The following is a 41,266-nucleotide window of genomic DNA, read 5'->3' as shown; positions in this document are numbered from 1 at the left end:
GCCGAGCGGGGCCGGTGAAGACCGCCGCGCGGGGCGGAAAGGCGGGAGCCGCCCCCCGCGCGCGGCGGGGCGGGGGGGGGGGGGGGGGCGCCGCCCCGCGGCGCCCCCCGCGCCGGCGCCCCCCCCCCCCCCCCCCTCGGTGTGTCCGGGGGTGGTCAGGCGTCGAGCACGCGGGCGGTGCTGGCCACGACGGGTGGCTGGACGGACCAGGGGAAGTTGATCCAGCGGTCGGTACGCCGCCACACGTACTGGCAGTCGACCTCCGAGCGGGGCTTCTGGTAGATGACCGCGCAGCGGACCTCGGCGACCTTGTCGGCGCAGAAGTCGCGCACGAGTTTCAGGGTGGCGCCGGTGTCGGCGACGTCGTCGGCGACGAGGACTCGCGCGCCGGCCAGGTCGACGGCCTGCGGGACGGGCGGGAGCATGACGGGCAGGTCGAGGCGCTGGTCGACGCCGGTGTAGAACTCGACGTTCATGACGTGCAGGTTCTTCACGTCGAGGGCGTAGCCGAGGGCGCCGGCGACGAAGAGTCCGCCGCGGGCGATGGACAGGATGAGGTCGGGTTCGAAGCCGTCGTCGGCGACCTGTTCGGCGAGTTCGCGGCTCGCCGAGCCGAACAGGTCCCAGGTGAGTTCTTCCCGATCCGGCACGGGCGGCCCCTTTCGGTGGTCGATGGCACGAACTTAGACCACGCGGGCCGCGGGTGTGCCGTGATCGCGGCGCTACACGAGGCGGTGTCCGCCGTCGACGTGGAGCACGGTGCCGGTGAGGAATTCGTTGGTCATGACGGCGAGGAAGGCGCCGGCGAGGTCGTCGGGGCGGCCGACGCGTTTGCCGGGGAGTCGTCGGGCCATGGCGGTGAGTTGTTCGTCTTTGGCGTCGCCGGCGAATTGTGTCCAGATGGGGGTGTCGACCCAGCCGGGGGAGACGGCGTTGACGCGGACCGGGGCGAGTTCGAGGGCGAGGGCGCGGACGAGTCCTTCCAGTGCGGCGTTGGCGGTGGCGACCATGGAGCCGCCGACGGCGGGCCGGTAGGCGGCGATGCCGGAGGTGACGGTGAGCGATCCGGTGAGCAGTGGTGCGGCGTGTTTGGCGACGAGCCAGGGGCCGAGCACCTTGATGTCCACGACGGTGCGGGCGTCGGTGAGCGCGAATCGGCGGAGTGGGCCGTAGCCGGTGCTCATGTCGGCGGCGGTGACGACGACGTGGTCGAGGGTGGTGCGGTCGGCGAAGAGGTGTTCGACGGAGCTTTCGTCGGCGATGTCGACTTGCCTGTGGTGCAGGCGGTTTCCGCCGTCGAGGGTGGTGGCGGCGTCGGCGAGGCGGGTGGTGGAGCGTCCGGCGATGGTGACGTCGTGTCCTTCGGTGAGTAGCCGGGCCGCGAGGGCGAGGCCCATGCCGGAGCCGCCGCCGATGATGAGGGTGTGGGTCATGGCGTCGACTGTGGCGGCTGTGGGCAGGTGCGGGGAGGCCGTGTGTGGCCTGGCCCTGGCGGGGCCACCCCGGGGAGCATGGTCCGGGGGCAGACTGGTCGGGTGAGTGAACGTCGTGTGCTGGGGGATTTCCTGCGGGCCCGCCGGGGACGGGTGCGGCCGGAGCAGGTTGGGTTGCCGGTGGGGACGGGCCGGCGGCAGACGCCGGGGTTGCGGCGTGAGGAGGTGGCGTCGCTGGCGGGTTTGAGTGTCGACTATTACGTCCGGTTGGAGCAGGGGCGGGATACGAATCCGAGTCCGGCGGTGCTGGACGGGCTTGCGGTGGCGCTGCGGCTGGACGAGGACGAGCGCGCGCATCTGTACCGGTTGGCGCGGGTGGTAGCGGATCGTCGGGGGCGGCCGGTGCCGGTGGCCGCGCGGCCGGGTTTGGTGGTGTTGCTGGAGTCGGTGCGTCCGACGCCGTCGTTCGTGCTCGATCGGTTGAGCAATGTGCTGGCGGCGAATCCGGAAGGGCTGCGGCTGCTGTCGGGTATCGCCGAGTGGGAGCCGGTGCGGCGCAACCTGGTTCGGTACGTGTTCGGGCATCCGGCGGCGCGGGCGGTGTTCGAGGACTGGGAGGCGATGGCGAAAGACTGTGTGGCGCATCTGCGGACGGTGCAGGGCGAGGATCCGTCGTCGCCGGGACTGGCGGTGTTGACGGCGGAATTGTCTGCCGCGAGTGCCGAATTCGCGGAGCTGTGGGCGCATTACGACGTGCGTACGAAGCGGGGTTCGCGGCGGGTGTTCCGGCATCCGGCGGTGGGGTGGTTCGCGTTGACGTCGGAGATTCTCACCGCGCCGGACGGTCAGCGGTTCGTCGCGTTCCAGGCCGCGCCGGACGGCCCGGACCGCGACGCGGTGGCTCTGCTAGGGCTGGTGGGTGACGATGTACCAGAGCACGGCGAGCGTGCCGAGCACGAACAGTGGTGAGATCACCCAGGTTTCGACCTTGTTGCCGGTGCGGTCGATGATGGGCACGCTGAAGCGTGGTTTGAACGGCCACAGCAGTCGGCAGCCGCGGTCGGTGAGGCAGTCGCCGAGCAGGTGGGCCAGTGCGCCGAGGCCGACGGAGAACGGCAGCCAGGACGGTTTGTCGGAGATCCAGTGGTCCATGGCGAAGGTGCCGGCGACGGCGAGCACGGTGACGGAGAAGTAGGAGCGGAAGCCTTCGCCGGGCGGGCACAGGTTGAGGGCGCGCAGGGCGAGGGCGAGCAGGAAGAAGACGAGTCCGAGGGTGAACCAGCGGCCGATCCAGTGTTCGCCGGCCCAGGTGCCGAAGGCGGCGGCGACGACGAAGGCCAGGGAGTGGGTGGCGTGGCGGTGTCCGCCGGAGATGGCCGAGATGAGTCGGCAGGCGGTGTGCGAGATCGGGCCGAGCACATGCGAAATGGTGCCGTTGGGATGGTCGGCGTCGGGAAGCAGGGCGGCGCCGGCGGTGAGGAAGGTGCCCATGAGCAGGTCGACGGTGCGGAGTTGCTGGCCGCTCTGCAGTACGGGGTAGGTGAGAATCGAAAGTGGCAGCACCGCAGCGGCTCCCGCCCAGGCCAGTGCGCCACTGGTCGCATGTGAATGTCCTAGCACCGTGGCAGGTTAGCCGATCTTGATCGGTGGTCAGCCGTGGGTGCGGGGGTCGACGATGCGGTCGAGTGCGTGGAGGTCGGATTCGAGTGCGTAGAAGGCGCGCAGTGCGATGGCGAACGCGAAAAGTCCACCGACACAGAGGCCTACGATCGTGCCGAGGACCAGTTGCTGATGGTGCGGGGTGAGGAAGACGAGTCCGGCGGGGACGCCGACGAGTGGAACCGTCGCGGCCACACCGAGATACACGCGGCTGCGGCGGACGAGGCGGTGCAGTCGGGTGACGTCGTCGGTGGTGGTGTGTCCGGCGGCGACGAGGCCGGGGTAGTACCAGCGCAGCATGAAGAAGGTGACGGGGAAGTAGGTGTAGACGACGGCGACCGCGGCGGCGACGAGGTTGGAGGCGATGAGGTTGACGGTGAGCCCGGCCGGGAGGGTGCCGAGGGAGTGCAGTTTCACCAGGAAGACGCCCATGGCGGCGATCCATCCGGCGAAGGTGACCACGGCGATGCGGTCGCCGCAGGCCAGGGTGTCGCCGCGGGCCTTGGCGAGGGTGGGCGGGTCGAATTGTCTGCCGCGGCGCAGGCCGACGGGTACCAGCAGCACCAGCCGGCACCAGTAGAGCAGGAAGGCGATGGCGAGCGGGTAGGCGATGACGATGAGCAGGTAGCCGAGGCGGGTGATCTGGGCGGCGGCGTCGGCGCCGAGTTCGTGGCGGATGAGTCCGATGTTGTGTGCGGCCAGGTACATGCCGCCGAGTAGCTGTCCGAGCAGGCTGGACAGGGTGACCACGGGCATGGGGCGCATTTTGAGGCGGGCGCGCAGGCTGTGGGCGGGTGGATCGACGAGGTCGCGGGCGGCGCGGTCCTGGCTGAGTTCGAGTTGGTGGGCGAGTTCGAGGCCGTTGGCGTAGCGGTCGGCGGGGTCGGGGGCGAGGCAGGTGAGCAGGGCGTGGCGGAGCACGGCGGGGCAGTCGTCGGGCAGGGTGGCCGCTGCGATGGGCCGGCGGCGGCGTTCGATCATGGCGTGCAGTGAGTGTTCGGTTTCGCCGGCGCCGTGTTCGTCGTCGAAGGGGAGGTGTCCGGTGAGGAGTTCCCAGAGCACGACGGCGAGGGCGTAGAGGTCGCTGCGGGTGTCGAGGTCGGCGGCGGTGGTGGAGCTTTGCGGGTGGCAGGCCTCGAGTTGTTCGGGCGCCATGTAGGGCAGGGAGCCGCCGAAGTAGGCGACGGGGTTGGCGCCGGGCAGGTGGCGGCTGAAGCTGATGTTGAAGTCGGCGAGTTTGGGGAGGCCGTCGGCGGTGAGCAGGACGTTGGCGGGTTTGATGTCGCGGTGCAGGACGCCGCGGTGGTTGGCGTAGTCGAGGGCGGCGGCGAGGCGGCTGCCGAGCCAGGCGACGGTTTCGGGCCAGGTGAGTCGCTGGAGTTCGGCGCGGGTGGCGGAGGGTTGGGGTTCGAGGACCCCGCCGGTGGTGGCGGCGGCGTCGACGGCCTCGAGCAGCAGTCGGCCGGAGCGGCGTTCGGGTGGGGTGCGGCGTAGCAGTCGCAGCACGCCGAGCAGGGTGCCGCCGGGCACGTACTGCATGTACATGAGTTTGAGGTGCTGGTCGGTGATCTGGCGCTGGTCGAAGACGCGCACGATGTGGTCGTGGTCGAGCTGGGCGAGGGTTTGGGGTTCGGTGCCGCGGTCGTGGGAGATCTTGACCGCGACGAGGCGGCCGAGGGTGCGCTGGCGGGCGAGGAAGACACGGGCGAAGGCGCCGTGGCCGAGGGGGAGCAGCAGGTCGAAGTCGTCGATGGTGGCGCCGGGGTTGATGGTGTCGAGCGCGTCGAGGGCGGTGGGGTCGGCGAGCATGGTGGTGCGCAGGCCGTCGACGTCGAATCCCTCGGTGATGCGGGCCATTTGGGTGGGGTAGTCCTGCTCGTATTCGCGCAGGTCGATGTCGGTGCGGCGGCTGCGGGCGCTGATTTCCTCGTAGATCAGGTCCGGGGGCAGGGGTGCGGCGGCCAGTTCGGGGTAGCGGTCGCGGTAGTCGGCCAGGCGTGGGGCGTCGTCGTCGCGTTGCCAGCGTTCCTGCAGGTCGACCTTGATCAGTTCGATGAGGGCGGTGCGGCGCAGGGCGGGTTCGGTGGGCAGGTGCGCGGACAGGTCGGGGGGTGTGCCGGTGGATTGCCATTGTTCGGAGAACAGGGCAACCAGGCTCGTCAACGCGGTCTGTGTTGCCGTAGCGCGGTCGGCACCGGGGTCGGGTGCGGTCGCGCCGAGGTCGTCATCCATCGTCGCTCGCTTCGAAGTGGAAGTTCCCGGGCCCGGCCCCGAGAGTATTCGATCACTCGTCGCGGAGATCGGCGGTGTGCCGATTCCGTTACGTCGTGCCGGATATCGCACGTCATCATCCGGTGGGTTGCGGGCGGTGTGCAAGCCCCTTGTTCCCGGGCACAGCGGCTCTGGCCGCAGTGGACCATAGCGAGATATGCTGCGGCGGGTCGGTTTTCCGGAGGAAGGGGTGGGCGCGTGACGGTCGCCGCCGCGGTGAAAGAGCAGATTCAGCAGGTCGGTGGGGGATTCATGTTCTCTCGCGAGGCGAAGGCGTTCGGCGCCGCGACCGGTGTCGACGGGTTCCTCGGGCCTTATACGCGCGGGCGCGGGGGTGTGCTGGGTGAGGTGGACGCCGATGTCGTCGCGGCGGCGTTCGGGTTCTTCCGGCCCGAAACCGTCCGCGCCGCATGGGAATCGGTCCGGATGCCCGCCGCCGAGGCCGCGGCCGGCTATCTCACGGCATGCCAGGAGTTCGGTCGCCGGAAGCTGGCGGACTTCGACGGCGCGGCGCCGCTGGCGGAACTGCTGGAGGCGGTGGCCGACGCGGCCGACCCGGCCGGGGTGCCGTTGTTCGCGGGATGGCGGGCGCTGCCCCGGGCCGCCGACGCGCCGGCGCGGGCTCTGCAGCTGATCCACGTGCTGCGCGAGTTGCGTGGTGGCCTGCATCTGCTCGCGGTGCGCGCACAGCTGCTCGGCCCGCAGGCCGCGGTCCTGATCTCCGGTTCGCCGCGCCACAGCGGCCCCGACCAGGCGCGCCTGTTCGGCTGGCCGGAGCCCTTCCCGGAGATCACCGACGACCAGCGGCAGCGCTGGGCAGCGGCCGAGGCATTGACCGAGGAGCTGATCGCCCCCGCCTTCGCAGTCCTGGACGAGAAGGCCTCCGACGAGCTGGTCCGGCTCCTGAACGAGACGCACGCGACCGTCTTCGGCCGCCGCTGAACCCTGCCGGGCGGGCCTGGGTACGCGAGTGCATGCCCGTGACGACGCCACCTACGTCGATGTCCTGGTCGAGAACGACGCTGAACCTGCCCGGGCGGTGCCGGAGAGTGCCGAACCTGTCGGGACATGGCGGAGTGCGGGGGTGTCGGCCTTGTCGGGGCGCGCCGGTGATGTCCGGGGTGCCGGTGGTGGAAGGATCGAGCACGGTACTGCGCTGGTTGTGTGCGTGTCGGGCCGTGCGCGAAGTGCTCGCGGCCCGTGTCCGATGACTGTGGGCTGCGGCCGGGAACGGAGGATGGCGTGGGGATCGGCATAGCTGGTGTGCGCGTGGGACATTGGACCGATACGAAGGGTGCGACCGGATGCACCGCCGTGGTGCTGCCCCCGGGCACGGTCGCCTCTTGCGAAGTGCGTGGCGGGGCGCCCGCCTCGCGCGAACTGGATGCGCTGGCACCGGACAAGTCGGTGCTCGCCGTGGACGCGATCGTGCTGACCGGAGGGTCGGCGTTCGGCCTGGCCGCCGCCGACGGCGTCCTGCGTTATCTCGAGGAACAGGGTCGCGGCGTTCCGACTCCCGCGGGTCCCGTCCCGGTGGTCCCGACCCTGGCGCTGTTCGACCTGGCCGCCGGAGACCCCGCGGCCCGGCCCACTGCCGACTCGGGATATGCTGCGGCACAGGCGGTTTCGGGTGAACAGGTACTGCACGGCCGGATCGGCGCGGGTACCGGCGCGTACACCTCCCAGTGGCGCGGCCCGGACGGTCGCCGCCCCGGCGGGCTGGCCTACAGTGAACACCGGCACGGAGATCTGGTGGTCGGCGCGCTGTGCGCGGTCAACGCGTTCGGCGACATCGACGACGGCGTCGCGCCGATCTCGCTGGATTCGGTCGCGGTCTTCGACCAGGTCTTCGATTTCGCCCGCACCCACACCACGATCGGCGCGGTCCTCACCAACGCCCGCCTGGACAAACCGTCGTGCCGCATCGTTGCCCAGGGCGCCCACGACGGCCTGTCCCGCGCGCTCACCCCGCCGCACACCCGCTTCGATGGCGACGGCTTCATCGCCGCGGCGACCGGCGAGATCCCCGCCCACGTCGACACCGTCCGCCTGATGGCCTTGGCGGCCGTCACCGACGCCATCCGGTCTCTCGCTCGCTGAGCGATCCAGCGATGCGCGCAGGTCATCGCGCTCGACGCAGCGGGCCATGAACTCGTCGATCTCGACGTGTGCGCCGAACCGCCACGCCCGCAGCCGAATTCGGTGCCCGTCGGCCTGGAGGACGAGCGAGCACGGACAGCGGTGGAATCAGACCGCCGGGGGAATGTTGGCGTTGTGGTGGAAGACGTTGCGGGGATCCCACGCCGCCTTCACCGCGGCGAGGCGGTCGTATTTCGCGCCGTAGGAGCGCCGGATACGGTCCGGGTCGTTCTCGACCAGGAAATTGACGTAGGTGGCGTCGTCACGGGCATGTACTCGCAGCGTGTCCCACAGCTCGCGCACCCAGGCCCGTTCGGCGTCGAACGTCGCGGGGTCGGGGCAGGCGGCGGAGATGTTGATGGCCCAGCCGGGGGAGCGCGGCCCGGAGAATGCCGTGGCGTCCTCGGGCACCTCGCAGTACGCGCCGTCGAGCGGGAAGATCGGTACGAGGGTCAGCGGGGAGCCCTTGCGCGGTACGGCCGCGGCGATCGCTTCGAGCACGGCGTCCCCGAGATCGTCCACATAGAGCGACTTTTCGTAGGAACGCATGCCCCACGGGGCCGCCGCGTCGAACATCTGCTGCAACGCCAGATAGGGGATCGGCGTCACCAGCTCCCACGCCGGTGCGGGCGCGGCGGCCCGCAGCGGGGCCAGTGCGGCCGTCAGCCGGTAGGGCTCGTCCCAGCCCGCGATCCCGACCGCGCACCCCGGGCGGCCTCGGAAGTGTTCCGGCACGAATTCCTCCGGCGGCGCCGACAGCCCGAACATTGCCACCCCGTATGTGCGTGGCAGCCGGTGCATGGTGTCGCGGACCGCCGCCAGCCCGGCCGCGGCCTGCTCCGGTGTCCAGAACAGCATGGCCAGTTGCACCATCGGCGGCACCGGATGCAGCCGGAACTCGAACTCGGTCACGATGCCGAAATTGCCGCCCCCGCCGCACAGCGCCCAATGCAGGTCGGGATGGGACTGGGCGGACGCGGTGACGATCTGCCCGGTCGCGGTCACCACCTGCGCGGAAACCAGGTTGTCGCAAGTCAATCCGGCGCGGCGGGTCAGCCAGCCCAGTCCGCCGCCGAGCGTCAGCCCGCCGACCCCGGTGTGGCTGATGAATCCGCCGGTCACTGCCAGGCCGTGTACCTGCGTGGCCGCGTCCAACTGTGCCCAGGTGGCGCCGCCGCCGCATCGGGCGCGCTGCGAATCCGGTTCTACCACAACGGAATCGAGCATCGACAGGTCGAGCATTACCGCGCCGTCGGCGACCGCGTGCCCGGCATAGTTGTGGGCGCCGCCGCGGACGGTGAAATCCGTGCCGGAGCCTGCCAGGCGGCGCGCGCACACCGCTACCTCGCGCGCCGACACCGGTCGCACCACCAGCGACGGCGTCCGGTGGATATCGCCGTTCCACACTCGGCGTGCCTCGTCGAATCCGGCGTCGCCGGGGGAGAGCACGGCTCCGTCGATCTCCGCGCGGATCGCGTCGGCCTCGAACCCCAGAGTGGTCATATGCTGTGCCTCTTCCGATCGGCCGAGCACCCTCGAACCCACGATAGGAATCGGCTACCGCGTCACGTCAGGGCCGAAGGTCCTCGCCGCGATGTTCAGAGCACGTCGAACCGGTCCAGGTTTCATAGGGGAAGCCGTCCTACCTCTTACTTGACATAATGTCGATTATCGGCGCAACAACGGGGCTTGTGCGGCGGGGTGAATGTGTTGTGTTGCAGCATGTTCTGGCTTGCTGGCCGCCGCCTGGGTCTGCTGCTCTTGTTCGTCCGTGCCCGCTCGGTTGTTTGCGTGGCGTGATTCGGCGGATTTCGGCCTAGCCACGATTCAAGATCTTTTCGGTGAACCTGCGCTTCGATAGGAAATCTTCCGACGCGACTGAAACCCCTCTCGATACCCCGATCCCCTGCGATTTCCACCCTTCCATTAATTCGTCACTGTGACGTAATCGGACGGCGAATCTCGGTAATTGTCGTTGCCGGGCGGTCTGTGTCGTTCTCGGAAATCGGCGCGCTCGCGAAGGTCTCGGGTGGGTATCAATTGTGATCGGGTGCCGGTGGTAGCGGATTAGTATTGCGCTCAACGGATTGTTTGTGATGCTCGAGAGATCCTGCCACCTGCCAGGCGGCGGGTTTTATGGCTAGAGAGGTCGGTGACTCGATGAGCGGCAAGCGTTACCTCGGATGGACGGCACGATCGGCGATGTGTGTCGGTGTCGGTGTGGCCTCGGCGGGCCTGATGCTCGCCGGACCCGCGCAGGCAGCCCCGCTGTGGCCCGGCGGGCCCGATTTTCCCGGGGTCGAGCCGCTGGTTCCACCCGCTCCCGTGGTCGCGCCGTGCACGCAGGCCGGCGCCAAGGTGTGCATGCGCCTGTCCACGAACGAGGCCTGGCTGCTCGACAGTGACGGCAAGGTGGTTTTCGGCCCCACCCCGATCTCGCACGGCCGCCCGGGATATGAGACTCCCCCGGGCGTATTCCGCGCCGCATTCAAGAAGATCTACCACTGGAGCACCATGCACAACGCGGAAATGCGTTTCGCGGTGTTCTTCAACGGCGACATAGCCACTCACATCGGCCCCATCGAAGAACAATCCCACGGCTGCATCCGCATGACCCCCGACGGCGCCGAAGCCCTCTACAACCACGTCAACCCGGGCGATATCTTCGAACTGGTGGTGTGAGCGGAAAATAGCTAATTCTTGCGGAGAGTCCCGGCGATATCGCCGATGATGCCCTGCATGCGGTAACGGACACTGCCGTCGGCCGCGAGGCTCAGCTTCGACCAGTTTCCGTCGTCCTGGCAGCCGAGAGCCGAGGTGTTGCCGGCCGTCAGCCTGGCCTGCAACGCGATCTCGTCCGCGGTGGCGGCGGTCAGGGTTTCGGCGCGTTCGCAGGTGTCGCCGCTGTTACGGCTGGTGTTGCTGGCGGTGCCCAGCTCGTCGCCGACGCTGCCGTCGTGCAGTTGGACGACGATGTTGTAGGTGACGATCCCGTCGGTCGCGGTCCCTTTCCAGGTGCCGACATAGGTGCTCGGCAGGGTCGTGGAAGGCGTTGCCGTGCTGGAGGTTTCGGGCGCGCTGGTGGAGTCGGCGGCTGAGGTTTCGGCTTCGGCGGAGTCGAGGGGCGGGCTGTCGGGCGCTGCGGTGGAGGCGTCGGTGGTGTGGGTGGTGTTGTGGTTGTAGGCGAGGATGCCGCTGACGGTGCCCGCGGCGGCCAGGACGGCGGCGGCGATGGCGGCGAGGAGGGCGGTGCGTTTGGGGCGGTGTGCGGGTGGTGGCGGGAGGTCGCGGCGGATCGTGGTGCCGGGGTGTGCGGGGCCGCCGGGTGGATGCCATTGGGCCGCAGCGGGATTCGGCGCAGGTGGGTGCGTGTCGGGGTGTCGGGGTGCGGTGGGGTTCGAGGTGGGCTGGTGCGCGCCGGCGCCCCGGGGCTCGGTGAAGAGCGGGGCCGGTGGGGCGTCGACGGCCGGTGCCAGGATCTCGAGGTCGAGCAGCGCGATGGCGCGGCGGCTGATGTCCTCGAGAATCGGGGCGGGCAGCCAGCCGCGAGTGTCGGGGGTTCCTAGCGGGGCGAGGCGGGCGGCGAGATCGGTGGGGGTGGGACGGTTTCCGGGTTCCTTGTCGAGGCAGGCCGCTACCAGGGTGCGGAGGCTGTCGGGGACGCCGTCGAGGCGGGGCTGTTCCTGGACGACGCGCCACAGCATGGCGACCGAGTCGCCGCTGCCGAACGGGCCGGTGCCGGTGGCGGCGTAGACGAGCAGGCCGCCGAGGGCGAATACGTCGGCCGCGGGTCCGGCGGGTGCCGTGCCGGTGATCTGTTCGGGGCACATGTAGCCCGGTGAGCCGATGATCTTGCCGGTGGTGGTGAGTGCGGTGTCGTCGGCGGCGCGGGCGATGCCGAAGTCGATGACGCGCGGGCCGTCCACGACGAGTAGCACATTGGATGGTTTCAGGTCGCGGTGGACCAGTCCGGTGGCGTGCACGTCGACCAGCGCGCGGGCGAGGCCGGTGGCGAGGGTGATCAGTGCGGGTTCGGGCAGGGGTCCGTAGCCGTCGACGGCGTCGCTGAGTGAGAGGCCCGAGACGAAGCCGGTGGCGAGCCAGGGGCGGTGGGTGTCGAGGTCGGCGTCGAGGACGGGGACCGTGTAGGGTCCGGCGACGCGGCGGGCGGCGGCGACCTCGCGGCGGAAGCGGGTGCGGAATTCGGTGTCGTCGGACAGGTCGGGGCGGACCACTTTGACCGCGACGGTGCGGCCGCCGCTGTTGCGTCCGAGGTAGACACGTCCCATGCCGCCGGATCCGAGGACGCCGAGTAGCCGGTACTGCCCGATGGTGGTCGGGTCATCGGGTCCCAGTGGGCGCATCTGTGAAGGTTTCCTTCCCCGGTCCTGCTGCCGGTGCGTGGCCGGCGTGCACCTGATCCCACACGAGCGCACGGGTGTCGCGCAACTCCGGCGTGCGCTACTCCCCTCGGCACGGTGTCAGCTCACGATCCATAAAACGTCACAGTGACGTTTCTGGAATGGGTTGCGGGCTCATGCCAACTGCGCGCATTCAAACGCGTCGTGGAGCATGCTCACCCGTGATGGCGGCGGTACACCGGCACCGCGCCCGGATGCAACGGCACGCCATCGGTCCCGATCAGCGACCGCACATCCAGGAACTGTGTCCCCGCCGCCTCCGCGGGAACCAGGTCCTCGGGCCGGGTGATGAGCAGTTCGGTGAGCGCCGCGGCGGCGTGCCCGGGCAGCGATCCGGTGGTGACGAGCAGATTGGCGACCCCGATGGTCCGCACGGCCGCCGCGCCCGGATACGCGTCGGCGGGGATGGTGACGCGGTCGTAGAGATAGCCGAACCGGTCCCGCATGGGCTGCGCGAGATCTCCGAGGTCCAGTAGCCGCAGCGCGTGTGGTACGTCCAGGGCCGGTGTCGGGACGCCTCCGGCCCACAGCAGCGCGTCGATGAAGCCGTCGTCGAGGGAGGTGACGGCGTCGCGCAGCGCGAGGTGGGTGATCTCGACGTCGCGCCCGGGCTCGAGTCCGGCGGCCCGCAGCAGTCTGTCGCCGGTGAATGTCGCGCCGGAGCCGGGTGCGCCCAGGCTGATGCGCGCGCCGCGCAGATCCGCCGCGGTGCGGATCCGGCCGGTATCGCGGACGACGAACTGCAGGTAGTTCTCGTAGACGCGTCCGAGGGCCAGCAGCCGCTCCCGGTCGGGGTCGGCGTCGATCGAGTCGGCCAATGCCAGTGCCGCGTCGACCTCGCCGCGGTCGAGCATGGCGAGATTGGCGAAGGATCCGGTCGTGGTGACCGGTTCGATGCGGACGGTGCCCGTCGTGGCGGCGGCGCGGGCGAGCAGTTCGGCGAACGCGTGGTAGAAGCCGCCCACCTCCCCCGCAGCCACCCGCACGGTGGGTGTCGGGTCCCCGCCGCAGCCGGTGAGCGCGGCCGCGGTGAGAGTGCCGGTGGCGCACAGGAATCCGCGCCGGTTCACGATGGCGCCGCCGCGGGCAGTTCGATGGTCACCGTCAGTCCGTGCGGGTGGACCTGTTCGATGCGCAGGCTGCCGTGGCGGGCCTTGACCAGTGCGGCGGCGATCGGCAGTCCGAGGCCCGATCCGCCGGCGGTGGCGGTGGAGCTGCGGAAGAAGCGGGTGGTGAGCCGGTCCAGTTCCCCGGCGGGCACTCCGATGCCGTCATCGGTCACTGTCACGGTCACCGTGTCGCTGTTGCCGGTGACCGTCAGGCGGGTGTGTGCGCCGGTTCCGGCGTATCGGCACGAATTGCTCAGCGTCACATCGAGTATCTGGGCGAGGACGGCGGCGTCGGCGGCGGTGTCGAGGTGTCCGGCGGCGTCGAGGGTGAGGGTGAGTCCGGCGTGGTCGAAGGCGCTGCGCCAGGCGTCGGCGCGGTCCTGGGCGACCTGGACGGCGTCGCAGGTGGCGGTGGTGGCGCCGGCGGGTTCGAAGTCGGTGGTGGCTTCGGCGACGGCGAGGGTGAGCAGGCCGTCGAGCAGTCCGGTGAGGCGTTCCACTTCGGCGGTGGCGCCGCGGAAGGTGGTGGTGGCGTGGGCGGGGATGGCGGGTTCGAGTGAGTCGAGGCGGATGGTCAACGCGGCGAGCGGGTTTCGCATGGCGTGCGCGGTGTCGGCGACGAGCTGGCGTTGCGCCGCGGCGGAGTCGGCGACGGCCAGCGCCATCGTGTCGAAGGATTCGGCGACGGCGCGGATTTCCGGTGGGCCGCCGTGGCGGCGGGTGATGCTGGTCTGGTCGACGGCTTCGGGGCGTGGTTTGGGCAGGGTGGCGGTGAGTTTCTCCACGGCGCCGGACAATTCGGCGAGCGGGCGCAGTACCCAGCGTGACAGCGCCAAGGCCAGCACCATGAACAGTGCCATCGCGGCGAGGGCGCCGCCGGCGACGATGCCCCAGGTGCGCAGGATGTCGGTGCGGGCGCGGTCGGTGGAGGCCTGGATGAGGACGGCGCCGTTGACCTGGACGCCGGTGCCGATGGGGCGGGCGATGTGCACGGTGGCGGGGCTCCACGGCATGAGTTGTGCGACCGGTGCGGGGCGCTGGTTGCGGCGCGCGGCGGCCAGGGCGGCGACGACGGCGGGGCTGGCGGGGGGGGGGGGCCCCCCCCCGCCGCGGGGGGGGGGGGGGGGGGGGGGCGCGGGGGGGGGCGGGGGGGAGGGGGGGGGGGGGGGCCGGGGGGGGGGGGGGGGGGGGGCCCCCCCCGGCGCCGGCGTGGGTGGCGCCGCGGGCGTCGACGACGAGGACGTTCTCGCCGTAGAGCTGGTGGTAGCGGCCGGTTTCGGCGGTGAGGGCGCGGGTGTCGCCGGTGGTGGCCGCGGTGGTCGCGAGGGCGGCGAACCATTCGGCGTCGCCGGTGCGGCCGAGGACGAGTTGCTGGGTGCGGCTGGTGGCGGCGGTCAGGCACAGCGGCACGGCGAAGGCGAGGACCGCGAGGGTGGCGAAGACGGTGAGGGCGGTGAGGACGCGTCGCCGCATGTGGTCACTCGCCCCAGCGGTAGCCGTAGCCGCGGATGGTGGTGATCAGTCCGGGCCGGTCGAGTTTCTGGCGCAGTCCGGTCATGTGCACGTCGAGGCTGCGGGAGACGGCGACGAACGCGTCGCCCCAGATGCGGTCCATCAGTTGCTGGCGGCTGACGGCGGCGCCGGGGCGTTCGACGAGGGCTTGGACGAGTTCGAATTCCTTGGCGGTCAGCGAGATCGGTTGTCCGGCGACGTCGACGCGGTGGGCGGCGAGGTCGACGCGGACGTCGCCGGTGGTGACGACGCGGGCGGCGGGTGCGGTGGCCGCGGCGGCGCGGCGGGTGACGTTGTCGATGCGGGCGAGTAGTTCGGCGATGCGGGGTGGTTTGACGAGGTAGTCGTCGGCGCCGCCGCGCAGGCCGCGCACGATGGAGCGTTCGTCGCTGCGGGCGGTGAGGATGACGACGGGGACGGTGCTGACCTCGCGCAGCCGGCGCAGGACCTGCAGGCCGTCGGCGTCGGGCAGGCCGAGGTCGAGGATGACGGCGTCGTAGCCGCGGTGGGCGATGAGCAGGTCGGCGCCGCGGCGCAGCCGGTGGGCGTGGTGCCCGCGGGCGGTGAGCGCCTCCACCAGGGCGTCACCGACTCCGTCGTCGTCTTCGACCACTGCCAACTGCACGGTGTGATTCTCCCGTAAACGGTTCGGCCCGGCGCACCGGGTCCGGTCGCGGCTGCCTGGCCGAGGCGGGCAGTGCGCGGGTGACTGGGTTTATCTGGTGGTGACCGGGTCGGCGGCCGGGCTGGTTTCCTCTGTGGCGTCGATGGGTGAGTTGGTGGAGGTTTCGCGCATGAACCAGTAGGTGATCAGGGAGATGAGGATGGTGGCCGAGACGTACCAGAAGAACACCGATTCGTGGCCGATCTTCTTGAGCCACAGGGCGAGTGATTCGGCGGTGCCGCCGAACAGGGCCGCGGTGAGGGCGTAGGGCAGGCCGACGCCGAGGGCGCGGACCTTGGTCGGGAACAGTTCGGCTTTGACGATGGCGTTGATCGAGGTGTAGCCGGTGATGATCAGCAGCGCGGCCATCATCAGCGCCCAGGCGGCGACGGGGTCGGTGGTGTGGCCGAGGACGGTCATGATCGGGACGGTCCCGACGGTTCCGGCGACGCCGAAGAACACCAGCAGTTTGCGGCGCCCGATGCGGTCGGACAGGGCGCCCGCGATCGGTTGCAGTACCACGAACACCAGCAGGGCGCAGAAGTTGATCCAGGCCACCGTCGATTTGCCGATGCCCGAGGTGTTGATCATGTATTTCTGCATGTAGGTGGTGTAGGTGTAGAACGCGATGGTGCCGCCGAGGGTGAGTCCGACGACGAGCAGGCATTCGCGGGGGTATTGCAGCAGGACGCGCAGCGAGCCGCGGCCGGAGTCGGGTGCGTCGTCGCGGGTGGTGGCGGCGGCGCGGAAGGCGGCCGATTCGTCCATGCCGCGGCGCAGGATCATGACGATGATCGCGCCGGCCGCGCCGATGACGAACGGGATGCGCCAGCCCCAGTTGTCCAGTTGCGCGGTGGTGAGGAACTGTTGCAGCACGATCTGCACGGCGAGGGCGACCAGTTGCCCGCCGACGAGGGTGACGTACTGGAAGCTCGAGTAGAAGCCGCGTTTGCCCTGGGAGGCGACCTCGGACAGGTAGGTGGCGCTGGTGGCGTATTCGCCGCCGACCGACAGGCCCTGGAGCAGCCGGGCGATCAGCAGCAGTGCGGGGGCGGCGACGCCGATGGTCTGGTAGCCGGGGGTGGCGGCGATGAGCAGTGAGCCGGCGGCCATCACGGTCACCGACAGGGTGAGGGCGGCGCGGCGGCCGAAGCGGTCGGCGTAGCGGCCCAGTGCCCAGCCGCCGAGGGGGCGCATCAGGAATCCGACGGCGAACACCGCCGCGGTCGACAGTAGTTGTGCGGTCGGATCCCCTTGGGGGAAGAAGGTTTTGGCGAAGTAGACGCTGAACGCCGCGTAGACGTACCAGTCGTACCATTCGACGAGGTTGCCGATGGAGCCGCGTAGGACGTTGGCGACGACTCGGCGTTCACCGCTACGGCCCGGTACACCGGGGCTCGGCTGTGTCGTTGTCACAGGGGGTCTCCTTCCCGACGCGGCTTCGCATCGTTCGCAGACCACTGTGGCGGCAGTCACAGGCCTCGCGACAGTGTCCGGGCCGTTTTCTAACAGTCGCTTAGGACGTTTCGAGCTTGGGGACCTTCGGGATCTCGTCGGTGCGCGGGACCTCGGTGCCGCGCAGTGAGGCGCCGACGGTTTCGCGCAGGAACAACCAGGCGACCAGGCCGATCAGGCAGGCGCCGACCATGTAGTAGGCGGGGAACAGGTGCCAGTCGGTTTCGTCGATGATCCATTCGTTGATCAGCGGCGCGGTGCCGCCGAACGCGGCGGTGGACACGTTGTAGGCGAGCGCGAAGCCGGCGTAGCGGACCTGGGTGGGGAAGATCGCGGGGAAGGTCGCGGAAATGGTCGACAGCTGCGGCACATACAGCAGGCCGAGGATCACGAACCCGAGGATCGCCCAGCCGAGCCCCTGGCCCATCAGCCAGTACAGCGGCACCGCCAGGACCGCGAGCGCGATCAGCGAGAACAGCCACATGGGGCGTCGTCCCCACAGGTCGGAGAGGCCGCCGCACAGCGGCAGCACCAGCGCCATCACCAGCTGTCCGATGAGGACCATGGCGGTGGTCTGGGAGTCGCCCAGGCCGATGGTCTTGTTCAGGTAGGTGGGCATGTATGCCAGCAGCGTGTAGTTGACGACGTTGAGGGCGATGACCAGGCCGCCGAGGGTGAGCAGTTCGCGGCGGTACTTGGTGATCAGTTCGATCAGGCCGGTCTTGGGGTGTTGCTGCTCGGCGACCTCGGTGAACACCGGGGATTCGTCGAGCTTGTTGCGCAGGTACCAGCCGACCAGTCCGAGAGGCACGGCCAGCAGGAACGGGATGCGCCAGCCCCACTGGTCCATCTGGGTGTCGTTGAGCAGCACCTGCATCAGCAGCACCACTGCGGAGCCGCCGATGAATCCGGACAGGGTGCCGAATTCCAGGAAGCTGCCCATGAAGCCGCGGCGGCGGTCGTCGACGGATTCGGCGAGATAGGTGGCGGCGCCGCCGTATTCGCCGCCGGTGGAGAAGCCCTGGACGACGCGCAACAGGATGAGCAGGATGGGGGCGGCGACGCCGATGCTGGCGTGGCTGGGCAGCAGGCCGATCAGGCCGGTGGCGCCGGCCATGAGCAGGATGGTGGTGGCGAGGACGGCTTTGCGGCCGATCTTGTCGCCGAGCGGTCCCCACACCATGCCGCCGAGGGGGCGCAGGACGAACGAGATCGCGAAACCGAGCAGGGTGCCCAGGGTGCCCAGGCTGCCGGGGAAGAATGCGTCGGTGAGGTATCCGGCGGTGGCGGCGTAGGCACCGTAGTCGTACCACTCGGTGGCGTTTCCCATAGCCGCGGCGGCTACGGATCGGCGTTGCTGTGGTAGTTGCGGGTCGGCGCTCGTCACGCGCGCTCCTCTCCCCTGTTCATGGTTGTTGCCGGCTCGTTCTGCGTCGGTGGACACGAGCGCGAAGTCCGGGGATACCCGATTGCGGGTGCGGGCAAACGGGGCGTTATCGATGCGGGCCGGTGGGGAATGCGGGCTGAACTGCATGGACGAATATCAATGTGATTGGTAACACATTGTTTTCGGGTGGGCAACTGTGCCTGCGTGACGCGCCGGGGCGATGCCACCGAAATCGCCGATTCGGCCCGCCGCGCCGCCGCGCGTTCTACCGTCGGAGCAACTGCTGCGGTCGGCGGAACGAGGCCTGTGATGAGCGAACCGATCACCTCCTGTGCCGCGTTCCAGCGCGTCGCCGCGCTCGACCCCGACGCGGTCGCGGTGCGTTCGGTCGGCGGCGCCCGCTCGCTGACGTGGCGCGAATACGCCGGGCAGGTGCGGGCGGTGGCGGCGGGGCTGGCCGCGCTGGGTGTGGGGCGCGGGGACACCGTGGCGCTGATGATGGCCAACCGGGTCGAGTTCTATCCGCTCGAGGTCGGCGTGCAGCACACCGGCGCCACCTCGTTCTCGGTGTACAACACGCTCTCGGCCGAGCAGCTCCGCTACGTGTTCACCAATGCGGGGAACCGGGTGGTGATCTGTGAGGCGCAGTACGTCGACACCGTGCGCGCGGCCGGGGTGGCGATGGACACCCTGGTGTGTCTCGACGGCCCGGTGCCCGGCACGGTCGGCGTCGCGGAACTGATCTCGCTGGGGCGCCCCGATTTCGACTTCGCCGCGAGCTGGCAGGCGGTACGCGCCGAGGATGTCGTCACCCTCTGCTACACCTCCGGCACCACCGGCAACCCCAAAGGCGTCGAACTCACCCACGCCAATCTCGCCGCCGAGGTGTACTCCTACGCGTCGGTGATGCCGGTGGCGTTCGGCGACCGGCAGACCTCCTACCTGCCCAGCGCGCACATGGCCGACCGGCTCACCGCCCTGTATCTGCACGAATACTTCGGCACCCAGATCACCGCGGTGCCCGACCGCGCGCACCTGCCCGCGGCGCTGGTGGATGTGCATCCCACCATCTGGGGCGCGGTGCCGCGGGTGTGGGAGAAGTTCAAGGCCGCCATCGAGTTCTCGGTCACCGCCGAACCCGACCCGGGGCGGCGCGCGGCACTGGAATGGGCGCTGGAGGTGGCGCGGCGTAAGGCCGCGGCGCAGCTGGCCGGGCAGTCGCCGAGCCCGGAGCTGGCCGCGGAATGGGCGCGCGCCGACGCGACGGTGCTCTCGGCGCTGCGCACGAAAATCGGCCTGGACCAACTGAAGTGGGCGCTGTCGGGGGCGGCGCCGATCCCGCCGGAGACACTCGGTTTCTTCTTCGGCCTCGGCATCCCGATCTCCGAGGTGTGGGGCATGTCGGAGCTGACGTGCGTGGCCAGTGTCAGCCCGCCCGGGCAGGCGCGGCTGGGCACGGTGGGGCGGCTGCTGCCCGGGCTGGAGGGCCGCCTCGCCGACGACGGTGAATACCTGGTGCGCGGCCCGCTGGTGATGCGCGGCTACCGCGGCGAACCGGACAAGACCGCCGCCGCGGTCGACGCGCAGGGCTGGCTGCACACCGGTGACATCCTCACCTGCGACGAGGACGGCTACCTGCGGGTGATCGACCGCAAGAAGGAGCTGATCATCTCCAGCGGCGGTAAGAACATGTCGCCGGCCAACATCGAGAACGCGGTCAAGGCCGCCACCCCGCTGATCGGGGCGCTGGCCACTATCGGCGACAACCGCCCCTACAACACGGCGCTGATCGTGCTCGACGCCGAATCCGCGCCACCCTATGCCGCCCAGCGGGGACTGCCCGACGCCTCCGCCGCCGCGCTCGCCGCCGATCCCGGCGTGCTGGACGCGATCGCCGCCGGGGTCGCCGCGGGCAACGCGACCCTGTCGCGGGTCGAGCAGATCAAACGGTTCACCGTGCTGCCGGTGTTCTGGGAGCCCGGCGGCGACGAGGTGACGTTGACGATGAAGCTGCGCCGCAAACCCATCGCGGCCAAGTACGCCGCCGAGATCGAGGCCCTCTACGCCGAACACCCCGGCGCCACCGTGCGCGAGCCCTCGGCAATCATCACCGCCTGAACGAGGGCACGGCTACCGCGCGGCAGCCGAGAGTTGCGCTGGCACGAAATAGTCAGGGGGACAACGGGTTCGGCGTGCGTCGGGCGGGGTCCCGGCCGGTCGCGTGCCCCGCACCGGGACGCGCAAGCCGGTACCTGCGACGGAAGCGCGTGTTCCGCGACCGGAATCGAGGACGGCGGGAGTACCGTCGGGGTATGGGCGGCTACCACGAGCCAGGTCGCGACCACTACCCGCAGCAGCCCGATCCGCGGCAGCGGTCGGCGCGCGGCCCCCGGGTCGACTTCGCCAGACTGTGGGCCGGTGGCGTCGGCGCCGCGATCGTGGTGGCCCTGGTCATCCTCGTCGGGGTCCTGCTGGTGCGTGGCGTGCTCGGCTACGGACTGCTCGCCCCCGAAGGCGACGGCACCTACGGCAACGCCAGTACGACCGGATACGCGCTCGGCGGCGCCGCTGTCGCACTGCTCGCCACGGCGCTGCTGACCGTGCTGCTGCTGTTCATGCCCAACCCGCTGACCCTGTTCTCCTGGATCGGCGCCCTGTGCACCGCCGTCGCAGTCCTGCTGCCGTTCACCCTCACCGCCGACCACGGCGCCCAATTCGCCACCGCCGCCATCAATCTCGTCGCCGGCGTCGCGCTCACCTCGGTACTCGGCTCCGCCGCCCGCGCCTCCATCGACGGCTCCGCGCGCTGACCCGAGCGTCGGCGCACGAGGACGTGCCGGACACGTCAGGAACCGCGGCAGTCTCCGGCGAGTCCCCCCTGACGGGCCAGCACCCGGTGCGGCCGACCGCGCGGCAACGGCGTGTTCGCGTGGATCACCGCCGGATGGGTAGGTTCTGCAGCGGTACCGACGAACGGAGGTGGGCCGGGCCGTGTGGACCCGACCGGCATGGTGGTGGCGTGCGCTGATCGTGCTCTCGGCCTGGGCGGGGCTCGCGACGGGGACGAGTTCGCTGGTGTACTTCACCGTCGACAGCAACGTCCTCGCGCTCGGCTACTACCTCGGCGCCGTCTACTGGATGACCCGCCGCGCCACCACCGACGCGCCCGCGCCACGGCTGCGCGGCGCGGTCGTGCTGTACACCACCATCACCGGCCTGGTCGCGCACTTCGTGCTGCAGCACGGCGCCAGCCCGTTCCCGGGCCTGGTCGCCGGACCCGATCGGCTGAGCCACTGGTCGGACTTCCTGCTGCACTACCTCACCCCCGCACTGGTCTTGCTGGACTGGGTGCTGTTCGCGCCCCGCAACGCCGCACGATGGCGTGACGTGCCGCTGTGGCTGTGCTTCCCGATCGGATACACCGCGGTCGTGCTGGTACGCGGGGCGCTGTTCCCGCACTTCCCCCACCGCTACCCGTACCCTTTTCTCGACCCGACCGGCCACGGCTACGGCGCGGTGGCACGCGAAATCGGTGTGCTCACCGTCGAATTCGTGATACTGGGCCTCGCGGTCGTCGCCGCCGACCGGCTCGCCGCCCGCCTGCGCCCGCGGCGCGATCAGGACGCGGGCCAGAACTCCCGCAGCGACACCGCCGCGGCCGCGGACTGCCGCACCCCCGCCTCGTAAGCGGGCGCCAGCGCGGCGCGATCGAACACGTCGGCGCCGAACGCGGCGATCGCGCCCGCGTCGGGAACGATCGACACCACGGTGGCCGAACCCAGCTCACCGTCGGCGCGGGTGCGGGGGAACATGTGCGCCAGCGGTTCCACGATCACCACCACCTCGGCGCCCGCGGCCAGATCGGCGTTGATCGACGAACGCATCCCGCCGTCGATGTAGCGGCCGTCGCCGATCGGTATCGGCGGAAACACCCCCGGCACCGCGGTACTCGCGGCCAGCGCCTGCCCGAGCGTCGCCTCGTCCGCGCGGGTCCACGTGCGCAGGTCCCCGCTGCCGATATCGATCGAGGTGATCACCAGATCGCGCCGCGGCCACCGGGTGAGGCCCACCAGCGCCGCCATCCGCGCCACATGCTCCTGCGGATCGCCCGCCTGGGCCGCGACCGCCAGCTCGCCCACGCGGCGGCGTGCCTGCGCGGGCGCCAGTGCCCGGTCGGCGAGGGTCGCGAAGATCTCCGCCAGTTTCGCCGCGTCCACCCGCAGCGGCGGCGTGCCGTCGCGGGGCGGGGTCAGCAACCGGGCGATATCGCCGTCTCCGGCGAGGACCGCGCCCACCACCGCACCGGCCGACGTGCCGACGAACCGGTCCGCCCGCCCCGGATCCACCCCGGCCGCCCGCACTCCCGTCACCAATCCCGCCATCCACGAGATCCCCACCGGGCCGCCGCCACCGAGTACCAGAGCGGAACGGAAACCGTTGGGCGACAACGCGGCAGCCATACCCACACCCTAGCCCACCCTCGCCCGGGACCGGCACGGTAAGCTCGGCGGACGCATCCGGACGAAAGGCACGCCGATGACAGTCGGCATGGTCCTGTGGGACCACCGCCCGCGCTTCGACGCGGGCACCGTCACCCGGCACTGACGCCGGCCGCCTTTCCCGCTCCTCGTCGAAGCGCTCACCGTCCCCGTCACGGTCGATCGCGAGGAGTTCCGTCGTGTCCCCCCGGACCGCACACATCACCGAAACCGCTGCGCCGCCGGTGCGGCTCGTCATTACCGACGACCGGACCAGCGCCGACACCGCGCTGCGGCACGCCCGCTCCGGCAGCACACTGCTGTGGCGCGGCGACTACCACAACGCCCGCCATCTCCTGGCGGCCATGCGCCGCCGGCTCGACCGCCCCCGGCGCGGCGCCCCGCCCGCCGACCCGGCGCACGCCTTCCACCGCTACCGGCAGGCCCGCGCCCGGCGCGCGCGACTGCTGTCGTGCCTGGTCGTCGAACTCGGCGCCGACTACACCCTCGCCCTGCGCCGCGCCCCGGACGTGAGCGCCGCCTGCACCGCGGCCTACGGTCGCGCGACCGGAGACCGGCTGGTGCCACTCACCGAACTGCTCGGTGTCCTGAGCGCCCATCAGTGGCGGATCAACGGTGTCGAGGTCCCCGCGCTCGGTGCCCGGATTCATCCGCACTACGGTGTCTTCGCCCCGACCCGGAACGAATACACCGACCTCGTCGCCCGCGCGCCGGTGCCCGACGGCACCCGATTCGCCGTCGACCTCGGCACCGGAACCGGCGTCCTCGCCGCGCTGCTCGCCCGCCGTGGCGTGCCCCGCGTGCTCGGCACCGACCTGTCACCGCAAGCGGTCGCCTGCGCGCGCGAGAACCTGGGGCGGCTCGGGCTCGGTGATGTCGAGATCCGCCACGGCGATCTGTTCCCCGACGTGCGCGCCGACCTGATCGTCTGCAATCCGCCCTGGCTGCCCGGCACACCGGTGGCCGCGCTCGACCACGGCGTCTACGACCCGCACAGCGCCATGCTGCACGGCTACCTCGACGGCCTCGCCGACCATCTGACACCGGGCGGCGAAGGCTGGCTCATCTTCTCCGACCTCTCCGAACACCTCGGCCTGCGCGCCCCGGGCGACCTCGGCACCAGAATCGCCGCCGCGGGCCTACAGATACTCGGCCGCCTGGACACCCGGCCCCGCCACCGCCGCGCCGCCGACCCCACCGACCCGCTACACACCGCCCGCGCCGCCGAAACCGTCACCCTCTGGCGTCTGGCCCCGCGGTCGAGTCGGTGACGAGCCCGCTGCCGTGAAAAACCGTTGTGCCCCAGCCCAATTCGAGGTCGGACGGGCACGTGTGGGCTGCGGAGGGGAATCAGCGGCCCTTCCACACCGGGTCGCGTTTCTGCGCGAACGCCTGCACCCCTTCGGCGGCGTCCTGCGACGACAGCGCTGGGCCCGCCAGCTCGCCCTGCCGGGTGAACGCCTCCTCGACCGACCAATCCGGGGACTCGTCGACGATGCGTTTGCTCGCCGCGACGCTCAGCGGGGCGTTCACAGCGATCCGCTGGGCCAGCGCCAGCGCCCCCGCGAGTGCCTCGCCCGGTGCGGTCAGTTCGTTGACCAGGCCCAGTTCGGCGGCGCGGGCCGCGGTGATCGGGTCGCCGGTCAACGCCAGCTCCAGCGCGATCGCGCGTGGGAGCCGCTGTGCCAGCCGCAGCACTCCGCCGCCCACGGCGACCAGCCCGCGTTTGACCTCCGGGATCCCGAACGTCGAATCGGTCGCCGCCACCACGAGATCCGCCGACAGCGCCAGCTCGCAGCCACCGGCCAGCGCCGGGCCCTCCACCGCGGCGATCAGCGGTTTGCGGGGCGGTTTCGCGGTGATGCCCAGCGGGCCGCGGCCCTCGGTCATGGGTAGCTCGCCGCGCGCGGCGGCCTTGAGATCCATTCCGGCACTGAAATATCCGCCCGCTCCGGTGAGGACGGCGACCCGCGCGGCCGGATCGGCGTCGAAGGCGTCCAGGGCCCGTTCGATGCCCACCGCCGCGGCATGGTTGATGGCGTTGCGGACCTCGGGCCGGTTCACGGTGATGATCGTGACCGGTCCGCGGCGTTCCACCAGCACCGGCGGCGCGGGCGGGGCGGGCAGCGCCACCCGGTCGCGGCCCTCGACACGGATCTGCCCGCCGGTCACCGTCACCGGCACCCCGAGCAGATCGCCGTCGAGCAGTTCCGCTCGCAGCTCGGACTGATTGCTGCGCAACAGGATCCGGGCGCCGTCCGCGGTGATCAGGCTCAGCACCGCCGGTTCGGGGTCGCCGGTGCGGGTGAACGGCACCGTGTAGGCCTCGATCACCGCGGGCCCCTCGTGCTGGTCGCGGGCCGGGCGCGGCGGCGGCGTGTCGATGATCGGCCGCAGATGCCGGTAGGCGGCGCGCGGCGGGCGCGCCGAGTACACGCCCAGCGCGTGCTTGGTGACATACCAGCCCAGCGACGTCGCGAGCCCGTAACTGTCCGGTGCGGCGCGCAACCGCGGCACCAGCGACGCCACCGCGTGCCCGCCGTAGTTGTTGCCCGGGCCGCCGCCGAAGGTCAGCCCGCCGGTCACCGAGGGTGTGCGCGCCGGATCGTCGACCGCCAACCCCAGCTCCCGCGCCGCGATCTGCACCGCCACCGGGAAACACGCGTACAGGTCGACGTGCGCGACGTCGTCGATGCCGATCCCGGCGTGGTCGAGCGCCGCCGCGCCCAGCGCCCGGATCGCCGGGGACGCCGCCAGCTCGGCGCGTTCACTGGTGAACCATTCGTCGTGCCCGGACGCGCCGGCGTGCAGGAATACCCACTTGTCCTGCGCGATCCCCGCGGCCTGCGCGGCGGCCGCGCTGCACACGATGATGCCGCTGGCCATGTCCACGGTCAGGTTGGCGCATTCGAGTTTGGTGTAGGGGGTGGACACCATCCGGTTGTCCGCCGACACCGCCGCGATCTGCTCGGCGCTGAATTGCTCCGGCTGCCAGGCGTATTCGTTGTCCGCGGCGACCGCCGAGAGCCGCGACCACAGGTCCGCGATCGCCTGGGAATGCTCGTCGGGGGTGCGGCCGAGGCGATGGCGGTTGGCCGATTCCAGCAGCGCGTACATGTTGATCGGCGCGATCAGGCCCGCCGCGGTCTCGGCGGCGTTGTTGGCGGCCTTGTCGATGCCCACCGTCCGCGTCGGCGCCACCCCCGGCCCCTGCTCCGGCCACGACAACTCGACCCCCGCCCGCTGCGCGGCCGCCTGCGTGGCACCCGCTTCCGCGCCGGTGACCAACACGATCTCGTACTCCCCGGCAGCCACCGCCGCGGCGGCCTCGTTGATCGCCAACTGCCCGCCGTCCCCGCCGAACGGACTGGTCTGCACCGTGTCCACACCGGACGCGCCGACCCGTTCGGCGACCATCGCGCCCAGATCCCGGTACTGCCACGACGTGCACGCCACCGCGAACACCGCCTCCGCCGCGCGCAGCAGCGACTCCCCGGCGCCGGCATCCTGCGCCGCGCGGCGCAACGCCCGCACCGCCAGCCCCGCCGGATCACCGTAGGCCGGGTCGGGGGTGCGCTGCACCACCTGCCCGACACCCACCAGCACCGGCGTCCGCGGGTCCAGCTCCACCCCGGAAGCGGTGTGCGGCACCGGGTTACGGACCGGACGGGTGCGCAGCGGGCCCGCGGCGGCGAGCGCGGCGGGCAGCTTCGCCAGCGAATCGCGCATCGCGTCGCCGAGGCTGCGCGCGACCGACCCGCCCAGCGGGCCCTCGATCGGCGGCCCGGCCACCCCGGCGTCGAAACGCACCGTCGACCGCGACTCCGTGCCCGACACGCTGATCCAATACCCGATGCGCACCTGCTGCGGCGCCTCACCACGCAGCTCGAACCCCGACGCGCCGACCGCGGCCACCGTCCACCGGATCTCGGCCGGCAACCCCATCACCAGCGCCTGCTGGGTGAAGGTCAGGCCCTCGCGCAGCGGGCCCGGCGCGCCGTCGCGCCACCCGGTGTGCAGGGTGAACCAGTCGCCGAGCCGATCCAGATCCGACAGATACGCGACCACCGACTCACGCGGCGCCTCGACCTCCTGGGAGGCGTGCGCGGTCTTGGTGAACTCCGCCAGCCCCGGCGGCGCCAGGCGTTCCTCCCCGGCCACCGCTTCGGCCCGGGGCGCGTCGTGGCGGCCGCGCAATCCGGCGACCAGCTCGCGGGCCAGGCGCGGATCGCGGCGTATCGCGCCGAGCAGGGCGCTCCCGGCCCGGAGCTGTGTGCGTACCGCACGAATCCGATCGCGTCCAGGCACAGGTGCCACCGTCCAACCTCCTCGTCGAGCCTGAGACCATTAATGACCATTTATCTCGCCGAGTCAAAGCCCGGGCCCGGGAGTACGGCCCCGCCGCGCGCGGCGGCCCGGGTCAGAGGCGGATGCCCAGCAGCGCGTCCACCGCCGCGGCCACCAGTCCCGGCGCCGCGGCGTCCGGGCCGCCGTAATCCAACGCCTGCTGCGCCCAACTGTCCACCGCGGCAAGGGCTTTCGGGGTATCGAGGTCGTCGGCCAGATGCCGGCGCAGCCGCGCCACCGTGTCCTGCGCGGCCGGGCCCGACGCCAGCGCCACCGCGCGCTGCCAGCGGTCCAGCCGCGCCAGCGCCTCGGCCAGCACCTGATCGTTCCACTCCCGGTCCTGCCGGTAGTGCCCGGCGAACAGGCCCAGCCGGATCGCCGCGGGATCCACCCCCGCACGCCGCAGCCGCGACACGAACACCAGATTGCCGCGCGACTTCGACATCTTCTCCCCCTCCAGCGCGATCAGGCCCGCATGCACGTAATGGCGCGCGAACCGCCGGCCCGCCACCAGCGCCTCGGCGTGCGCGGCCGAATACTCGTGATGCGGATACATCAGGTCGCTGCCGCCGCCCTGGATGTCGAACTCCGGCCCGATCCGGTTCAGCGCGATCGCCGCGCACTCGATATGCCAGCCCGGCCGCCCCGCCCCGAACGGCGCCGGCCACGACGGCTCACCCGGGCGCGCCATCCGCCACAACAGGGCATCGATCGGATCGCGTTTGCCCGGCCGCGCCGGATCACCGCCGCGCTCGGCGAACAACCGCGCCATCGTCTCCCGGTCGTAGCCCGACTCGTAGCCGAACTGCTCGGTCGCGTCGTGACGGAAATACACATCCGGATATTCGGCGTCCTCGACGACATACGCCGCCCCCGACGCGAGCAGCTTGTCCACCAGCTCCACCACTTCGCCGATCGACTCCACCGCGCCGATGTAGTCGCGCGGCGGCACCACCCGCAGCGCCGCCATGTCCTCGCGGAACAACGCGATCTCGCGAGCGCCCAGCTCCCGCCAGTCCAGGCCGTCGCGGTCGGCGCGCTCGAACAACGGATCGTCCACATCGGTGACGTTCTGCACGTAATGCACCCGATGCCCGCTATCGCGCAGCACCCGGTGCACCAGATCGAACGTCAGATACGTCGCGGCGTGACCGAGATGGGTCGCGTCATAGGGCGTGATGCCGCAGACGTACATGGTGGCGGTCGCGCCCGGCGTCACCGGGCGCACCTGCCGATCGGCGGTGTCGAACAACCGCAACGGCGGTCCGGATCCGGGAACGGCGGGCACATCGATATCGGACCAGGACTGCATGATTCGAGAGTAAAGGTGCCCGCCCCCGGCCCCGGCGGCGACCCCGCGCCGCGCTCGCCCGCGACACCCCCGCACACCCGGCACGACCTGCGCCGACGCGGCCGCTGCCAAAAGTCAACGGTTGCAATGAGGCAGCGTGGAACGCGCGGTCAGAACGCCGGCCACGGAATCGGGCGCGCGCTCACCGGCAACGGCATCACCGGATCGGTCAGCAACCGCCGCCCGCGCGCGGCCAGCGCCTCGATCTCCGCGTCGGTCAGATGCGCCGACAGCTCATCGCCCAGCTCACCCGGCAGCGCCTTGACGAACGTGCCGATATCGTCCAGCAACTCCGCCTCCACCGGCTCCCCGGCCCACCCCCACAGCACCGTGCGCAACTTCGGCTCGGCGTGCAGGCAGATCCCGTGATCGACCCCGTACACGCCGCCGTCGACCCCCTCGAGGGCGTGCCCGCCCTTGCGGTCGGCGTTGTTGAGCAGCACATCCAGCACCGCCATGCGCCGCAGCCGCGGATCGTCGGCATGCACCAGCGACACCTCCTCGCCGGTGCCGTCGACCGCGCGCAACACCTCCCGGAACCCGGCGGGCACCGCGTCCGGCGGCACCAGATCCACCAGATCCGGCCGCCCCGACCCGCCGTACTGGGTATCCACCGACTCCACCCAGCGCTGCACCATGCCCGGACCCAGCGGGCCCTCCCGCAGAATCGTCTCCGGGATCACCCCCCAGCCCAGCGCCTGCGACACCCGATACGACGCCACCTCGCGCCCGGCCAGCGTGCCGTCCGGGAAATCCCACAGCGGCCGCTCCCCGCGCACCGGTTTGTACACCACGCGCAACGACGCATCGACTGCCGCGAGATGCTCCGAGGCCGTGCGCCCGTCGGTGCGCACCGAACCGTCGGCGCCGATCTCGCACACCAAGGTCAGGTTACTGGCGGTGCTCACCCGCCCCAGTACCGACAGATCACCGGTGTGGAACGGGTCGCCGGCGCCACCGTCGGTACTCACCGGCTCATTCCTCCAGATCCGCCGCGCCGAAGATGTCGCCGCGCTTGTAGCCGTTGGTGCGTACGCACATGTGCCCCTTGGTCGACAGCGGTTCCCCGCACAGCGGGCACGGCGGCCGGCCGGCGGCGATCACCTTCGTCGACCGCAACGCGAATTCCCGCGCCTGGGAAGGCGTGAGGAACACCCGCACCGCGTCCGGGCCTTCCTCGGTGTCGTCGAGCACCACCGACTCGTCGACCTCGGTCTCGGTGATCGCCAGCAACTCCACCACCACCGCGCCCGCGTCGGCGTCCCAGCCCAGACCCATTGTGCCGACCCGGAATTCGGCGTCCAGCGGCATCTGCAACGGGTCGGTGTCGTTGACCTCGGCCGCCTGCGGCGGCACCTCGGCGCCGAACCGCCGCGCCACCTCGTCCAGTAACAGCCCCATCCGATCGGCGAGCACCTTGACCTGCTGCTTCTCCAGCAGCACGCTCACCACCCGGGGCTCCTCCACGGCTTGCAGGTAGAAGGAGCGATCGCCTGGCTCACCGACTGTTCCGGCCACGAAACGGTCGGGGGTGCGAAACACATGGATTGCTCGGGCCATCTGCACCTCCTGAAACCGACTGCACTACTCACTACGAGAATCGGGGGCTCCCGCATTCCCATTATCCGTACTCGCCGCGGTCGCGCCCGTCGCGTCGACGGGCCCGACCTCGCCGCCGGGCACCGGACCCGCCCGCTCACTCGCTCGTTGCTCCACTGTTGCCGCCAGCGCCGACAGATCGGTGCCGGTGTCGTTGACCCGCCACACGTAGGGCGCGGCGGGCGTATAACGCACCACGCTCAGCGACGCGGGTTCAACCACGATGCGCTGGAACCCGTCCAGATGGATCCCGAACGCGTCGGCCAGCACCGACTTGATCACGTCGCCGTGCGTACACGCCACCCACAGCACGTCGCGCCCGTGTTGCTCGGCGAGGGCGCGGTCGTGCTCGCGAACGGCGGCCACGGCACGATACTGCACCTGCGCCAGCCCCTCTCCGGCGGGGAACACCGCGCCGGAGGCATGCCGCTGCACCACCTTCCACAGCGGCTCGGACACCAGCTCGGCGATCTTGCGGCCGGTCCACTCGCCGTAATCGACCTCGAGCAGCCGCGGCTCGGCCACCGGCTCCAGGCCCAGCTTCTCCGCCAGCGGCGCCACCGTCCGCTCACAGCGCAACAGCGGCGAATGCACCACGCGGGCGATCGGCAGCGCCGCCAGCCGCTGCGCCACGCCCTGGGCCTGCTCGCGGCCCCGGTCGGTGAGATCGACACCCGGGCTGCGACCGGCCAGGGTCGCGGCGGTATTCGAGGTCGACACGCCGTGCCGCAGCAGGATCACCGTCATGTAATCCAGCCTAGTGGTGCGCGCGGGCGGGCCGCGCGCGGTGAGCGGACGGTCACGTCGCCGACACCACGCCCCCGGCCAGCAGGCCCAGCAGCACCAGCCCCAGCACGATCCGGTAGCCGACGAACCAGTTCAGCGAATGCCGGGCCACGAACTTCAGCAGCCACGCCACCGACGCGTAGCCCAGCACGAACGACACCACCGTCGCCACCAGCAACTGCGGGCCCGACGCGGTGAGTCCCTCCCCGGCCGGTTCGAACGCGTCGGGCAGGCTGAACAACCCCGACGCCACCACCGCCGGAATCGCCAGCAGGAACGAGAACCGCACCGCCGCCTCCCGGGTCAGGCCGATGAACAGCCCCGCCGAGGACGTCGCCCCCGACCGCGACACCCCCGGGATCAGCGCCAGGCACTGCGCGAAACCCATCACCAGCCCGTCGCGGGTCGTGAGCTGCTCGAGCGGGCGGCGCTGGCTGCTGTAATACTCCGCGGCCGCGATCACCAGCGCGAACACGATCAGCATCGTCGAGATCAGCCACAGGTTGCGCGCGCCGGTGCGGATCGCGTCCTTGAACACGAAACCCAGCACCCCGATCGGGATCGTCGCGATGATCACATACCAGCCGATGCGGTAATCCAGTTCGCGCTGCGCGTCCGGATCGAGCACCGGCGCGGGCGGCGGCCCCCCGGCGTAGACCGGCAGCTGCGTGGTGACCTGCTCGGCCAGTGGCACCCGCTGCTCGGCGCGGCCGGTGACCCGCAGATACACCGTGCCGAACCAGGCGCACAGGATGCGCCAGATGTCCTTGGCGAAATACACCAGCACCGCGGCCTCGGTGCCCAGCTGGGTCACCGCGGTGAACGACGCGCCCGCGTCGTCGCCGAAGAACACCCCCGACACGATGCGCATATGCGCCGACGACGAGATCGGCAGGAACTCCGTCAGCCCCTGCACCGCGCCCAGTATCAGCGCCTGCACCCACGTCATCGACGCGCCCACGCCACCTCCATCACGACCGGATCCGTTGCCGCCGGGCGTGATCGGTGCCCGGCGAAGTCCGGCAGCGACCCTACCCGCCGCCGCGCCCGCTGTCCGAGCTGGTGTCGTGCGCGCTGCTCGCGACCGGTGCCCGCGGCACGGCGCGGCGGTTCGGGGTGCCGTACCCGGACTCGAAGCGGTTGGGGCCCTAGGCTCTTGCGTGTGAAGGAAGCACGGGCACTGTGATGGAACAGCGGGCGGTGGGGCGCAGCGGCTTACGGGTCTCCCGGATGGGACTGGCCACGCACACCTGGGGCAAGGAGACCGACGCCGACGAGGCGGCGGTGCAGCTGGTGGCGTTCGTCGAGGCGGGCGGCACCCTCGTCGACACCTCACCGGCCTACCACGGCGGCGGCGCGCAACGCGTCCTCGGCGGGCTCGTCGGCGAACTGGTCCCGCGCGACGACCTGGTCCTGAGCGGCTGTGCCGGGCTGGCCGCGGTGACCGGCGCGACCGACCCCGCCGGCGCGCCCGCCACCGAGGTGCGCTGGACCGTCGACGCGTCGCGGCGCACCCTCATGCGCCAGCTCGACCGCACCCTCGCCGACCTCGGCACCGACTACCTCGACCTGTGGAGCGTCGCGGCCTGGGACCCGCGCACCCCGCTCGAGGAGATCGCCACCACCGTCGAATACGCGGTGCGCTCCGGGCGGGTGCGCTATGCCGGAGTGCGCGGCCACAACGCCTGGCAGCTCGCCACCCTGGCGTCGGCGGCGCCGATCACCGCCGCGCAACTGCCGTACTCGCTGCTGGCCCGCGGCCTCGAACACGACGTCGTGCCCGCCGCCGGACATCACGGGATCGGGCTGATCGCGTCCGCGCCGCTGGCCGGGGGCATCCTCACCGGCAAATACCGCGACGGCGTGCCCGCCGACTCGCGCGGCGCCGACGAGGACACCGCCGCGGAGATCCGCGAGCGTCTCGATGACCACGCCGCCCGCGTCGTCGACGCCCTCGTCACCGCCGGCGACGGGCTGGGCACCTCGCCGCTGGCGGTGGCGCTGGCCTGGATCCGCGACCGGCCCGGCGTCGCCAGCATGGTCGTCGGCGCCCGCGACATCGCCCAGCTCACCGGCATTCTCGCCGCCGAGACCCTGGAACTGCCGCGCGCCATCGCCGCGGCCCTCGACGACGTCAGCGGCGGCTGAGCGGCGGCCCGATCACACCCGCCGCCCGGCACCTCTTAGGCTTGCCTACATGAGCAGCCCCGACCGACCGGCTCGCACCACCGCCGCCCGCGCGGCGGCATTCGCCGGTGCGCCGCGGCTCCCCGCGCGGCGCGCTCCGGCGGCCCGGATCCTGCTGGCCGTGCTCGCCCTCGCGCTGACCGCCGGGGTCACCGCGTGCGCGGGCACCACCACCGGCACCGGGCACGGCCCCGCCACCGCGACCCTGGACCAGCTGGACCCCGTGCCGATCGGTCCCGCGCCCGCCCCCGTCCTGCCCGCGACGGTGCGGTCGTTCGACGGCAGCGACGTGACCGTCACCGACGCCTCCCGCATCGTCGCCGTCGACCGTTACGGCACCCTCGCCCAGACCGTGTGGGCGCTGGGCCTGGGCGCGAATCTGGTCGGGCGCTCCACCACCGCGTCGTTCCCCGCCGTGCGGCAGGTGCCCAACGTCGCCGGCGGCAGCGGCAGCATCAACGTGGAAGCCGTTGCCGCACAACGGCCCACGGTGTTTCTCACCGACACCGTCAGCGCCACGCCCACCATGCGTGATCAGCTCAAAGCGCTCGGCATCACCGTCGTCTACTTCGACCCCGACCGCGGCCTCGACGATGTCGGGCCGCAGATCGAGGCCGTCGCCGCCGCGCTCGGCGTCCCCGAGCCAGGCCGCCGGCTCGCCCAGCGCACCGCCGACGAGATCGCCGCCGCCACCGCGTCGGTGCCGCACCAGGATCCGCCGCTGAAAATGGCGTTCCTATATCTGCGCAGCACCGCGATCACCATGATGGCCGGGCCCGGGTCGGGCGCCGACACACTGGTCACCGCACTGGGCGGCACAGACGCCGGGACCGCCGCGGGACTGACAGAACCCTTCACCGCCATCACCAGCGAGGCCATGATCGCCGCCTCGCCCGACGTGTTCCTGGTCATGACCGACGGGCTGAAATCCATCGGCGGCGTCGACGGGCTCACCAAGCTTCCCGGCGTCGCCCAGACCCCCGCCGGGCGCGACCAGCGCGTCGTCGACATGTCCGACGCCGCCCTGCTCAGCTTCGGGCCCAACACCGGCCACGTCCTCGCCGCCCTGCGCGACGCGATCTACTCCCCGCACGCCGCATGAGCGGCTCTGGCACACCCGTCGGCGAGGGAGCGGACGAGCCGGACAATCCCGCCGCCACCTCGACGGACACGCCCGCCCAGGACATGAACGAGCCTGCCCAGGACCCGACCGACCGCAGCCGTGCCGCCGGAATCGCTGCGCCAGCGAGCAATTCGAACGGCACCGTCTCCGGCGCTCCACCGGCTACAGCGCGCGCAGTACCCGCGGCACCGGACATCGCGGACCGCGACGCCGCGCCGACCGGCCCGTCGATCACCGCGTCCACCCAGCGATGCAGCCGTGACTCGAAGTCGGAATCCGGTTCCTCCCAGGAGGACTGGGTGCCCGCCGCGTCAACGACCGGACGCCAACCGGGCACCGCAGTGCCCGCCAGCACCGCAGCGGCGGCCGGAGCCGGAGCAGCGGCCGGAGCCGGAGCAGCGGGCGGAGCCGGAGCAGCGGGCGGAACTGGGGCGACGGGCGGAGCCGGGCCTCGCACGCGGCGATGGTCGAAGATCTCGATCGTGTTCACCGTGTCGGTGGTGCTGCTGGTCCTGCTCGCCATGTACTCCGCCGCGGTCGGGCAGGTGCCGACCACACCCCTGGAAGTGGCGGGCAGCGTGCTGCACAAGATCGGCCTGGAGTGGGGCCCGCTCCCGGCGCATCCCGCCGGCGAGGTGACGCTGTGGCAGGTGCGGTTCCCGCGCGTGGTGATGGCCGCGCTCGTCGGGGCCGCGCTGGCCACCGCCGGGGCGCTACTCCAGGGAGTGTTCGCCAACCCGCTCGCCGAACCCGGCGTGATCGGCGTGTCGGCCGGTGCGGCGGTCGGGGCGGGCATCGTCATCGTCGCGGGCGGGGCGTTCGCGGCGGCGTGGTCGGTGGCCGGGGGTGCGTTCGTCGCCGGGCTGGGCACGACACTGCTGGTGTATCTGCTGTCGCGGTCGGGCGGGCGCACCGAGACCGTCACCCTCGTGCTCACCGGCGTCGCGGTCAACGCGTTCGCCGGTGGACTGATGGCGTTCCTGCTGTTCACCGCCTCCCCGCAGGCACGAGACCAGATCGTGTTCTGGCAATTGGGCAGCCTCAACGGCGCCACCTGGCAGTCGGTGGCCGTGGTCGCGCCGCTCACCGCGCTCGGTCTCGCCGCCGCCGTGGCGATGGCGCCCCGGCTGGACCTGCTCGCACTCGGCGAATCCGCCGCCCGCCACCTCGGCGTGGACGTGGAACGGCTGCGCCGCAACGTCATCGTCGCCGTCGCGATCCTCGCCACCGCCGGCGTCGCGTTCACCGGCATCATCCTGTTCGTCGGCCTCATCGTGCCGCACCTGGTCCGCATGCTCGTCGGCCCCGCCCACCGCGTCCTGATCCCCCTGTCCGCGCTGATCGGCGCGATCATCCTGCTGGCCGCCGACGTCGGCGCCCGCACCCTCGTCACCAACGCCGACCTCCCCCTGGGCATCCTCACCTCCCTCATCGGCGGCCCCTTCTTCTTCTGGCTCCTACGCCGCACCCGCGCCCGCGCAGGAGGCTGGGCATGAACACCATCGACGCGTCGAGTGGGTGCGGGGTCGTCGGCGCAACCACCACCGGCAGCGCACTGGACCCGACCCTTGCGGTCGGGGCAGGCGGCAAGTGGGCGGGAGGGGTGCTGTGACCGGGGTAATGCGCAGTGTGGCAAAGGTTTTCGTGCGGGAGCACGGGATGCCGAAGGTGCCGGGGGCGGGGGCGGTCACGCTGCGGGCGCGGCAGGTCGGTGTCGAGCGCGGGGGTGGGCGGCGCGTGCTCGACGAGGTGGATCTGGATGTGGTGGCCGGGCAGATCCTGGCGTTGGTCGGGCCGAACGGGGCGGGGAAGTCGACGTTGCTCGGGGCATTGTCCGGGGAACTCGAACTCGCCGACGGCACTGTGGAACTCGACGGACGGCCGGTCGCGCGCTGGGCGCCGGTCGACATGGCCCGCCGCCGCGCCGTGCTGCCGCAGACCCACACCGTCGGCTTCCCGTTCACCGCCCGCGAGGTCGTCGCCATGGGCCGGGCGCCGTGGGCGCGCACCCTCCGCCAGGACGACGACGAGGCCGCGATCACCGCCGCGCTGGCCGCCACCGACACCGAACACCTTGCCGCACGGCCCTTCCCGGCCCTGTCCGGCGGCGAACGCGCCCGCGTCGCGCTGGCCCGCGTCCTGGCCCAGGACACCCCCACCCTGCTGCTCGACGAACCCACCGCGGCCCTGGACCTCGGCCACCAGGAACAGATCCTGCGCCTAGCCCGTACCCGTGCCCGCGACGGCGCCGCGGTCGTGATCGTCCTGCACGACCTCGGCATCGCCGCCGCCTACGCCGACCGCGTCGCCGTCCTGGAATCCGGCCGCCTCGCCGCCTGCGGCCCCCCACGCGACATCCTCACCACCCCCCTGCTCTCCCGCGTCTACCAACACCCGGTCGAAGTCTTCGATCACCCCCGCACCGGCGCCCAACTAGTCCTACCCGCCCGCGGCTGACCCCTCTCCCGCGCGCCGACCGGTCTCCGGCGCTGTCCCGTACGGGTGGATTCGTCTGCGAAGCCACAGGTAGCCGACGGCCACGGCGGCGAGAACGACGACATGGAACACGACGTCGTCGGTCCGTCCGCCATTGGCGACGAGGAAGAGGCCGAACAGCCACAACGCCAGCACGGCCCCGAGACAACCGTTCAGCCGATGCCGCCGGCTCCAGCCCGGTCGCGCCACCCACCGGCGCATGATCCCGGCGACAGCGGCGGCGAACACCAGTGCGGCAAGCGTCCACACCACAAACGGGGCCGCGCTCCCGATGAAAGCGACCACATACAGCATCAGCCACGCCAATCCCGCGCCGAATCCGACCACGCCGACAGTCGCAGGTTCGGGGCACCGACCCCTCGACGTGGTGGCCCACGGTCGCCGGCAGCCGGTGGCCGACCAGACCAGGGCGATCACCGCTAGGACAGCGCCGATGATCTGCACGGCAGAAAGGCGGAAGTCGGATCGAACGAGCGAGATGAAGACGAACAACACGAAGCCGACGGCGAAGACACCCCCGAAGACGCCCAGCATCGGACGCGAGAGCCAGACAATGTGTTGCTTCGCGGGAAAGAGCAGGTGCGTCAGCACGATCGGTATGACGATGCTCCACACCGCGTGGTATCCGGTGACCACGACCGCCCACATCCAGTTCACTTCGAATGCCCGCCCGTACACGGTCTCGCCGTCCATGCCTTGCGGATTGAAGATGGTCTGTAGCCCGAGCCCTTCCTCTAGTACGGCGAAGGCGAGGGCGAGCAACAACAGTCCCCAGCCGTTGAGGCCACGGCGTTGCACCGCTTCCCGCACCAACACCGCACCCGCACCGTAGAAACAGAGGATCGCAGCGACCCGCAGCGGCTGGGTGAGATAGCTGAATCGCAGTGCCGCCCCGACGATTTCGCCGATCAGCGGTGACAACATGAACAGCACCGAGACCGGCCACGCTGTCCCCGCTACCTTGGATGAGGGCCGGGGGTGGGCACGCTGGTCCGCGGATCGGCCACTACTCATCACCCTGATCGTCACCCTTGCATCATCAGAATTTCAATCGAAGCGTCAGGATCGGCGTGATCGAGCCCTTCCGCCGTCCGGCCGGCGACAGCACTGTGGGCGGGGCATGGGGCTGCCCCGCCCACAGGCGGCGTGTAAAGGGTTGTGCGGCTGGGTGTTTCGGCTCGCCTACTGGTCGGGCTGGTCGTCTTCCTCGTCCGGGCGGGCATGATCGGCGACGCCGGGGTTCGGATCCCGGGCGAGATCGATCAGCGGATGCACGCCGGCGCCCTCCGGCGCCGCGTGTTTGCCCTGGCTCGTCGGCTGCTGCGTATCCCCGTCGTTGGTCACGCTGTTCAGGTTAACGGAGCACCGTGCTCCGGTTGCAACACGCCACGCGATCATCGCCACACCAGCTTGAGCACCGCCGGGGTCAGCAGCATGCGAATCACGGTGGCGTCCAGCACCAATGCCGCGATCATCCCGTAGGCGATGTATTTCATCAGCACCAGATCCGAGAACCCGAACGCCCCGGTGACCACGATCAGGATCGCCGCGGCCGAGGTGATCACCCCGCCGGTGTGGGCGATGCCGTACCGGATCGCCTCCGCCGGCGCCGCGCCGTTGGCCCGCGCCTCGGCCATCCGCGACTGCAGGAACACCTCGTAGTCGGTGGACAGCCCGAACAGCACCGTCACGATCAGCACCAGCACCGCGAACATCAGCGGCCCGGGCGTGAAATGAAACAGCCCCGCCCCGTGCCCCTCCACGAAGATCCACGTCAAAATGCCCAGGGTCGCCCCGAGACTCAGCGCGCTGAGCACCACCGCCTTCACCGCCAGCACCAGCGACCGGAACGCCGCGTACATCAGCGCCACCGCGGCGAGCACCAGAATCGCCGCCAGCAGCGGCAGGCCGTCGATGAGACCGCGGATGGCGTCGCGTTCCAGCGCCGGCACGCCCGCGACCATCACCCGCACCCCCGGCGGTTCGTCGATCGCGCGCAGCGCCGCGATCGCCGCGTCGGCGTCGCGCTCGTCCACCAGCCCGGTGGCCAGCACGTTCACCCCGTTGGTGGTCGGCGCGGTCGCCTCGAACGGCCCGGTCAGGCCCGGCACGAAATTGGCCTGGAACCGGATATCGGACAGCTGCTGGGCATCGGCGCCCACCACCACCAATTTCAGTGGCTCGGTACGGAATTCGGGGAACAGGGCGTCGAACTTCTCCTGTGCCACCCGTGCCGGGGCGTCCTCGGCCAGATAGCGTTCGCTCAACCCGCCGAAGGCGATGTGGCGGAACGGGATCAGCAGCGCGAGCAATGCCAGCACCACCGGCACGATCACCCGCGCCGGGCGGCGCATCGCGAAACTCGCCAGCCGCGAGAAGAATCCGTCGTCGACCTGCTCGGCGGTGCGGATGCCGGCGAACCGGCCCCACCCCCACAGATCGATGCGCCGCCCCACGATGCTCAGCGCCGCCGGCAGCGCCGTCACCGACAGCAGCGCCGCCAGCAGCACCGAGCTGATGCCGCCGTAGGGCACCGAGCGCAGCACCCCGTTCGGGTAGATGAACAGCGCGCCCAGGCTCACCGCGATGATCGCCGCCGAGAACAGCACCGTGCGTCCCGCGGTGGCGACCGTGCGGGCGGTGGCGTCCTCCACGCTGCGGCCCGCCGCCAACTCCTCCCGGAACCGGGTCACCGCGAACAGCCCGTAATCGATGGCCAGGCCCAGGCTGACCAGGGTCACCACCGCGCTGGCGAACACGTTGACGTCGATGTAGCCGGTCAGCAGCCGCATCATGCCCTGGCTGCCCAGGATCGTCATGCCGCCGATCAGCACCGGCAGCAGCGCCCCCACCACGCCGCCGAACACGAAATACAGCAGCACCGCCACCAGCGGCAGCGCGATCAGCTCGGCGCGGTGGATGTCGCGCTGCATGCCGATATTGATGCCCTCCACCACCGGTTGCAGGCCCGCCAGCTGCACCGTCGTCCCGCCCGGCCCGCCGCCGTCGACCCCGGCCGCCAGATCGTCCTGGACGGCGAGATAGTTGTTCACCGATTCGGTGTCCTCGCCGCGCAGCCCGATGCTGGCGAAGGCGTGCGTGCGGGAGGCGTCGGCGAACTGGCCCATCATCGAGCCGTCGAAGTAGCTGTCGATCTTCTGGATGCGGTCGGGGTACGTCGCCTGCAGCCGCGCCAGCGCCGTCGTGACCGCGGCGCGCACCGGCGGGTCGTCGACGGTGTGGCCGGGCGGGGCGGTGTAGAGGACGATGATGTCGGCGTCGCGGTCGCGGCCGAAGGTCTCGTCGGCGATCTTGGAGGCCACCACCGATTCGCTGTGCTCGTCGAACCAGCCGCCCTGGGTCAGCCGCTCGCCCAGGTCGCGGCCGAACCACCCCGACAGCGCGACCACGACGATCGCGACGGCCAGCACCACATACCGGTGACGGTGCACGAACCGGCCCCACCGCATCGAGAACTGCTGCGCCACAGCCGGACTCAGCCGCAGGCCGCGGTCTTGTAGTCCGCCGAGCGCAGGATTCCGCACAGGTCGGTGCGGGAGATCTTCCAGGCGCCGTCCTTGTCGACGAAATGCACGATGGTGGTGCGCACGTTGGCGCCGGTGCCGTCCTTGTCCAGGCGCATGGTGGCGGTGAGGGTGCCGTCGCGGTTGTCGAACACCGGGTCGGTGACGCCGTAGACGGCGTGCGGGTTGTCCTGCATCGCGCGGTACATGTCGGGGATGGCGTCCTTGAACGCCTCGCCGTCCTCGATCAGGGCGGTGCGGTCGCTGTCGGGCAGTGACGGGTCCAGCGCGCGCTTGATCTGCGTGTCGAGTTCGGCGGCGGTGGGAATCGGCGGGCGCAGGGCACGGCTGGTCGCGGCGGCCTGCGACGACGAGGTCAGGGCGGCGTAGGCGGAGGACCGCGCCGCGGCGACCGAGTCCTCGTCCGTGTCGTTACCGCACGCCCCCGCCAGCACGGTCAGTGCCACCAGCGGCAGCAGCGCCGCTGCCGATCGTCGCAATGCCATCTGCATCCTCACCGTCGTCGAAAGTTACCGGTAGTTCTCCTACAGTCTGTCATGCGCCGCGCCAGGCACCGCGCATCTCGGGCCCGCCGACGGAAGGTGTTGGCGCGCAAGGAGTTACCGGCCGTCGAGGGCGGCGCCGAGGCGGCCGAGCAGCGCGCGGACGGTGGTGGCGGCGCGGTCGGCGGCAGGTGCCGGGGTGGCGGTGGCGATCAGGTCGCGCACCGCGGCGACGACGCTGCGCTCGTCACCGAGGTCGATATCGGTGACGCCCGCCGCGGCGACGGCCACCACGTCCTCCGGGCCGGGAACCGTAGTGGCGCGGGCGGAGTCGGCGCGGTAGATCTCGAGAGACAGGGTGGCCCCGACCGTGCGGAAGGCGAACGAGCGCCCGTCGCCGGTCACGCCGAACCCGTGCGCGAACGGACCGACGGTAACGTCTTCGACGATGAATCCAGACATATGGTCTGTTTTCAACGCGGTCTCCCTGGCTCGGCGGCGATGCACTGTCCACGGTAACCCGCCGGTACGACAGAATGGCACGGCCGTCCCTGACGTGTCGCCGAAAGGCGATGCCCGGGAAAGACCCCGGCGCGCGGCGGCCGTCCGCGACCATGGTCAGATGAGGACGCACGCATGAATCGTCGGTAGTCGGTGCGAGTGAGGAGTTCGGGGCATGGGTGGTGGCGGCAACCGGCCGGCCGGTGGGATGTGGCGGGGAGGGCCCGTGGCGCTCGCCGCCGCCGTCGCGGTGGCCGCCGTCGCGGGCTGCTCGTCCGCGGGCGAGGACAAGGCCGCCAC

General features: G+C 71.2%; 36 protein-coding genes. 13 read left to right on the top strand and 23 right to left on the bottom strand.

The annotated features are described in order from the left end of the window. Positions 1–155: 155 nt before the first annotated feature. Positions 156–650: a phosphoribosyltransferase gene (locus QH470_RS26265; RefSeq protein ID WP_280275022.1), complete on the bottom strand. Its 495-nt coding sequence runs from the start codon at positions 648–650 to the stop codon at positions 156–158. A gap of 72 nt (positions 651–722) precedes the next feature. Next, positions 723–1,433, bottom strand: a complete 711-nt coding sequence (locus tag QH470_RS26260) for an SDR family oxidoreductase (protein WP_280275021.1) — start codon at positions 1,431–1,433, stop codon at positions 723–725. Positions 1,434–1,535: 102 nt separating this feature from the next. Here QH470_RS26260 and QH470_RS26255 point away from each other — a divergent pair, with 102 nt between their 5' ends. Continuing rightward, complete coding sequence (locus QH470_RS26255; protein ID WP_280275020.1) at positions 1,536–2,402, top strand: helix-turn-helix transcriptional regulator; 867 nt, start codon at positions 1,536–1,538, stop codon at positions 2,400–2,402. Here the strand turns inward: QH470_RS26255 and QH470_RS26250 are convergent. Together QH470_RS26250 and QH470_RS26245 are read right to left on the bottom strand one after the other, a co-directional pair. Further along, the gene (locus QH470_RS26250) at positions 2,340–3,053 is read right to left on the bottom strand and encodes a metal-dependent hydrolase (protein ID WP_280275019.1); all 714 of its coding nucleotides are present in this window, start codon (positions 3,051–3,053) and stop codon (positions 2,340–2,342) included. The genes QH470_RS26255 and QH470_RS26250 overlap by 63 nt on opposite strands. A 30-nt stretch (positions 3,054–3,083) precedes the next feature. Then, the gene (locus tag QH470_RS26245; protein ID WP_280275018.1) at positions 3,084–5,324 is read right to left on the bottom strand and encodes a serine/threonine-protein kinase; all 2,241 of its coding nucleotides are present in this window, start codon (positions 5,322–5,324) and stop codon (positions 3,084–3,086) included. A gap of 237 nt (positions 5,325–5,561) precedes the next feature. On the opposite strand from QH470_RS26245, the gene QH470_RS26240 reads away from it, so the two are divergent. Continuing rightward, the gene (locus tag QH470_RS26240; protein WP_280275017.1) at positions 5,562–6,305 is read left to right on the top strand and encodes an SCO6745 family protein; all 744 of its coding nucleotides are present in this window, start codon (positions 5,562–5,564) and stop codon (positions 6,303–6,305) included. 300 nt (positions 6,306–6,605) lie between these two features. After that, positions 6,606–7,463 carry a P1 family peptidase gene (locus tag QH470_RS26235; RefSeq protein WP_280275016.1) on the top strand — a complete coding sequence of 286 codons (858 nt, stop codon included), beginning with the start codon at positions 6,606–6,608 and terminating at the stop codon, positions 7,461–7,463. Positions 7,464–7,610: 147 nt separating this feature from the next. Here the strand turns inward: QH470_RS26235 and QH470_RS26230 are convergent, their stop codons facing one another. Further along, entirely contained in the window at positions 7,611–9,005 is a 1,395-nt protein-coding gene (locus QH470_RS26230; RefSeq protein WP_280275015.1) for an FAD-binding oxidoreductase, read from the bottom strand. 657 nt (positions 9,006–9,662) lie between these two features. On the opposite strand from QH470_RS26230, the gene QH470_RS26225 reads away from it, so the two are divergent. Beyond that, positions 9,663–10,184 (top strand): L,D-transpeptidase, encoded by a 522-nt coding sequence (locus QH470_RS26225; RefSeq protein ID WP_280275014.1) that lies wholly within the window; start codon positions 9,663–9,665, stop codon positions 10,182–10,184. 11 nt (positions 10,185–10,195) lie between these two features. Here the strand turns inward: QH470_RS26225 and QH470_RS26220 are convergent, their stop codons facing one another. From QH470_RS26220 to QH470_RS26210, 3 genes are all read right to left on the bottom strand, one after another. After that, entirely contained in the window at positions 10,196–11,866 is a 1,671-nt protein-coding gene (locus tag QH470_RS26220; protein WP_280275013.1) for a serine/threonine-protein kinase, read from the bottom strand. A 212-nt stretch (positions 11,867–12,078) separates the two neighbouring features. Continuing rightward, positions 12,079–12,996, bottom strand: coding sequence for a TAXI family TRAP transporter solute-binding subunit (locus QH470_RS26215; protein ID WP_425302785.1), 918 nt, complete (start codon positions 12,994–12,996; stop codon positions 12,079–12,081). After that, the gene (locus QH470_RS26210; protein WP_280275011.1) at positions 12,990–14,045 is read right to left on the bottom strand and encodes a sensor histidine kinase; all 1,056 of its coding nucleotides are present in this window, start codon (positions 14,043–14,045) and stop codon (positions 12,990–12,992) included. The genes QH470_RS26215 and QH470_RS26210 overlap by 7 nt, the downstream gene beginning before the upstream one ends. Here QH470_RS26210 and QH470_RS38450 point away from each other — a divergent pair. Beyond that, positions 14,044–14,550: a hypothetical protein gene (locus tag QH470_RS38450; protein WP_280275010.1), complete on the top strand. Its 507-nt coding sequence runs from the start codon at positions 14,044–14,046 to the stop codon at positions 14,548–14,550. The two genes, QH470_RS26210 and QH470_RS38450, sit on opposite strands and share 2 nt — an antisense overlap. On the opposite strand, the gene QH470_RS26200 is transcribed toward QH470_RS38450, so the two are convergent. The 3 genes from QH470_RS26200 to QH470_RS26190 all read right to left on the bottom strand — a co-directional run bounded on the left by QH470_RS26200 (position 14,510) and on the right by QH470_RS26190 (position 17,993). Then, positions 14,510–15,169: a response regulator transcription factor gene (locus QH470_RS26200; protein WP_280275009.1), complete on the bottom strand. Its 660-nt coding sequence runs from the start codon at positions 15,167–15,169 to the stop codon at positions 14,510–14,512. The two genes, QH470_RS38450 and QH470_RS26200, sit on opposite strands and share 41 nt — an antisense overlap. Before the next feature lie 90 nt (positions 15,170–15,259). Further along, positions 15,260–16,624, bottom strand: coding sequence for an MFS transporter (locus QH470_RS26195; protein WP_280275008.1), 1,365 nt, complete (start codon positions 16,622–16,624; stop codon positions 15,260–15,262). A 100-nt stretch (positions 16,625–16,724) separates the two neighbouring features. Then, positions 16,725–17,993 carry an MFS transporter gene (locus QH470_RS26190; protein WP_280275025.1) on the bottom strand — a complete coding sequence of 423 codons (1,269 nt, stop codon included), beginning with the start codon at positions 17,991–17,993 and terminating at the stop codon, positions 16,725–16,727. A gap of 366 nt (positions 17,994–18,359) precedes the next feature. Between QH470_RS26190 and fadD11 the strand changes: the two genes are divergently transcribed. From fadD11 to QH470_RS26175, 3 genes are all read left to right on the top strand, one after another. After that, positions 18,360–20,168 (top strand): fatty acid--CoA ligase FadD11, encoded by a 1,809-nt coding sequence (gene fadD11 / locus QH470_RS26185; protein WP_280275007.1) that lies wholly within the window; start codon positions 18,360–18,362, stop codon positions 20,166–20,168. A 194-nt stretch (positions 20,169–20,362) separates the two neighbouring features. Further along, complete coding sequence (locus tag QH470_RS26180; protein ID WP_280275006.1) at positions 20,363–20,860, top strand: DUF6069 family protein; 498 nt, start codon at positions 20,363–20,365, stop codon at positions 20,858–20,860. A gap of 181 nt (positions 20,861–21,041) precedes the next feature. Continuing rightward, complete coding sequence (locus QH470_RS26175; RefSeq protein WP_280275005.1) at positions 21,042–21,737, top strand: Pr6Pr family membrane protein; 696 nt, start codon at positions 21,042–21,044, stop codon at positions 21,735–21,737. Here QH470_RS26175 and QH470_RS26170 read toward each other — a convergent pair. Further along, complete coding sequence (locus QH470_RS26170) at positions 21,668–22,510, bottom strand: patatin-like phospholipase family protein (RefSeq protein WP_280275004.1); 843 nt, start codon at positions 22,508–22,510, stop codon at positions 21,668–21,670. The genes QH470_RS26175 and QH470_RS26170 overlap by 70 nt on opposite strands. Before the next feature lie 218 nt (positions 22,511–22,728). Between QH470_RS26170 and QH470_RS26165 the strand changes: the two genes are divergently transcribed. Next, positions 22,729–23,820, top strand: a complete 1,092-nt coding sequence (locus QH470_RS26165) for a methyltransferase (RefSeq protein ID WP_280275003.1) — start codon at positions 22,729–22,731, stop codon at positions 23,818–23,820. Between the two features lie 79 nt (positions 23,821–23,899). On the opposite strand, the gene QH470_RS26160 is transcribed toward QH470_RS26165, so the two are convergent. The 6 genes from QH470_RS26160 to QH470_RS26135 form a co-directional block, all read right to left on the bottom strand. Then, the gene (locus tag QH470_RS26160) at positions 23,900–26,866 is read right to left on the bottom strand and encodes a crotonase/enoyl-CoA hydratase family protein (RefSeq protein WP_280275002.1); all 2,967 of its coding nucleotides are present in this window, start codon (positions 26,864–26,866) and stop codon (positions 23,900–23,902) included. Between the two features lie 103 nt (positions 26,867–26,969). Next, a complete protein-coding gene (gene mshC / locus QH470_RS26155; RefSeq protein WP_280275001.1) occupies positions 26,970–28,208 on the bottom strand; it encodes a cysteine--1-D-myo-inosityl 2-amino-2-deoxy-alpha-D-glucopyranoside ligase in 1,239 nt (412 codons plus the stop codon). 149 nt (positions 28,209–28,357) lie between these two features. Further along, positions 28,358–29,218 (bottom strand): SCO1664 family protein, encoded by an 861-nt coding sequence (locus tag QH470_RS26150; RefSeq protein WP_280275000.1) that lies wholly within the window; start codon positions 29,216–29,218, stop codon positions 28,358–28,360. A gap of 4 nt (positions 29,219–29,222) precedes the next feature. Beyond that, on the bottom strand, positions 29,223–29,807 hold the full coding sequence (locus QH470_RS26145) for a DUF3090 domain-containing protein (RefSeq protein WP_280274999.1): 585 nt from the start codon (positions 29,805–29,807) through the stop codon (positions 29,223–29,225). A gap of 24 nt (positions 29,808–29,831) precedes the next feature. Beyond that, on the bottom strand, positions 29,832–30,593 hold the full coding sequence (locus QH470_RS26140; RefSeq protein WP_280274998.1) for a histidine phosphatase family protein: 762 nt from the start codon (positions 30,591–30,593) through the stop codon (positions 29,832–29,834). 52 nt (positions 30,594–30,645) lie between these two features. After that, positions 30,646–31,593: an undecaprenyl-diphosphate phosphatase gene (locus QH470_RS26135; protein ID WP_280274997.1), complete on the bottom strand. Its 948-nt coding sequence runs from the start codon at positions 31,591–31,593 to the stop codon at positions 30,646–30,648. A 224-nt stretch (positions 31,594–31,817) separates the two neighbouring features. Here QH470_RS26135 and QH470_RS26130 point away from each other — a divergent pair, with 224 nt between their 5' ends. From QH470_RS26130 to QH470_RS26115, 4 genes are all read left to right on the top strand, one after another. Further along, positions 31,818–32,780, top strand: a complete 963-nt coding sequence (locus tag QH470_RS26130) for an aldo/keto reductase (RefSeq protein WP_280275024.1) — start codon at positions 31,818–31,820, stop codon at positions 32,778–32,780. Between the two features lie 49 nt (positions 32,781–32,829). Beyond that, positions 32,830–33,921 carry a heme/hemin ABC transporter substrate-binding protein gene (locus tag QH470_RS26125; RefSeq protein ID WP_280274996.1) on the top strand — a complete coding sequence of 364 codons (1,092 nt, stop codon included), beginning with the start codon at positions 32,830–32,832 and terminating at the stop codon, positions 33,919–33,921. A gap of 542 nt (positions 33,922–34,463) precedes the next feature. Next, positions 34,464–35,438, top strand: a complete 975-nt coding sequence (locus tag QH470_RS26120; protein ID WP_425302784.1) for a FecCD family ABC transporter permease — start codon at positions 34,464–34,466, stop codon at positions 35,436–35,438. A gap of 163 nt (positions 35,439–35,601) precedes the next feature. Then, positions 35,602–36,399, top strand: coding sequence for a heme ABC transporter ATP-binding protein (locus tag QH470_RS26115; protein WP_280274995.1), 798 nt, complete (start codon positions 35,602–35,604; stop codon positions 36,397–36,399). Here the strand turns inward: QH470_RS26115 and QH470_RS26110 are convergent. The 5 genes from QH470_RS26110 to QH470_RS26090 all read right to left on the bottom strand — a co-directional run bounded on the left by QH470_RS26110 (position 36,382) and on the right by QH470_RS26090 (position 40,927). Beyond that, positions 36,382–37,467 carry a hypothetical protein gene (locus QH470_RS26110; protein ID WP_280274994.1) on the bottom strand — a complete coding sequence of 362 codons (1,086 nt, stop codon included), beginning with the start codon at positions 37,465–37,467 and terminating at the stop codon, positions 36,382–36,384. The genes QH470_RS26115 and QH470_RS26110 overlap by 18 nt on opposite strands. Before the next feature lie 153 nt (positions 37,468–37,620). Continuing rightward, positions 37,621–37,782 (bottom strand): hypothetical protein, encoded by a 162-nt coding sequence (locus QH470_RS26105; protein WP_280274993.1) that lies wholly within the window; start codon positions 37,780–37,782, stop codon positions 37,621–37,623. Positions 37,783–37,832: 50 nt separating this feature from the next. Continuing rightward, positions 37,833–39,908, bottom strand: coding sequence for an MMPL family transporter (locus QH470_RS26100; protein WP_425302783.1), 2,076 nt, complete (start codon positions 39,906–39,908; stop codon positions 37,833–37,835). Between the two features lie 26 nt (positions 39,909–39,934). After that, positions 39,935–40,468: a WKL family lipoprotein gene (locus QH470_RS26095; RefSeq protein ID WP_280274991.1), complete on the bottom strand. Its 534-nt coding sequence runs from the start codon at positions 40,466–40,468 to the stop codon at positions 39,935–39,937. Positions 40,469–40,582: 114 nt separating this feature from the next. After that, entirely contained in the window at positions 40,583–40,927 is a 345-nt protein-coding gene (locus QH470_RS26090; protein WP_280274990.1) for a hypothetical protein, read from the bottom strand. Positions 40,928–41,266: the final 339 nt, after the last annotated feature.

This window comes from Nocardia wallacei (assembly GCF_029868745.1).
Classification (GTDB): domain Bacteria; phylum Actinomycetota; class Actinomycetes; order Mycobacteriales; family Mycobacteriaceae; genus Nocardia; species Nocardia wallacei_B.
Note: the sequence above shows the minus strand (reverse complement) of the source record. Positions and strands in the feature narration are given on the sequence as shown.

What these genes read in the sequence shown, in the direction of transcription:
- QH470_RS26230 (WP_280275015.1), bottom strand. Translation starts at nt 9,005, where the DNA reads ATGACCACTCTGGGGTTCGAGGCCGACGCGATCCGCGCGGAGATCGAC.
- QH470_RS26190 (WP_280275025.1), bottom strand. Translation starts at nt 17,993, where the DNA reads ATGGGAAACGCCACCGAGTGGTACGACTACGGTGCCTACGCCGCCACC.
- QH470_RS26260 (WP_280275021.1), bottom strand. Translation starts at nt 1,433, where the DNA reads ATGACCCACACCCTCATCATCGGCGGCGGCTCCGGCATGGGCCTCGCC.
- fadD11 (WP_280275007.1), top strand. Translation starts at nt 18,360, where the DNA reads ATGAGCGAACCGATCACCTCCTGTGCCGCGTTCCAGCGCGTCGCCGCG.
- QH470_RS26120 (WP_425302784.1), top strand. Translation starts at nt 34,464, where the DNA reads ATGTACTCCGCCGCGGTCGGGCAGGTGCCGACCACACCCCTGGAAGTG.
- QH470_RS26140 (WP_280274998.1), bottom strand. Translation starts at nt 30,593, where the DNA reads ATGACGGTGATCCTGCTGCGGCACGGCGTGTCGACCTCGAATACCGCC.
- QH470_RS26100 (WP_425302783.1), bottom strand. Translation starts at nt 39,908, where the DNA reads ATGCGGTGGGGCCGGTTCGTGCACCGTCACCGGTATGTGGTGCTGGCC.
- QH470_RS26170 (WP_280275004.1), bottom strand. Translation starts at nt 22,510, where the DNA reads ATGGCTGCCGCGTTGTCGCCCAACGGTTTCCGTTCCGCTCTGGTACTC.
- QH470_RS26220 (WP_280275013.1), bottom strand. Translation starts at nt 11,866, where the DNA reads ATGCGCCCACTGGGACCCGATGACCCGACCACCATCGGGCAGTACCGG.
- QH470_RS26130 (WP_280275024.1), top strand. Translation starts at nt 31,818, where the DNA reads ATGGAACAGCGGGCGGTGGGGCGCAGCGGCTTACGGGTCTCCCGGATG.
- QH470_RS26225 (WP_280275014.1), top strand. Translation starts at nt 9,663, where the DNA reads ATGAGCGGCAAGCGTTACCTCGGATGGACGGCACGATCGGCGATGTGT.
- QH470_RS26210 (WP_280275011.1), bottom strand. Translation starts at nt 14,045, where the DNA reads ATGCCGTGGAGCCCCGCCACCGTGCACATCGCCCGCCCCATCGGCACC.
- QH470_RS26125 (WP_280274996.1), top strand. Translation starts at nt 32,830, where the DNA reads ATGAGCAGCCCCGACCGACCGGCTCGCACCACCGCCGCCCGCGCGGCG.
- QH470_RS26115 (WP_280274995.1), top strand. Translation starts at nt 35,602, where the DNA reads ATGCCGAAGGTGCCGGGGGCGGGGGCGGTCACGCTGCGGGCGCGGCAG.
- mshC (WP_280275001.1), bottom strand. Translation starts at nt 28,208, where the DNA reads ATGCAGTCCTGGTCCGATATCGATGTGCCCGCCGTTCCCGGATCCGGA.
- QH470_RS26245 (WP_280275018.1), bottom strand. Translation starts at nt 5,324, where the DNA reads ATGGATGACGACCTCGGCGCGACCGCACCCGACCCCGGTGCCGACCGC.
- QH470_RS38450 (WP_280275010.1), top strand. Translation starts at nt 14,044, where the DNA reads ATGAGTTGTGCGACCGGTGCGGGGCGCTGGTTGCGGCGCGCGGCGGCC.
- QH470_RS26090 (WP_280274990.1), bottom strand. Translation starts at nt 40,927, where the DNA reads ATGTCTGGATTCATCGTCGAAGACGTTACCGTCGGTCCGTTCGCGCAC.
- QH470_RS26095 (WP_280274991.1), bottom strand. Translation starts at nt 40,468, where the DNA reads ATGGCATTGCGACGATCGGCAGCGGCGCTGCTGCCGCTGGTGGCACTG.
- QH470_RS26180 (WP_280275006.1), top strand. Translation starts at nt 20,363, where the DNA reads ATGGGCGGCTACCACGAGCCAGGTCGCGACCACTACCCGCAGCAGCCC.
- QH470_RS26145 (WP_280274999.1), bottom strand. Translation starts at nt 29,807, where the DNA reads ATGGCCCGAGCAATCCATGTGTTTCGCACCCCCGACCGTTTCGTGGCC.